At 69.9% G+C, this 57,671-nt stretch carries 48 protein-coding genes and 1 pseudogene (1 of these 49 running past the window's edge); 24 read left to right on the top strand and 25 right to left on the bottom strand.

Annotated elements, in window-relative coordinates; all coding sequences use genetic code 11:
• Nucleotides 1-267: 267 nt before the first annotated feature.
• Nucleotides 268-1,521 carry an HNH endonuclease signature motif containing protein gene (locus L324_RS00005; RefSeq protein WP_438938432.1) on the bottom strand — a complete coding sequence of 418 codons (1,254 nt, stop codon included), beginning with the start codon at nt 1,519-1,521 and terminating at the stop codon, nt 268-270.
• A 42-nt stretch (nt 1,522-1,563) separates the two neighbouring features.
• Nucleotides 1,564-2,646, bottom strand: coding sequence for an FAD-dependent oxidoreductase (locus L324_RS00010; protein WP_037303105.1), 1,083 nt, complete (start codon nt 2,644-2,646; stop codon nt 1,564-1,566).
• Between the two features lie 81 nt (nt 2,647-2,727).
• Here L324_RS00010 and L324_RS00015 point away from each other — a divergent pair, with 81 nt between their 5' ends.
• A complete protein-coding gene (locus L324_RS00015) occupies nt 2,728-3,291 on the top strand; it encodes a TetR/AcrR family transcriptional regulator (protein ID WP_037303106.1) in 564 nt (187 codons plus the stop codon).
• Here the strand turns inward: L324_RS00015 and L324_RS00020 are convergent.
• From L324_RS00020 to tdh, 4 genes are read right to left on the bottom strand one after another with little or no spacing between them, the layout of a single operon-like run.
• The gene (locus L324_RS00020; RefSeq protein ID WP_037303107.1) at nt 3,288-4,295 is read right to left on the bottom strand and encodes a TerC/Alx family metal homeostasis membrane protein; all 1,008 of its coding nucleotides are present in this window, start codon (nt 4,293-4,295) and stop codon (nt 3,288-3,290) included. The genes L324_RS00015 and L324_RS00020 overlap by 4 nt on opposite strands.
• A 39-nt stretch (nt 4,296-4,334) precedes the next feature.
• Entirely contained in the window at nt 4,335-5,249 is a 915-nt protein-coding gene (locus L324_RS00025) for a LysR family transcriptional regulator (protein ID WP_037303108.1), read from the bottom strand.
• Nucleotides 5,246-6,427: a glycine C-acetyltransferase gene (locus L324_RS00030; protein WP_037303109.1), complete on the bottom strand. Its 1,182-nt coding sequence runs from the start codon at nt 6,425-6,427 to the stop codon at nt 5,246-5,248. The genes L324_RS00025 and L324_RS00030 overlap by 4 nt, the downstream gene beginning before the upstream one ends.
• Nucleotides 6,427-7,458 (bottom strand): L-threonine 3-dehydrogenase, encoded by a 1,032-nt coding sequence (gene tdh, locus L324_RS00035; protein WP_037303110.1) that lies wholly within the window; start codon nt 7,456-7,458, stop codon nt 6,427-6,429. The genes L324_RS00030 and tdh overlap by 1 nt, the downstream gene beginning before the upstream one ends.
• A gap of 139 nt (nt 7,459-7,597) precedes the next feature.
• Here tdh and L324_RS00040 point away from each other — a divergent pair, with 139 nt between their 5' ends.
• Nucleotides 7,598-8,509 (top strand): CPBP family intramembrane glutamic endopeptidase, encoded by a 912-nt coding sequence (locus tag L324_RS00040; protein WP_037303111.1) that lies wholly within the window; start codon nt 7,598-7,600, stop codon nt 8,507-8,509.
• 45 nt (nt 8,510-8,554) lie between these two features.
• On the opposite strand, the gene L324_RS00045 is transcribed toward L324_RS00040, so the two are convergent.
• On the bottom strand, nt 8,555-9,604 hold the full coding sequence (locus tag L324_RS00045) for an NAD(P)-dependent alcohol dehydrogenase (RefSeq protein WP_037303112.1): 1,050 nt from the start codon (nt 9,602-9,604) through the stop codon (nt 8,555-8,557).
• 85 nt (nt 9,605-9,689) lie between these two features.
• Here L324_RS00045 and L324_RS00050 point away from each other — a divergent pair, with 85 nt between their 5' ends.
• Together L324_RS00050 and L324_RS00055 are read left to right on the top strand one after the other, a co-directional pair.
• Entirely contained in the window at nt 9,690-10,292 is a 603-nt protein-coding gene (locus L324_RS00050) for a TetR/AcrR family transcriptional regulator (protein ID WP_037303113.1), read from the top strand.
• Between the two features lie 88 nt (nt 10,293-10,380).
• On the top strand, nt 10,381-11,745 hold the full coding sequence (locus tag L324_RS00055) for an MFS transporter (protein WP_037303114.1): 1,365 nt from the start codon (nt 10,381-10,383) through the stop codon (nt 11,743-11,745).
• A 7-nt stretch (nt 11,746-11,752) separates the two neighbouring features.
• Here the strand turns inward: L324_RS00055 and L324_RS00060 are convergent, their stop codons facing one another.
• Both L324_RS00060 and L324_RS40770 read right to left on the bottom strand, forming a co-directional pair.
• Nucleotides 11,753-12,214, bottom strand: coding sequence for an ATP-binding protein (locus L324_RS00060; protein WP_037303115.1), 462 nt, complete (start codon nt 12,212-12,214; stop codon nt 11,753-11,755).
• 215 nt (nt 12,215-12,429) lie between these two features.
• Nucleotides 12,430-12,933: a hypothetical protein gene (locus tag L324_RS40770; RefSeq protein ID WP_051173528.1), complete on the bottom strand. Its 504-nt coding sequence runs from the start codon at nt 12,931-12,933 to the stop codon at nt 12,430-12,432.
• Between the two features lie 241 nt (nt 12,934-13,174).
• On the opposite strand from L324_RS40770, the gene L324_RS40775 reads away from it, so the two are divergent.
• A complete protein-coding gene (locus tag L324_RS40775; protein ID WP_051173529.1) occupies nt 13,175-13,915 on the top strand; it encodes a carbonic anhydrase family protein in 741 nt (246 codons plus the stop codon).
• A 105-nt stretch (nt 13,916-14,020) separates the two neighbouring features.
• Entirely contained in the window at nt 14,021-14,461 is a 441-nt protein-coding gene (locus tag L324_RS00075) for a hypothetical protein (protein WP_037303116.1), read from the top strand.
• Here L324_RS00075 and L324_RS00080 read toward each other — a convergent pair.
• From L324_RS00080 to L324_RS00095, 4 genes are all read right to left on the bottom strand, one after another.
• The gene (locus L324_RS00080; protein WP_235783365.1) at nt 14,433-17,333 is read right to left on the bottom strand and encodes an AfsR/SARP family transcriptional regulator; all 2,901 of its coding nucleotides are present in this window, start codon (nt 17,331-17,333) and stop codon (nt 14,433-14,435) included. The genes L324_RS00075 and L324_RS00080 overlap by 29 nt on opposite strands.
• Before the next feature lie 23 nt (nt 17,334-17,356).
• Nucleotides 17,357-18,019 (bottom strand): response regulator, encoded by a 663-nt coding sequence (locus L324_RS00085; protein ID WP_037303118.1) that lies wholly within the window; start codon nt 18,017-18,019, stop codon nt 17,357-17,359.
• Nucleotides 18,016-19,182 carry a sensor histidine kinase gene (locus tag L324_RS00090; RefSeq protein WP_037303119.1) on the bottom strand — a complete coding sequence of 389 codons (1,167 nt, stop codon included), beginning with the start codon at nt 19,180-19,182 and terminating at the stop codon, nt 18,016-18,018. The genes L324_RS00085 and L324_RS00090 overlap by 4 nt, the downstream gene beginning before the upstream one ends.
• Nucleotides 19,183-19,388: 206 nt before the next feature.
• Nucleotides 19,389-19,760 carry an MmcQ/YjbR family DNA-binding protein gene (locus L324_RS00095; protein ID WP_037303120.1) on the bottom strand — a complete coding sequence of 124 codons (372 nt, stop codon included), beginning with the start codon at nt 19,758-19,760 and terminating at the stop codon, nt 19,389-19,391.
• A 113-nt stretch (nt 19,761-19,873) separates the two neighbouring features.
• Between L324_RS00095 and L324_RS00100 the strand changes: the two genes are divergently transcribed.
• From L324_RS00100 to L324_RS00110, 3 genes are read left to right on the top strand one after another with little or no spacing between them, the layout of a single operon-like run.
• Nucleotides 19,874-21,118, top strand: a complete 1,245-nt coding sequence (locus L324_RS00100) for an SGNH/GDSL hydrolase family protein (protein WP_051173530.1) — start codon at nt 19,874-19,876, stop codon at nt 21,116-21,118.
• A 58-nt stretch (nt 21,119-21,176) separates the two neighbouring features.
• Nucleotides 21,177-22,562: an FAD-binding oxidoreductase gene (locus tag L324_RS00105; RefSeq protein WP_037303122.1), complete on the top strand. Its 1,386-nt coding sequence runs from the start codon at nt 21,177-21,179 to the stop codon at nt 22,560-22,562.
• 27 nt (nt 22,563-22,589) lie between these two features.
• A complete protein-coding gene (locus L324_RS00110) occupies nt 22,590-23,852 on the top strand; it encodes an SAM-dependent methyltransferase (RefSeq protein WP_037303124.1) in 1,263 nt (420 codons plus the stop codon).
• 58 nt (nt 23,853-23,910) lie between these two features.
• Here L324_RS00110 and L324_RS00115 read toward each other — a convergent pair whose 3' ends face one another.
• Nucleotides 23,911-25,521 carry a thiamine pyrophosphate-binding protein gene (locus L324_RS00115; protein WP_037303125.1) on the bottom strand — a complete coding sequence of 537 codons (1,611 nt, stop codon included), beginning with the start codon at nt 25,519-25,521 and terminating at the stop codon, nt 23,911-23,913.
• Nucleotides 25,518-26,294: a cyclase family protein gene (locus L324_RS00120; protein WP_037303126.1), complete on the bottom strand. Its 777-nt coding sequence runs from the start codon at nt 26,292-26,294 to the stop codon at nt 25,518-25,520. The genes L324_RS00115 and L324_RS00120 overlap by 4 nt, the downstream gene beginning before the upstream one ends.
• A 108-nt stretch (nt 26,295-26,402) precedes the next feature.
• On the opposite strand from L324_RS00120, the gene L324_RS00125 reads away from it, so the two are divergent.
• A complete protein-coding gene (locus L324_RS00125; RefSeq protein WP_037303127.1) occupies nt 26,403-26,882 on the top strand; it encodes a DinB family protein in 480 nt (159 codons plus the stop codon).
• 336 nt (nt 26,883-27,218) lie between these two features.
• On the opposite strand, the gene L324_RS00130 is transcribed toward L324_RS00125, so the two are convergent.
• Together L324_RS00130 and L324_RS42660 are read right to left on the bottom strand one after the other, a co-directional pair.
• Nucleotides 27,219-28,106, bottom strand: coding sequence for a sigma-70 family RNA polymerase sigma factor (locus L324_RS00130; RefSeq protein WP_037303128.1), 888 nt, complete (start codon nt 28,104-28,106; stop codon nt 27,219-27,221).
• A gap of 70 nt (nt 28,107-28,176) precedes the next feature.
• Entirely contained in the window at nt 28,177-29,088 is a 912-nt protein-coding gene (locus tag L324_RS42660) for a glycoside hydrolase family 16 protein (protein WP_037303129.1), read from the bottom strand.
• A 121-nt stretch (nt 29,089-29,209) separates the two neighbouring features.
• Between L324_RS42660 and L324_RS00140 the strand changes: the two genes are divergently transcribed.
• The 4 genes and pseudogenes from L324_RS00140 to L324_RS00150 all read left to right on the top strand — a co-directional run bounded on the left by L324_RS00140 (nt 29,210) and on the right by L324_RS00150 (nt 33,661).
• The gene (locus L324_RS00140) at nt 29,210-29,920 is read left to right on the top strand and encodes a GntR family transcriptional regulator (RefSeq protein WP_037303251.1); all 711 of its coding nucleotides are present in this window, start codon (nt 29,210-29,212) and stop codon (nt 29,918-29,920) included.
• Between the two features lie 52 nt (nt 29,921-29,972).
• A pseudogene (locus L324_RS44195) lies at nt 29,973-31,412 on the top strand (TM0106 family RecB-like putative nuclease); the annotation flags it as partial.
• A 762-nt stretch (nt 31,413-32,174) separates the two neighbouring features.
• The gene (locus tag L324_RS44200) at nt 32,175-33,368 is read left to right on the top strand and encodes a DEAD/DEAH box helicase (RefSeq protein ID WP_438938434.1); all 1,194 of its coding nucleotides are present in this window, start codon (nt 32,175-32,177) and stop codon (nt 33,366-33,368) included.
• Nucleotides 33,365-33,661, top strand: a complete 297-nt coding sequence (locus tag L324_RS00150) for a hypothetical protein (RefSeq protein ID WP_037303134.1) — start codon at nt 33,365-33,367, stop codon at nt 33,659-33,661. The genes L324_RS44200 and L324_RS00150 overlap by 4 nt, the downstream gene beginning before the upstream one ends.
• 71 nt (nt 33,662-33,732) lie before the next feature.
• Here L324_RS00150 and L324_RS00155 read toward each other — a convergent pair whose 3' ends face one another.
• Entirely contained in the window at nt 33,733-36,822 is a 3,090-nt protein-coding gene (locus L324_RS00155; RefSeq protein ID WP_037303135.1) for an ATP-binding protein, read from the bottom strand.
• A gap of 121 nt (nt 36,823-36,943) precedes the next feature.
• Between L324_RS00155 and L324_RS00160 the strand changes: the two genes are divergently transcribed.
• The 4 genes from L324_RS00160 (at nt 36,944) to L324_RS00175 (ending at nt 40,178) form a co-directional block, all read left to right on the top strand.
• Complete coding sequence (locus L324_RS00160) at nt 36,944-37,813, top strand: alpha/beta fold hydrolase (protein ID WP_037303136.1); 870 nt, start codon at nt 36,944-36,946, stop codon at nt 37,811-37,813.
• A 167-nt stretch (nt 37,814-37,980) separates the two neighbouring features.
• Nucleotides 37,981-38,478 (top strand): hypothetical protein, encoded by a 498-nt coding sequence (locus L324_RS00165; RefSeq protein WP_037303137.1) that lies wholly within the window; start codon nt 37,981-37,983, stop codon nt 38,476-38,478.
• A 144-nt stretch (nt 38,479-38,622) separates the two neighbouring features.
• Nucleotides 38,623-39,312, top strand: coding sequence for a sigma-70 family RNA polymerase sigma factor (locus L324_RS00170; protein WP_037303138.1), 690 nt, complete (start codon nt 38,623-38,625; stop codon nt 39,310-39,312).
• 95 nt (nt 39,313-39,407) lie between these two features.
• Nucleotides 39,408-40,178, top strand: coding sequence for an SH3 domain-containing protein (locus L324_RS00175; RefSeq protein ID WP_037303139.1), 771 nt, complete (start codon nt 39,408-39,410; stop codon nt 40,176-40,178).
• Here the strand turns inward: L324_RS00175 and L324_RS00180 are convergent.
• Entirely contained in the window at nt 40,168-40,689 is a 522-nt protein-coding gene (locus L324_RS00180; protein WP_037303141.1) for a hypothetical protein, read from the bottom strand. The two genes, L324_RS00175 and L324_RS00180, sit on opposite strands and share 11 nt — an antisense overlap.
• Before the next feature lie 37 nt (nt 40,690-40,726).
• On the opposite strand from L324_RS00180, the gene L324_RS00185 reads away from it, so the two are divergent.
• Complete coding sequence (locus L324_RS00185) at nt 40,727-41,164, top strand: MarR family winged helix-turn-helix transcriptional regulator (protein WP_037303142.1); 438 nt, start codon at nt 40,727-40,729, stop codon at nt 41,162-41,164.
• A 60-nt stretch (nt 41,165-41,224) separates the two neighbouring features.
• A complete protein-coding gene (locus L324_RS00190; protein ID WP_037303143.1) occupies nt 41,225-42,403 on the top strand; it encodes a PucR family transcriptional regulator in 1,179 nt (392 codons plus the stop codon).
• Here L324_RS00190 and L324_RS00195 read toward each other — a convergent pair.
• The gene (locus L324_RS00195; protein WP_037303144.1) at nt 42,400-42,780 is read right to left on the bottom strand and encodes a hypothetical protein; all 381 of its coding nucleotides are present in this window, start codon (nt 42,778-42,780) and stop codon (nt 42,400-42,402) included. The genes L324_RS00190 and L324_RS00195 overlap by 4 nt on opposite strands.
• Before the next feature lie 237 nt (nt 42,781-43,017).
• Between L324_RS00195 and pgfA the strand changes: the two genes are divergently transcribed.
• Nucleotides 43,018-44,052, top strand: coding sequence for a cell envelope lipid trafficking protein PgfA (pgfA, locus tag L324_RS00200; RefSeq protein ID WP_051173531.1), 1,035 nt, complete (start codon nt 43,018-43,020; stop codon nt 44,050-44,052).
• A 121-nt stretch (nt 44,053-44,173) separates the two neighbouring features.
• On the opposite strand, the gene L324_RS00205 is transcribed toward pgfA, so the two are convergent.
• Nucleotides 44,174-44,869: a class I SAM-dependent methyltransferase gene (locus tag L324_RS00205; RefSeq protein WP_037303146.1), complete on the bottom strand. Its 696-nt coding sequence runs from the start codon at nt 44,867-44,869 to the stop codon at nt 44,174-44,176.
• Nucleotides 44,870-45,032: 163 nt separating this feature from the next.
• Here L324_RS00205 and L324_RS00210 point away from each other — a divergent pair, with 163 nt between their 5' ends.
• Entirely contained in the window at nt 45,033-46,265 is a 1,233-nt protein-coding gene (locus L324_RS00210) for a glycosyltransferase family 4 protein (RefSeq protein WP_037303147.1), read from the top strand.
• Nucleotides 46,266-47,190: 925 nt separating this feature from the next.
• On the opposite strand, the gene L324_RS00220 is transcribed toward L324_RS00210, so the two are convergent.
• Both L324_RS00220 and L324_RS00225 read right to left on the bottom strand, forming a co-directional pair.
• Nucleotides 47,191-47,370 carry a DUF2613 family protein gene (locus L324_RS00220; RefSeq protein ID WP_037303149.1) on the bottom strand — a complete coding sequence of 60 codons (180 nt, stop codon included), beginning with the start codon at nt 47,368-47,370 and terminating at the stop codon, nt 47,191-47,193.
• A 3-nt stretch (nt 47,371-47,373) separates the two neighbouring features.
• Complete coding sequence (locus tag L324_RS00225) at nt 47,374-49,065, bottom strand: MmpA family trehalose lipid delivery protein (protein ID WP_037303150.1); 1,692 nt, start codon at nt 49,063-49,065, stop codon at nt 47,374-47,376.
• Between the two features lie 68 nt (nt 49,066-49,133).
• Here L324_RS00225 and L324_RS00230 point away from each other — a divergent pair, with 68 nt between their 5' ends.
• Complete coding sequence (locus L324_RS00230) at nt 49,134-50,339, top strand: lipopolysaccharide biosynthesis protein (RefSeq protein WP_037303151.1); 1,206 nt, start codon at nt 49,134-49,136, stop codon at nt 50,337-50,339.
• Between the two features lie 1,073 nt (nt 50,340-51,412).
• On the opposite strand, the gene L324_RS00235 is transcribed toward L324_RS00230, so the two are convergent.
• Nucleotides 51,413-55,354: an alpha-(1->3)-arabinofuranosyltransferase gene (locus L324_RS00235; RefSeq protein ID WP_037303152.1), complete on the bottom strand. Its 3,942-nt coding sequence runs from the start codon at nt 55,352-55,354 to the stop codon at nt 51,413-51,415.
• A 148-nt stretch (nt 55,355-55,502) separates the two neighbouring features.
• Between L324_RS00235 and L324_RS00240 the strand changes: the two genes are divergently transcribed.
• On the top strand, nt 55,503-56,153 hold the full coding sequence (locus L324_RS00240; protein WP_051173539.1) for a class I SAM-dependent methyltransferase: 651 nt from the start codon (nt 55,503-55,505) through the stop codon (nt 56,151-56,153).
• On the opposite strand, the gene L324_RS00245 is transcribed toward L324_RS00240, so the two are convergent.
• Nucleotides 56,147-57,671, bottom strand: partial view of a glycosyltransferase family protein gene (locus L324_RS00245; protein ID WP_081736148.1) — the 3' portion only. It continues 218 nt past the right edge of the window; 1,525 of the gene's 1,743 nt are visible here — the last part of the coding sequence; the start codon falls outside the window, past its right edge — the gene reads right to left on this strand; its stop codon occupies nt 56,147-56,149. The genes L324_RS00240 and L324_RS00245 overlap by 7 nt on opposite strands.

Here is a 57,671-nt window from a genome sequence, read left to right on the forward strand (position 1 = left end):
TTCGGCAACAGCCCAGAACCGAGACAACTCCCCCGACCAGCACAGCACCCGGCGAACCTGCCCACCCCACGCCATGCCCCAAGGAATCCATCCCCAGCAACAAATCGTCGCCAAATCCCGGCAATGACTCCGAACAACAGCAGCCCATCAACACGACACGCCTTCTGGGCAAGGCTCATGCAGCGGCGGCAACTCCCGTCCAGACACAGCAGCACCACCGGCAGACCTCCAACACCAACCACCCCGTCGCCAGATTCCGGCCACGCCTCAGAACGGCGGCGGTTCCTCCGCCGAGGACACCTCCGGACGCGGTTCGTGCAGCGGCGGCGGAGCGCTGTCGTAGCTCCGCCCGGTGGGCGTGGTGATGGTCAGGGTGCCATCACCGTCGAGCCGGTAGGTCCAGCCTGGCTCGTCCTTGAGCCGGTGGTCCCGGCGGCAGAGGTCGATCAGGTCGGCGGCGTCGGTGTGGCCGCCGAACTGCCACGGCACCGAATGGTCCAGGTCGCAGGCCTGAGCGGGACGGTGGCAGCCCGGTCTTCGGCACTCGCGGTCACGGACGCGGACGAACTCGCCGAGACCCGCCGTGGGCCGGTAGCGGTTCCGGCCCAGGTCCAGCACCTGCCCGGAGAGGGGGTCGGTGATGATCCGGCGCAGCACGGTATTCGGACCGGAGGCGATGTGACGGCCCAACTCCGCCGGGATGTGACCGTGCCCGGCCAGCTCCGCCGGATCGTCATTCAGGCCGAGATAGGTGGCCAGATCCATATAGAGGAACACCTCCGCCCGTTCACTCGTGCCGCCCTGCCCACCCAACAGGAGATCGAGCGCGACGTCGGCACGCAGCTGGTCCAGGGTGCGGGTCTCGCCGCCGGTCTTGAGTGCCCGTGCTTCGCGATCGATCCGGGTGTAGGCGGCGGCGACCTTCTCGACCGGGCCGTCCTCGACCTCGATCGAGGCCACCCCTGTCTCACCGTGCCGCAGACTCAGCCGGCGGCCCGCGCGATGATGCTCGGCACGCTTGGCCGCGCCCGCACGATCCACGGTCATCGCCGCATGCCCGGCCGCCTTCCGGATCTGCTCGGAGTTCTTGCGCGGCAAGCGGTCTTCCAGTAACGCGTCGGCGGCGCGGGCGTTTTCGTCGGAGAGCCACGCGGTCGCGGAGGCGACCTTCATCGCCCCGAAACCGCTCACCTGACCCTTGTCCATCAATCCCAATGTGCGCGGCAAGCGGGTCGTCAGCGCCTCCGCGGCGGCGACCATCGCGCCCGCGTGACTGTCCACAAAAGACAGTTCGAACGCGACTTCCTGGACGACGCCGCCCGCACCGTCGCGGTGACGGCTCAGCCGGGCCAGCGCGCGGAACCGGACCGCCTCCAAACGCGCGATCCCCTCCGACGCCGCCACCGCGACAGCGAGGGAATCCTTGTCATCCAACGAATACAGCGAATCGTTGATCTCCTCCAAAGTGCCAGGCTCGGTTATTTCCTTGAGTAGCGCCAAAGTGGCGTTGCGGGTGTCCACCCACAGAACGTACAACCAGCCACCGACAGTTTTGGGAAACCCTTATCCGACAAGGGAATCGTCGTGCGAATCGAGCAAGCCTTCGACACCGTTCTCCAATTGCCGCGCGAACTCCGCCGAACGGGGAAGCATGGTCCTCTCGTAAGCGGCGACGGCTTCACCGATCGTGGCGGACCCGGCCAGCGCGAGGGCCAGCTCGCAGGCGTCGAGCATGGCCAGGTTGACGCCGACACCGAGCGGCGGCATCAGGTGCGCGGCATCGCCGAGCAGGGTCACGCGCGGCGAATGCTCCCACGTATGCGGGACGGGCAACACGTACAACGGGCGATCGACGTACGGACCGTCGTTCTCGGTGATCATCCGGGTCATCCGCGGCGACCAGCCCGAGAACGCGTCGAGCAGCCGGGCGCGGATCGCCGGGGTGCCACTGGAGCCGACCCAGTCCACGGGCAGGCGCTGAACGATGTAGACCCGGATGTGATCGCCGCCGTTGCGCTGGGCGAACAGGCATCGGTCGCCGTCGGCCGCCATCGCGCCACCCTGGCCGACCAGGTCGGCCAGTTCGGGGTGCGCGTTCTCGACGTCGTCGAACCACGCCTCCAGGAAGGTGATCCCGGCGTACTCGGGCACGGCCGGCGACACCGCCGGGCGCACCCGTGACCACGCGCCGTCGGCGCCGATGACCAGATCCGTCTCGACGGTCGTTCCGTCCACGAACCGCAAGCGCCCGGACGGCTCGACCCGCTCCAGGGTCCGGCCCCACTCGACGGTGCCCGGTTCCAGCGAGTCGAGCAGCATTCCCCGCAGCAGGCCCCGGTCGATCTCCGGTTTGAAGAGCTCGCCTTCGGCCGGGACGTGGTGGACGAGCAGCCGTCCCGCCGGATCCAGCCGCCGCATCTCCTGCCCCTCGGGACGGGCGAGCGCGAAGAACTCGTCGAGCAGGCCCGCTTCGCGCAGGGCCAGCTGCCCGTCGTCCGCGTGCAGGTCGAGGCTGCCGCCCTGGTCGCGCGCCCGGGGATGCGGGTCGCGGTCGTATACGGTCACCGGGATGCCGTGCTTCTGAAGGATGCGAGCGCAGGTCAGGCCGCCGGGCCCCGCACCGATGATGCTGATTCTCGAAGTCATGACCCCAGAAAAGCAGAACGAGTTAAAAAGTGCAACGAGTCAACTTAGTGACCGCGACAACCGATACGGTAGAGTGCGCTCATGGAGACACCGGGACGGCGTGAACGCAAGAAGGCGGCCACCCGCCAGGCGCTGGCGGACGCCGCACTGAACCTGTTCCTGGAGCGGGGCTACGACCAGGTGAGCATCCGGGACATCGCCGAGGCCGCCGACGTGTCGACAACGACGCTGTTCAAGCACTTCTCCGGCAAGGAAGCGCTGGTCTTCGACGAGGCCCAAGACCGCGAAGCGGACCTGATCGCCGCTGTGCGGCAACGCCGGGACGGGCAAACCGTGGTCGAGGCCCTGCGCGAGTACGTGCTCGCCACCTGGCTCCCGATCACGGAACACCCCCAGTACCCCGAATTCACGGCACTGGTGAGCGGAACCCCCGCGCTCCAGGAGTACGGAGAACGCCTGTGGACCAGGCACGCCGCGGCCCTCAGCGCGGCCATCGCCGAGGACGCCGGGGTGGACGCCGACGACATCACCTGCCGCGCGCTCGCACGGTTCGTACTGGACATCCCGGCGCTCACCAGGGGCAGGCCGGATCCGCGCACGGACGTCGAGAAGATCTTCGACCTGCTCGAGGGGGGCTGGCGTTAGTCCTTTTCGGACTCCGACCGCGCGGGCGTGGCGCGCAGTGAGCCCGGATGCGCCTTGGCCGACGGGTCTTTGCGGGTCTTCAGCAGACTCGCGACCGTCACCACGATGAGAATGCCGATGATCACCGCGAGGCTGACCGGCGTCGAGATCTCGGGAACGCTCGAGTCGATGTCGACATGGGCCCAGTGCAGGATCAGCTTGACCCCGATGAACCCGAGGATCACCGCGAGCCCGGCCGACAGGTACACCAGGCGATCGAGCAGACCCTTCACGAGGAAGTACAGCGCGCGCAGGCCCAGCAGGGCGAAGGCGTTGGCGGCGAAGACCAGGTACGGCTCGTCGGTGACACCGAAGACGGCCGGGATCGAGTCCAGCGCGAACAGCAGGTCGATCCCGCCGATCGCGAGCAGCACCACCACCAGCGGCGTGCCCACCCGTTTCCCGTCGAGCCGGGTGATCAGCTTGCCGCCGTCGTATTCGGTGGACAGTGGCAGCAGGCGGCGCGCGGTCCGCACCACCACGTTGTTCTCGACGTCCGGATCCTCGTCACGATGCCGGAACAGCTGGATCCCGGTGTAGATCAGCAGCAGCCCGAACAACAGGAACATGAAGGAGAACAACGAAAGCAGTGTGGCGCCGAGCGCGATGAAGACCGCGCGCATGATCAGCGCGACGACGATGCCGAAGGTGAGCACCTTGTGCTGGTGTTCCTCGGGCACCGCGAAGGTGCTCATGATGATCACGAAGACGAAGAGATTGTCGACCGACAGGCTCTTCTCCACGATGTAGCCCGCGAAGTACTGCTGCCCGAAGTCGCCGCCGTGAGCCAGCGTCAGCCAGACGCCGAACGCCACCGCGACCAGGATGTAGCCGACCGACCAGGCCACCGCCTCGCCGAAGCCGACCTTGTGCGGCCGCACGGCCGCGAGGATGAGGTCGAGCGCCAGCAGCGCGAGCACCAGTCCGATCGTCAAGGTCCAGGTGAGGCCATCGATCTGGAGCATCCGCGCCCTGTCTTTCTTTCGGCGGCTAGTGCCCTGATCCTAAGGTCGACTCCCCCGGTCCGCATTCGCATGCCCCGGCGCCGCGTCCAGCAGCGCCGAGATCACGGTCTTGAGCAGCGGGTGGTCCGCGCTCCCCCGCCGGACAGCGGCGAACACGCGGCGCAGCGGCGGCTCACCGCACAACGGGACGGCGAGCGCCCCGGGCACGGCGGTGAAAGCGTTACGCGGCACCAAAGCCACCCCTTCGCCCGCGGCGACGAGAGTGGTGATCGCGTTGAAATCGTCCGAAACGTGCCGGATCTCCGGAGTCGCGCAGGCGATCATCAGCACGTCGCGACAGGGATTACCGGGTTTCGGGGCGATCCAGTCGTCGTCGGCGAGGTCGTCGATGTCCACTTCGGACGATCCGGCCAGCCGGTGTGCGGTGGGCAGCACGACGTCGAACGGCTCCACGTACAGCGGGAACCGGGTGAGCCTGCTTTCATCCGTCCGTGGCGAAAGCCGGTACTCCTCGGTGATCGCCAGATCGACCTCGCCGTCGAGCAGCAGCGGGATGCTCGCGTGCCCCTCGACGTCCTGCACCTGCATCGAGACCCCGGGCGAACCGGCGCGCAGCGCGGCGATCGCCGGCGCGACGACCATCGTGATCGCGGAGGCGAAACTCGCCAGCCGCACCAGGCCCTGTACCCCGGAGTCGAGCGCGGCCAGGGTGGCCCGCGCCCGTTCCAGTTCGGCGGCGACGGCGTTGGCGTGCACCACCATCAGTTCCCCGGCGGGGGTCAGCGAAACCCGCCTGCCCCACCGCCGCAACAGCTGCTGGCCGCACTCGGCTTCGAGGGCGGCCAGCTGCTGGGAGACCGCGGACGGCGTCAGGTGCAGCGCCTGGCCCGCCGCCGTCACGGTGCCGTGGTCGGCGAGGGCGCGCAGTACCCGCAGCCGTCGCGGATCGATCATTCGTCCATCATGGACCTTGCCGTCACGAACGCGTCGACCGCACGGTCGACGTCGTCGGTCGAATGCGCCGCCGACATCTGCGTCCGGATCCGGGCCTTGCCGTGCGGCACCACCGGGTACGAGAAACCGATCACGTAGATGCCCTGGTCGAGCAGCAGATCCGCCATCTTGCCGGCCTTCGCGGCGTCGCCGATCATCACCGGGATGATGGGGTGCTCACCGGGAAGCAGGTCGAAACCGGCTTCGGTCATCCGGCGCCGGAACAGTGCGGTGTTGGCACGCAGGCGGCTCAGCAGCTCGCTCGAGGAGTCCAGCAGTTCCAGCGTGGCGAGCGCGGCGGCGGTGATCGACGGCGCGAGCGAGTTCGAGAACAGGTACGGCCGGGAACGCTGCCGCAGCATCTCGACGATCTCCGCGCGACCCGAGGTGTAGCCGCCGCTCGCCCCGCCCAGCGCCTTGCCGAGGGTGCCGGTCACGACGTCGACCTTGTCCCGCACCCCGAACAACTCGGGCGTGCCGCGACCGGTCGGGCCGGTGAAGCCGACGGCGTGCGAGTCGTCCACCATCACCAGCGCGTCGTAACGTTCGGCCAGCGCGCAGATCTCGTCGAGCGGCGCGAGGTAGCCGTCCATCGAGAACACCCCGTCGGTGGCGATCATCCGGTAGCGCGCGCCGGACGCCTCCTTGAGCCGCTGCTCCAGGTCGGCGACGTCACGGTTGCGGTAGCGCATCCGCTTCGCCTTGCACAGCCGGACGCCGTCGATGATCGACGCGTGGTTCAGCTCGTCGGAGATGATGACGTCCTGGTCGGTCAGCAGCGTCTCGAACAGCCCGGCGTTGGCGTCGAAACAGGAGCTGTAGAGGATCGTGTCCTCGGTGCCGAGGAACTCCGACAGCTTCGCCTCGAGTTCCTTGTGCGGCTGCTGGGTCCCGCAGATGAACCGCACCGACGCCATGCCGAAGCCCCAGCGGTCCAGCGCTTCTTGCGCCGCTTTGATCAGCTTGGGGTGGTCGGCGAGGCCGAGGTAGTTGTTGGCGCAGAAGTTGAGGACATCGCCGTCGCCGACACGGACCGAAGCCCGTTGCGGCCCCTGGATCACCCGCTCGCCCTTGTACAGCCCGGCTTCCCGGATCTCGGCGAGTCCGGCCTTGAGGTCGTCGCGCATCGCGCCGTACATCAGTTCTCCGTCCAATCCAGAATGACCTTGCCGCAACGGCCTTCCCTGGCCGTCGCGAACGCCTTCTCGTGTTCGGTGTAGCCGAACCGGTGGGTGATCACCGGCGAGATGTCCAATCCGGCCTGCAGCAGCACCGACATCGAGTACCAGGTCTCGAACATTTCGCGGCCGTAGATCCCCTTGATCTGGATCATCTTCAGCACGACGGCGGCGATGTCCACCGAGACGTCGGAGGCGGGCAGGCCGAGCAGCGCGACGCGGCCGCCGTGCGACATGTTGGCGATCATGTCGCGCAGCGCCTCGGGCCGTCCGCTCATCTCCATGCCGACGTCGAAACCCTCGGCCATGCCGAGCCGTTCCTGCGCGTCGGCGATGGTCGCCGACGAGACGTCCAGCGCGAGGTCGACGCCGACCTTGCGGGCCAGTTCCAGGCGGTGCTCGCTGACGTCGGTGACGACGACGTTGCGCGCGCCGGCGTGGCGCGCGATCGCGGCGGCCATGATGCCGATCGGGCCGGCGCCGGTGACCAGCACGTCCTCGCCGATGACGGGGAAGGACAGCGCGGTGTGCACGGCGTTGCCCAGCGGGTCGAAGATCGCGGCGATGTCGAGGTCGACCTCGTTGCGGTGTACCCAGGCGTTCTGTTCGGGCAGCACGGCGTACTGCGCGAAGGCACCGTCGGTGTGCACGCCGAGCCCCTTGGTCCGGGCGCACAGGTGCCGCCGCCCGGCCTTGCAGTTGCGGCAGCTTCCGCAGACCAGATGCCCCTCGCCGCTGACCAGGTCACCCACCTTGACCGTCGTCACCGACCGGCCGATCTCGACCACCTCGCCGACGAACTCGTGCCCGATGACCAGCGGCGCGGCGATGGTGCGCGCCGCCCAGTCGTCCCACGAGTCGATGTGCAGATCGGTGCCGCAGATCCCGGCGCGCAGTACGCGGACGGCGACTTCCCCCGGGCCGACGGCGGGGTCCGGCACGTCGGTGAGTTCCAGCCCGGGTGCTCGGTCGGCTTTGACCAATGCCTTCATGGCGCGAAGTCTGACCTGTGCGTGCTGTGCGGTCCATCGCGAGTTTCTGAAATCCCTCGTTAGCGTGGCTTCACAAGGACCCCTTGGTCCTACGAAGTGATGACGCGGATACGCGCCCCCTTCGAAGATCCTTTTCCCCGTGACGGAAAAAACCCGCACCCGGCCGGGTGCCGACCGAAGGGTCCTCATCGGCGGGCTGGCGGTGTTCGTCGTCGCCCCCGCCCTGCTGCTGGCGACCGGACATGCCTCGGGCAAGCCGTCCGCGGACTCGGACACGGAACTTTCCCTGGTGGGCGCTTTCCTTCCCGCGCTGGCGGGGCTCCTGCTGATCCGCGTGATCCCGCTCCGCGTACCCGGAACGCTTCCCGAAGCGCCCGATCGGCGGGTACTGGGCAGACAGGCGGCCGCCTTGGCGCTCGTCGCTTTCCTGTGGCCTCTCGCGTTGTTCCTGGTGGCGGCCACGGGGCAGCAGGCGGCGGTCCGCGATGTCTGGGCGCTCGCCAAGCCGATCGTGTTCCTGGTCCTGCCGCTGATTCTCCTGCGCGCCCTGCGGCCCGCGGGCGGAGCCGATCCTTTCCGGCTGCGGCCGGGCTGGTGGCCACGGGAGACCTGGCGTTGGCTGGCACCGATTCCGGCGGTACTCGTGTTCGGCTGGCTGTACGTGCTGGGCCCGCTCGCCCCGCCGCTTCCCACCAGCGAGGACTATCCCGACCCGGTGTACCTCGCGGTGGGCGCGACGCTGACCTTCTTCACCGCGAACGTGCTCGAGGAGGTCTTCTTCCGCGGCATGCTGCAGACCCGGCTGGAGGCGCTTTTCGGCCGATGGCCCGGAATCCTGCTGGCGTCGCTGCTGTTCGCCTGGCTGCATCTGCCGACCCACGGCCAGGGTGCCTCACCCTGGGCCGGACTTCCACTGACCCTGGGCACGATCGTGGCCTTCCAAGGGTTCTTCGGCCTGTTCGCCGGCTACCTCTGGTCCCGCTACCGCAACCTGTGGGCACAGGTCGCCGCGCATACCGCGGTCAACACCCTGCCGCTGCTGCTGATGTGAAACGGCGGCCGGTCTCCCCAGGGAAGACCGGCCGCCGCAACGGGGTCACGCGCCGATGGTCGCCGTGTCGATGACGAACCGGTAGCGGACGTCGCTGTTCTCGACCCGCTCGTAGGCCACGTTCACCTGGTCGGCCGAGATCGTCTCGATCTCCGCGCCGATCCCGTGCTCGGCGCAGAAGTCGAGCATCTCCTGGGTCTCGGCGATACCGCCGATCATCGACCCGGCCAGCACCCTGTTCCCGCCGAGCAGCGAGAAAGCGTTGTAGGACAGCGGTTCGCCGGGCGCGCCGACGTTCACCATCGCGCCGCCGACCCGCAGCATGCCGAGGTAGGAGTCGACCGGCAAGGTCGCCGAAACGGTGTTGAGGATCAGGTCGAAGCGGCCACGCAGGGTCTGGAACGTCGACGGGTCACCGGTCGCGAAGTAGTCCTTCGCGCCCAGCTTGAGACCGTCTTCCTGCTTCTTCAGGCTCTGGCTGAGCACGGTGACCTCGGCGCCCATGGCGACCGCGATCTTGACCGCGAGGTGGCCGAGCCCGCCGAGGCCGACCACGGCGACCTTCTTGCCGGGACCGGCGCCCCACCGGTTCAGCGGGGAATAGGTGGTGATGCCCGCGCACAGCAGCGGCGCGGCGACGTCGAGGCCGATGCCCTCCGGGATCCGGCAGACGAACGCGTCCTTCACCACGACCTGGCGGCTGTAACCGCCGTAGGTGTTCTCGCCGTCGAAGCCGACGGCGTTGTAGGTCTGGACGTTGCCCTTGACGCAGAACTGCTCGGTACCCGCGACGCAGTACTCGCATTCACCACAGGAGTCGACCATGCAGCCGACCCCGACGCGGTCCCCGACCTGGTACTTCGTCACCGCGGACCCGACCGCGGCGACGACGCCGGCGATCTCGTGCCCCGGCACCATCGGGAAGATCGCGGTCCCCCAGTCCTCCTTGACCTGGTGGATGTCGCTGTGGCAGATACCCGCGTACGCGATGTCGATCAGCACGTCGTCCGGGCGCAGGTCGCGACGTTCGATCGTGGTCGGCGACAGCGGGGCGCCCGGGGACGGCGCGGCGATGGCGTGCGTGGTCGTGCTCATGAAACCCTCCGAGAAACAGTGAGACCATGTAAGAGGTCACTTACAACGACGTAAGAGGGCTCTTACATATTCCACGACCTGGGGTGTGATCCACGACATGGGCGGCAAGTACCACCACGGCGACCTCCGCGCGGAACTCGTGCGGGTCTCGCTCGACCTGATCGCCGAGCAGGGGCTCGCGGGCTTTTCGGTCGCCGAGGTCGCCCGCCGCGCGAAGGTGAGCCCGGGCGCGCCGTACCGGCACTTCGCGGACAAGGAAAGCCTGATGGCCGCCATCGCCGCCACGGTGGCCTGCCAGCTGGCCGACCGGGTGCACGACGCCATCGAGGCCGAATCCGATCCCGTCGCCGCGCTCGCCGCGGCCGCGGGCGCCTACACCGCGTACCTGATCGAGCGCCGCGCCGGGATGAACATCATCTACGCCGACGGCCTTCAAGGACCGGAGCACGCGGCCCTGCACGAGCAGACCCGCCGCCTGACCGACCAGTTCCTCATGCTCTGCCTCACCGTCACCGACCGGCCGCAGGACGGGCTCGAACTGATGGAGCAGCTGTTCACCCAGGCGCACGGGTACGGCACGTTCCACCTCGACGGCGTCTTCACGAAACAGGGCTATTCCACGGAAGTCGTCGTCCGGAAGTCGGTGGAGGCCGCCCGCGCCGCCATCCGGGGACGCACGAAAATGTGACGTGTTTCACGTCCATTTTGTCCGATTACCGAGGCCTCCCACGCCGACATGATGCAAGCGCAATCCACTCGACAGCGAGGAGAAGCGCGTGAGCATCGGGCAAGACGTCGGATCATGGCGGGAACTGAAGCACCATATGAGCACCGCGGTGGTCTTGGCGGGTGGCGTGCTCATCGGCGCGATCACCATCTACGTGGCGGCGAGCCTGCTGCCGACAGCGGTCCAGGAGATCGGCGGGCGGCCGTTGTACGCCTGGACCATGACGGCGTTCCTGATCTCCCAGGTCGTCGCGACGATGCTCGTCGGCCGCTCCCTTTCGCGGTACGGGGGTGCGGGCTCCTACTTGATCGGCTTCGGCGTCTTCGCCGTGGGCTCGGTGCTGTGTGCTGTCAGCCCTTCGATGCCGATACTCCTGCTGGGCCGCGGCGTACAGGGGTTCGGCGCCGGGCTGCTGACAGGACTGGGTTTCGCCCTGATCCATTCGGCGTTGCCGAGGCGGCTTTGGAGCCGTGGCAGTGCGTTGATCTCCGCCATGTTCGGCGTCGGCAACTTCGCGGGCCCGGCGCTCGGCGGGTTCTCGGCACAGTTCGGATCGTGGCGGATGGCTTTCGCGGTACTGGCCGGAGCGGCGGTCGTACTCGCGGTCTTCGTGCGGCGTGCGCTGTCTCGCGGTGAGCGCACGGCTCAGGGTGCGCCGGTTCCGGTCGCGTCACTGGCCTTGGTCGTCGCGGCGGCCGGCGCGGTGGGGGTGGCCGGGATTCTCACCAACGGGGTCGCGATGGCGGCCCTTCTCGCACTGGGTCTCGCACTCGTGGCCGCGTTCCTGGTGGCGGAGAACCGGGGCACGTCGAGTGTGCTGCCCCGATCGGTGTACCGGGCCGGTTCCAAGCTGCGCTGGATCTACCTGAGCATCATGGTCCTGGCGTCGGGCGTCGCCGTGGAGACCTTCCTGCCGCTGTTCGGCCAGCAGCTGGGCGGACTCCCGCCTGCGGCGGCCGGCTTCTTCGCCGCCGCGCTTTCCTTGGGCTGGTCGGCGAGTCAGCTCGTCAGCGCGTCGGCCCACCGGGCGACTACGGTCCGGCGGCTCCTGCTCGCCGGACCGGCCTGCCTGGCCGCCGCCTTCGCGCTCTTGGGTCTGATGCAGACCGGGCAGCCGCCCCTGCCCCTCGTCCTCGCGTGGTTGCCGGTGCTCTTGGTCGGCGGCTCGGGCATCGGCATCGCGATGCCGCATCTGTCCGTGGCGGCGATGACCTCCGCTCCGGACGACGAGGCCGGGAAGGCCGCCGGTGCGATCGCCACGGTGCTGACGATGTCGACGGCGTTCGGCGCGACGATCGCCGGACTCCTGGTCAACCTCGGCGGACCGTCGGTGGTCACGTCGGCGCGCCTGCTGCTGTTCGGTTTCGCCGCGATCTCCGCGGCGGGCCTGTACACCGCGCGCCGCACCGGCTGAATCGTGGTCAGCTCCGGGAGTTCTTCCCGCGCACGCGTGGAAGCGCTTCCGGACAGCCGCCGTCGCAGCGGATATGCGCCCAGACGAGCTTCCCGCCGCGCACCGACTCACGCCGTACGCCCCATTGGACCGCCACGCCGTCGACCACGAGCAGACCGCGTCCGCGCGGATCCTCGAACTGCGAGGGGCGCGCCCGAGGCTGTTCGACGCTGACATCCGCGACCTCGATGCGGATCGCGCACGGCGACACGCCGCGCCACAGCTGGATGTGGCGCGCGCCACCCCCGTGCACATAGGCGTTGGCGAGAAGTTCCGTGGCCGCGAGCAGAACGTCGTCGAGGTGGCCTTCACCGAGGTCGGGAAGGCATCTGACCACCCAGGCACGCATGTCCGGCAACGCCCGCGGCGTCGTGGCCCGCAGATCCAGCACCCAGGTTCCCGGAACCGGATGCTCCGCGATGCTGATCATGGAGACACCCTTCCCGTCGCACGGCCTCTTTGCTGAAGTCGCACGATCGAGTTACCCAGAACTCCCGGTGATCAACCGGCGGCCGCCGTGGCGGACATGACAGCAGGTCAGCGGGCCGCGATACCCGCCGGCACTCGCGCAGGCCACCTTCACCGCTCGTGAGTGGTAATGACGGTTCTAACCGTCATTACCACTCACGAGCCCACCGGCCCCGTTCAGCAACCGGGCGGGAGCCAGCCGGGCGTGGTCACGACCTGTTCGGGAGTCACGGTCATCTGCGAGGTCTTGGGGCCGTGGCCGAAGCCGACGAGGCCGCCCGCGCAGACGGGCACCGCCCCTGGTCCGTCCTGAGTCGCGGATTCCCGCCAGGCGACGGGATCCACGCCGGTCCGCCACACCTTCCAGAACGGCGCGCCGTCCCGATGGCCGGCACAGGCGTCACCGGCCGGCAGGCCTTCGACCCGGCAGACGTAGCGGGAATCCCCGTATGGTCCCGTTCCGCTCCCGAAGTACACGTCCAGCCCGGAGCGCTCGAGTGCTGTCCGCGCGTCGCCGGGTGCGCCGGACACACAGCGCACGAGAACCTCGGACCGGCCCACTCCCTGAAGATCGACGGCGACCGTGACCCCTTCCGGCCCTTCACAGGCGCCGGTTCGCGAGACGGGGTCCACGGCGGGAAAGAGCGCCACCAGACTGACGAGGACAGACAAGATCACCACGGCCGGATACTACGGGTGTCGCCCCGGATGCGCACCGTAAGCCTTTCGCGGAAACACGGCACGAATCACACTCCGTTTCGTACGGAACGAGGGAAATGTGCCGGAAATTGCCCTGCTCAGGGGACTTGCGCGTTTCCCGGCAGAGGCAAAAGATGTGTTCTTCTCGCGCCGCACCCCCATTGGGTGAGGCCGACTTGTCCGGATGATCACAGTTCATCCGGGTCCTTGAAAGGTTCAGAGCGTGACGCGCAGTCGCCTTGCCGCATTCGTCGTTCCCCTTACCCTCGCCGGTTTCCTGCTCACAGCGGGCGGCACCACCGCCCAGTCGCGGCAGCCGTCGCAGAGCCCGGTCGACATCTCCCCCGGCGCGATCCGGTTCGATCCCACTCTGCCGAGGCTGGAGGTCTCCTACGGCCATTCCGATCTGGATCTCGAATACATCCGGAAGGACACGGCGGACTCCAACGGGTGCGGTACGAGAAATCACGAAGAAACCGAAGAGGCCGTAGTACGGCCCGGCACCGGGCACGTCACGCTCGCCGGGGTCCGCTACGAACTCGAACAGTTCCATTTCCACACCCCGTCCGAACACCGCTTCGCCGGCCGTGCCGATCCGCTGGAAATGCATTTCGTGCACCGCAGCGCCGCCGGGAAACTGCTGGTGATCGGCGTGCCCCTGCGCGCGGGCGCCGCGTCGCCGGTGGATCGTGTCCTGGCGGAGCTCGCGCCGGAATGCGGCGGGACGGTGGCGCTGGCGGACTTCGACCTGAACACGCTCCTGCCCCGCGACCGCGGCACGCTCCGGTACAACGGCTCGCTGACCACGGCCCCGTTCACCGAAGGCGTGCAATGGTTCCTGATGGCCGAACGGACCGTGTCCCCGGCGACGATCGCGCGGTTCCAGGGCCTGTTCGGTGACGGCAACGCCCGCTCGCCCCAGCCGCTGAACGGACGGCGTATCACCGCGGTGCCGCAGATCTGACAGAACCGTAGGAGCGCCGGCGTTTCATCGGGATTTCATGGCTCCGCTCTACGGTTCCGGGCACGGATCCGCACCGGCGGACCGGAGGTCCACGAGGAGACGTGCATGAGCCCGGCGAGCCGGACCCCTTACACCATGGTGCTGCCCCGGGACGACCGGCCGAGTCCCGGGGAACGGGAGGGGGTCATCGGACCGGGCTGGAGCTGGGCGGCGTTCTTCACCCCGTGGGCCGCCGGCCGCCCGTCGCCTAGGTACCGGTGGACGCTGTTCGAGACCGCCGCCCATGCCGTCGACGACCTTCGTCGCTGTCTCGACGACGGCGTCGTCAGCAGGCGCGGCGCCCTGTGCTCGTCCGTCCTCCGGAAACGCGGGGCACCGCGGGAACTGGTGCTGTGCGACGGCGCGGACCTGGCCTGCGTCGTCCACGAAGTCCGCTCCGGGGTACATGTGACCGACGCCGGTGACGCCTCCTTCGCGCGCTGGCGGAAGGACATGGAGGGACACCGCTTCACGATCGTCAACGCAGGTGCGCCGACCGTCTGGTGAGGTCCAGGCCTTCCAGCGCGAGGGCGCGCTGGAGGGAATCGCCGTCGGGTCCGAGGGAGGTGAGCACCCATTCGAAATGCTCCCTGGCCGCGACCGGGTCGCCCGCGGCGAGATGGGTGCGGCCGAGCCGGTTGCGGATCTCGGACTCCATCCCGACGACGGTCTCCTCGGTGACCGCGGTCAGCGCCCGCCGCTGGAGTTCGAACGCCTCATCGAGGTTCCCGAGTTCCAGCTCCGCCGCGCCCAGCCGGGCCAGACCGGAGGCGATGAGCAGTCCGTCGGTCGTCTCCTCCGCGATCTGGACGGAACGCCGGAGATCCAGCGCGGCCTCCGCGAACTTGCCGAGTTCGAGGCGGACGGTGCCGCTGTGGCACAGCACCCGCGCCAGCATCCCCGGACTGCCGATCTCCTCGCTCAGCTCGCGGGCCCGGCCCAGGTGGACCAGCGCTTCTTCGTGCTCTCCCCGCAGGTAGGCGAGAAACCCGAGCGCGGACAGCGCCCGTTCGGCGAGCCAGCCGTCCCCGACCTCGTCGGCCATGGTCATCACCTCCCGCATCCCGGAGAGCGCGAGGTCGTGCCGCCCGGCGATCAGGTCCACCATGGTGAGCCCGCCCAGCGCCCGTGCTTCGGCCCCGCGGTCGCCGGAGTCCCGGCCCGCCCGCAGCGCGTCGTCGAACCAGGCGCGAGCCCGCTCCAGCTGGCCCTGCATGCCGTAGGCGTAGCCGAGACAGAACCGCAGTGACGAGACCAGTCGCCCGTCTTCGGCCTGTTCGGCCAAGGGCAGCGCGATCTGCAGCGCGGTCCGGGATTCGTGGTACCGCTGCTGACGCGCGAGGTAGTCGACCAGCCCTTCGGCGATCGAGCACGCCAGGCCCTCCAGCCCGGCCTCCGCCGCTTGGGTGACCACTTCGGGCAGGTCGCCGACGGCGTCCAGCCAGGCGGAAGCGTCACGCTGCCCGGTGAACGGTCCGCCCGATTCCACCGGGAACCGCGCGACCCCCCATTCACTCGCCCGGCGAGCGGCGCCGAGGTACAGGCCGTAGACCCGCTTCCGCGCGGCATCGACGACGTCGCCGGGCAGGCCGTCGGCGAGGCGCCGGGCGTAGACGGCCACCAGATCGTGCAGCCGGTAACGGCCACTGGCCGGTTCCTGCACGAGACTCGCGTCGACAAGGCTTTCCAGATGACGCTCGGCCTCGGCGGCCGAACAGTCCAGCAGGGCGGCCACCGAAAGCCGGTCGAACTCGGGCGTCGGCGACAGGCCGATCGCGCTGAACGCCCGCTGCTCGGCGGGCCGCAGCTGCTCGTAGGAAAGGCGCAGCGCGACCTCGACACTGCGGTCCTCGGCGGTCAGCTCGCCGAGCCTCCGCTCGTCGTCCGACATCCGGTCCACCAGATCCTTGAACGTCCACATCGGACGGTTCTGCAGCCGGGCACCCGCGATCCGCAGCGCGAGCGGCAGCCGCCCGCACAGCCCGGCGAGCGCGCGCACGGCGAACCGTTCGCCCTCCGCCCTCGGGGTCCCCACGATCCTGCCCAGCAGCCGTTCCGCGGCGTCGAGTCCCAGCGCGCCAAGGGAGATCCGGCGGTCGGCGTCCAAACCGGACAGTCGCCGTCTGCTCGTCACCAGCACGCGGCTGCCCGGCCCGCCGGGGAGCAGGGGCCGCACCTGCCCGGCGGACTCGGCGTTGTCGAGTACCAGCAGCAACCGCAACTGCGCGGTCGCCGCCCGCCACGAGGCGGCCAGCTCGTCGAGATCGTCCGGCATGGCGCCGTCCTCGACGCCGACCGCGCGCAACAGCCGCCGCAGGGCGCGTTCCGGCGTCACCGGCTCCCGGCCTTCGGTGTAGCCGTGCAGGTCCACGAACAGCGCACCGTCCGGATAGGACTCGCGCAGCCGGTGCGCCGCGCATACCGCGAGCGTGGTCTTGCCCGCGCCGGGGACACCGTCGACGGCGTCGACCGAGACCGTCCCCGGATCGCCTTCCCCGACGAGCAGCGCGAGTTCCCGGTCCCGTCCGACGAGTTCGCCGTTGGCGGCGGGGAGTTCGTTGCGGATCCGGCGCGGCGTCTCCCGGCGCGGGGCGACGCCGAGCAGCGTTTCGTCGCCGCGCAGCACCGCTTCCTGCACCTTCCGCAGTTCCTCGCCCGGTTCGACGCCGAGCTGGTCGATCAGCCTGTCCCGGACGTCGGTGAACACCTCCAGCGCCTCCGCCTGACGCCCGCCGCCATAGAGGGCGCGCATCAGCAGCGCGGCCAGTGGCTCGCTCGGCGGGTCGGCGGACACGAGCGCCGACAGCTCACCGATCACCTCGTCGAACCGGCCGAGTTTCAGCTGTACGCCCAGTTTCCGGCGCAGTAGCAGGAGTTTGCGCTCCTCCAGACGCCGCCGCTCGCCCTGCACGAACGCGCCGGGCAGCCCCGTCAACGGCTCGCCGTGGAACAGCCGGAGCGCGTCGGCGAAGGCGTCCACCGCGGCGATGAGGTCGCCCGCCTCCTCGGCGGCGGCCGCGACGACGGCGATCTCCTCCAGCCGCACGACGTCCAGCCACACCCCGCCGCCGGCGAACCGGTAGCCACCGCGGTCGGACACGATCACCGAATCCCGCGGCCGCTGCCCGGAGGTGTCCAGGCACTGCCGCAGCCGCCGGACGTACACCGACAGCACGTTCGACTCCGGTGGCCGTTCCCAGAGCCCGTCGGTGAGTTCGTAATGGCTGACGGTCACATCCGGGCGCAGCAGCAGCGCGGCCAGCACGGCCTGCTGCCGGAGCGGGCCGAGATCCAGCCTCGTCTCCCCCTGCCAGGCCCGCAACGGGCCGAGCACCTCGAAGCGGAGCCGCGAATCCGCGGTCACCCCGTCCCCCTTCATGATCCCCCCTTCGTTTCCCATGGCTAGCCCGGTACCACGATCCCGTGATCGAACGCGTAGACGATCGCCGCCGCCCGGTCGCGCAACTGGAGCTTCGTGAAGATCCGGCCGATGTGGCTTTTCACGGTCACCTCCGAAATCACCAGCGCCGCGGCGATCTCCGCGTTGGTCAGCCCCCGGCCGATGGCCCGGAGCACGTCTTGTTCCCTCGGTGTCAGCAGTTCGGGCGAGAGCCCGCCGCTGCCGCTCCCGGCGGCCTGCCGGTAGGCCGCGAGCACGCGGCCGGTGACCCCGGGGTCGAGCCAGGCGTCGCCCGCGGCGACCGCGCGCACGGCGCGGATCAGGTCTTCGGCCGGGGAATCCTTCAGGACGTAGCCCGCGGCGCCCGCCCGCAGCGCGTCGGCCAGCAGGCTGTCGTCGTCGAAGGTGGTCAGCGCGAGCACCGGCGCGCATCCGCCGGACCGCCGCAGCCGCCTGGTCGCCTCCACCCCGCCGATGTTCTTCATCCGCAGGTCCATCACGATGACGTCGACCTCGTGCGCGGCCAGCGCGGCGGGCACTTCGGAGCCGTCGCCGCATTCCCCCGCGATGACGAACCCGTCGCGACGCCGCAGGATGCGCCGCAGCCCGGACCGGACCAGCTCCTGGTCGTCGACCAGCAGCACCTGGATCTCGGCGGCGGTCACGACTTGGCCCCCGGCACGGTGACCTGGACGATCCACTGCCTGCCGCTGGGCCCCGCGCTGAGGTCGGCGCCGAGCTGGGCCGCGCGGACGGCCATCCCCGCCAGCCCCGAGCCGTCCTCGGAGGTACGCCGGACGGTCGCGGGCAGGGGGTTGCTGACGGTGAGCCGCACTTCCGACCGGCCGGCGGTCAGCCGGACCTCCGCCGTGGCCCCGGGGGCGTGCTTGACGACGTTGACCAATGATTCCTGCACGATCCGGTAGAGACCCAATCCTTCCGAGGCGCCTACCCGATCGAGGTCGCCTTCCTGTGTATAGCGCACCGCCAGCCCGGCGGCCCTGGTGCGTTCCACCAGCGTCGCGATGTCCTCCACCCCCGGTAGCGGGGAGCTGCCCGACGGTGTGTCGGCGAGCAGGCCGACCGTGCGGCGGATGTCGGCCATCGCGGCGCGGCCCACCTGCTCGGCTTCGGTCAGCGCTTCGATCGCCTCGTCGACGTCGCGATCCTGCTGCAGCGCGCGCCGCGCCCCGGTCAGGTGCAGCAGCGTGATGCTGAGCGAATGCCCGACGACGTCGTGCACCTCCCGCGCGATCCGCTGCCGCTCGGCGAGCAAGGCCTTGTCGCGGGAGACGTCGCGTGCGCCGCGTTCGGCGTCCAGCGCCCGGGTGTACCAGCGGACCACGAGCCCACCGCAGAGGCCGAGCAGGACCGCGACCATGTACACGGGCCCGCCGACCAGCCCTCCCCAGATCCCCGCCACGACCAGGACCAGCTCACCCGTGCCGGTCACGAGGGCGATCCCCAGCGGCGTCCGCAGGATGCTGCCCGCCTCGGTGGCCGCCATCAGCAGCAGCAACGGCGCGAAGTCCGGGAGCACCGGCTCGATGAGCAGGACCGCGGCCGCGACGATCAGCGCGGCCATCCGCACCCACGGCACGACCCAGTCGGTGGTGGCCCAGATCAGCGGCCTGGCGATCACGACCAGCCCGGCCAGTGCCACCGGGGTCGGCGGCAACAAGGCGTCTCGCTGGACCAGGGCGACCACCGCGAACACCGCGCTCACCAGGGTGGAGCTCACCGGCACCCACCAGGGCAGGGTCAGTCCGGCACGGGCGAGGCTCACCTGCACCCGTGCCCGCAACCGGTCCCGCAAGATCTCCAGCACCGCCTCAGCCTAGGAAGTGGCGGGAGGCGCGTCATCGTGCGGCGGTCGGCACCCGTCTCCGCCCACGGTAGGAGGCCGCGCGAGCACGGGCCGATGAAATCCGGATGAAACGCGGGCTGGTCACTCTGGCTGGGGCGCTTTTGGCTGGGGCGCTTTTGGCTCGGTCACTCTGGCTCGGTCACTCTGGCTGGGCCACGCTGGCTCGGTCACTCTTGGCTCAGCGCGACCCACTTCAGCTTCTCCTGTTCCCGCTTCGGCAGACCCGCGACGACGAGGTCGTAGGAGTCCTCGATCATTTCGCGGACGAAGTCGTCGGTCAGCGAACCGTCCAGCTCGACGGTGTTCCAGTGCCGCTTGTTCAGGTGGTAGCCGGGGATGATCGCCGGATGCTCGGCGCGGAGCCGGACGGCCAGGTCGGGCTCGCATTTGAGGCTGATCCGCAGCGGTTCCGCGTTGAGCCGGCTGAGCGCGAACACCTTGCCCGCGACCTTGAACACGCTGGTGTCCTCCCCGAACGGGAACTCTTCCCGAGCGCCGGGGAGGGCGAGGCAGAGCTTCGCGAGAGCGGCAGGCTTCATGGCGTTCAGGCTAACCGCCCCCACCGACAGAAACCTGTCCCGCGCCGCGCATTGACCGGCGGTCGGTGATTCACCGACGATGGGCGAAGCCGACTGGGTGGAGGCGTGACGACATGCGACCGAACCGCGTCTTTCGAAGCGAACATTCAGGGAAGCGCTTACTGGTGGCGGCGATCCTGCTGCTGGGCGTCGTACCGGGAGCAGCCGCGGCGGCTCCGGCGGGCCAGGTGGAGAGCGCGGCCACGAGCGGATGGGTGGGCACCTGGGCGGCGTCGCCCGCGGCCGGGGTGGCCGGGACCGACAACGGCTACCCGAACTTCTCGATCCGCAACATCGTCCACACCAGCGCGGGCGGGCACGAGGTCCGCGTGCGGTTGTCCAACGCGTTCGGCCGGGCGCCGGTGGTGTTCGGCCGGGTGACCGTCGCGGTCGCCGCGGGCCCGGACACCCCGCAGGCCCTCCCCGGCACGATGCGCACGCTGACCTTCGGCGGCGACGGCGAGGTCACCGTGCCGCCGGGAGCAGACATCGTCAGCGACGGCGCGGCGCTGAACGTGCCGAGGGACGGCGATCTCCTGGTGACCACGTACACGCCGACGCCGTCCGGCCCGGTCACCTACCACCCGCTGGCCACGCAGAACTCGTACTTCACCCGCGACGGCGACAAGGCCGCCGACGAATCGGCGGCGGCGTTCCCGGAACGGACCGCGGTCTGGCATTACGTATCCGGAGTGGACGTCCGGGGCCCCGGCCTGCGGGGCAGCGTCGTGGCGATCGGCGATTCGATCACCGACGGGGCGAACTCGACCTGGGGCGCGAATCTGCGCTGGCCCGACCAGCTCGCCGACAGGATCAGCGCGCGCATGGGTGTGCTCAACGCCGGGATCAGCGGGAACCGGCTGCTGCTCGACGGTGGTAACTACGGCGTCAACGCGCTCGCCCGGCTCGACCGGGACGTGCTGAGCCAGTCCGGCGCGCGGACGGCGATCGTGTTCGAAGGCATCAACGACATCCAGCAGACGCCGCATCAGGCCGATCCGGCCAAGATCATCTCGGCGCTGAAGCAGATCGCCACCCGGGCCCACGACCGCGGCCTGCGGGTGCTCGGCGCGACGATCACGCCGTGGAAGGGCTGGCGTTCGTACACCCCGGAACTCGAGGAGACCCGGCAGGCGGTCAACCGGTTCGTCCGGACCAGCAGGCTGTTCGACGGGTTCGTCGATTTCGACGCGGTGATCCGCGATCCCGCCGATCCGCAGCGCATGAAGCCCGAGTACGACTCCGGTGATCACCTCCACCCCGGTGACAAGGGATTCACGGCCATGGCGGACGCCGTCCCCCTGTCCCGGCTGAGGTAGAGATTGAGGGCTGCGCGAGGCGGTTCCGTCGGGCACGATGAGCTGATGGCGATCAAAGATGGCTAGCGGCGACGGCGGACCCCGAGCGACGGCCCGGCTGGTCCGGTTCGCCGAACACGAGGCACGCGCGGACGCGCTCCGGGCCCAACTGGCCGGCCTCCACGGGACGATCCGGCTGGCGAAGCGGACGTCGAACCTGTTCCGGGCACGGGCGGCGACCAGCACACCGGGGCTGGACGTCTCGGGGTTCACCCACGTCCTCGACGTCGATCCGCTGGCCCGTACCGCCGACGTCGAGGGCATGGTCACCTACGAGCAGCTGGTGGACGCGACCCTGCCGCACGGGCTGATGCCGCTGGTCGTCCCGCAGCTCAAGACGATCACGCTCGGCGGCGCGGTCACCGGTCTCGGCATCGAGTCGTCGTCGTTCCGCAACGGTCTCGTGCACGAATCGGTGCTGGAGATGGAATTGCTCACCGGCGACGGCCGGATCGTCGTCGCGCGGGCGGACAACGAGCACAGCGACCTGTTCCACGGCTTCCCGAACTCGTACGGGACGCTCGGGTACGCGCTGCGGCTGAAGATCGAACTGGAGCCGGTCAAACCGTACGTGCGGCTCGACCACGTCCGGTACGACGACACCGAGGAGTACTTCGCGGCGCTCGGCGAGGCCTGCCGCACCGGAGCGGCCGACTTCGTGGACGGGACGGTCTTCGGGCCGGGCGAGCAGTACCTGACACTGGGCACGTTCACCACCTCCGCTCCCGCGACCAGCGACTACACCTGGCTCGACATCTACTACAAGTCGATCCGCGAACGGGAGACCGACCATCTGAGCGTGCGGGATTACCTGTGGCGCTGGGACACGGACTGGTTCTGGTGCTCACGGGCGTTCGGCGTGCAGCACCGGCTCCCCCGGCTGCTGCTGGGCAGGCGGCTGCTGCGGTCGTCGGTCTACTGGAAGGCGGTGGCGCTCGACCGCCGGTTCGGGATCGCCGCGAAGATCCTCAAGCTGCGCGGTCTCCCGCCGGAGGAGACCATCGTCCAGGACATCGAGGTGCCGCTGTCGCGGGCCGCGGAGTTCCTGGACTTCTTCCGCCGCGAGATCCCGATCAGCCCGGTGTGGATCTGCCCGCTGAAGCAGCGGCCGGGCGGCGTGAACTCCCCACTGTACGAATTGGACCCCGAGACGCTGTACGTCAACTTCGGGTTCTGGTCCGCGGTCCCGCTGGACCCCGGCGAGGAGCCCGATACGCACAATCGGCTGATCGAGGCCGAAGTCACCCGGCTCGGCGGGCGGAAGTCGCTGTACTCCGACAGTTTCTATACCGAAGACGAGTTCTGGCGGCTGTACAACGGCGACGCCTACCGGAAACTGAAAACGGCCTACGACCCGGACGGCCGCCTGCTCGACCTGTACGCGAAATGCGTGCGGCGGCGGTGACCCGGAACGGGAAGAAGAGAGACGAACATGGCTGAGACGACGACCGTCGGGAAGATCTTCGAGCGGTTGCTCGGCCCGAGCACCGAAGTGTCCATCACCGCCTACGACGGCAGCACGAGCGGCCCGGCCGACGCGCCGGTGTCGATCCAGGTGCGGTCGCCCCTGGCGTTGACGTATCTGATGTCGTCGCCGGGAGACCTCGGTCTCGCGCGCGCCTACGTGGCCGGCGCACTGGATGTGGACGGTGACCTCTACACGGCGCTGCGCGCGCTCGTGGCGCAGGTCGACCAGCTCAGCACCGCGGACCGGTTGTGGCTGCTGCGCGAACTCGGCCCCAGGCACCTGCGCCGGGTCGCCCCGCCCGCCGAAGAGCTGCCGAGCCGCGCCAAGCGCGTCTTCGACGGGCTGCGGCATTCCAAGGCACGGGACAGCAACGCGATCTCGAACCACTACGACGTCTCGAACCGGTTCTACGAACTGGTTCTCGGCCCGTCGATGGCCTACACCTGCGCCGCGTATCCGTCCGCCGACGCCTCGCTGGAAGAGGCGCAGGCGCACAAATTCGACCTGGTGTGCCGGAAACTCGACCTCAAACCGGGGATGCGGTTGCTGGACGTCGGCTGCGGCTGGGGCGGGATGGTCGAGCACGCTGTCGAGCATTACGGCGTCGAGGCGCTGGGCGTCACCCTTTCCCGCGAACAGGCGCAGTGGGCACAGAAGGACATCGTGACCAAGGGACTCGCGGACCGGGCCGAGGTCCGGCACCTCGACTACCGCGACGTCACCGAAACGGGTTTCGACGCGGTGTCGTCGATCGGGCTCACCGAGCATATCGGCGCGCGGAACCTGCCGTCGTACTTCCGTTTCCTCGCCGGGAAACTGAAGCCCCGCGGCCGGCTGCTGAACCACTGCATCACCAACCCGGACACCACCGTCCCGCACCGCTCGCGCGGCTTCATCGACCGGTACGTCTTCCCCGACGGCGAACTGGAGTCCGTCGGGGAGATCGCCACGGCGATGCACGACAGCGGGCTGGAGGTGCGGCACTCGGAGAACCTCCGCGAGCACTACGCCACCACCCTCGGCGCCTGGTGCGCCAACCTCGACGAGAACTGGGACGCGGCCGTCGCCGAAGCTGGCGCCGGCCGGAGCCGGGTCTGGGCGCTGTACATGGCCGCGTGCCGCCTCGCCTTCGAGCGGCGGGAGATCGAACTGCACCAGGTACTCGGGGTGAAGGTCGGCCCGGACGGCGACTCGGGCATGCCGCTGCGGCCGGATTGGGGCGTCTAGGCGCAGGGGCCCTCGTGAGTGGTAATGGCGGTTAGAACCGTCATTACCACTCACGAGGCTAGTGGCGGAAGGCTTCGGCGAGCCACCACGAGCCGCCGTCGTCGGCGATCTTGGCGTCGATGACGAGCGGCGCTGCCCGCGGGCCGCCGAGCCAGTCCGTGACGGCGGAGAGGTCCTCGGCCGACCGCACGGTGACGCCGCCGCAGCCGAAGCCCCGGCCGATCGCCGCGATGTCGGTGTCGGGGAACCGGACGGTGGTCATGTCCGCGTCGCCGAAATGGTGGATCTCGGCGCCGTAGGCCGCGTCGTTGTAGACGATGACCAAGAGCGGGATCCGCAGCCGGACAGCGGTTTCCAGTTCGGAAAGGGACATATGGAACCCGCCGTCGCCGACGGCGAGCACCGGTAGCCTGTCCGGCCTGGCCACGGCCGTGCCGATCGCCGTCCCCAGGCCGAGACCGACACACTGGAAAGCCTGGGTGAAGCAAAAGCCGTTCTCGTCGGGAACGGACAGGTACGCGCTCGGGTAGCCCATGAAGTTGCCGGAATCGACCGAGACCACGCGTTCGGCGGGCAGGATCTCGTCGAGACGGCGGCTGAGCGTGCGCGGGTCGATCCGGCCGTCGCCGGATAGGTCGTTATACGGGACGTCGTTCCATCTCGTGCTCGCCGGTGCTTCGCGGCTCATGCGGTGGCCACGCCTGCGCAGTTCGGCGTGGACGTCTTCGGCGGTGCTGGTGACGTCGCCGACGACGCCGAGGTCGATCAGGCGGTGCGCGCCCAGCGCGGACTGCTCCACGTCGACCTGGACCAGCCGGGCGTCCGGGCCGAGGAGCCTGCCGTGCCGGGTGGTCCACATGTTCAGGGCGCAGCCCCAGCCGATCACGAGGTCGGCGGCTCCGATGAGGTCGGCCGCCGCCGGGGACGAAAAGCCGCCCGAGATCCCGATCGAGCGGGGATCACCGTGGAAGAGGCCGTGTGCCACCGCCGAAGTCGCCAGCAGCGCACCGGAGGTCTCCGCGAGTTCCCGCAGCGGCGCGGCACTCGCCCGGGCGCCCCGGCCGGCGACGAACACCGGCCGCCGTGCCCCGGCGAGGAGGTCGGCGAGTTTCGCGACCGCCCCGGCGGTGGGCCGGATCCGTGCGGGGCCGGGGATTTCCGGCACCGAGACCGCTTCCGGCGCCTCCTGGGCCTGGACGTCGAGCGGGAGGTTGAGCAGGACGGTCCGGCGTTGCTGCAGGGCCGTGCGGAAGGCGCGGACGGTGTCGGCGACCGCGGTGGGCCCGCTGTGGACGCGTTCCGGGACGGCGCCGACCGCCGCGCCGAGCGCGTCCTGGTCGATCCGGAAGTTCGACAGGACCGCCGACGCCGCGGTGTCACCGGTCAGCACGATCATCGGTGTCCGGCTCTTGGCGGCCTCGGTGATCCCGGTGATGGCGTTGGTCAGCCCACCGCCCTGGTGGAGACTCAGCACCGACACGCGGCCGCTCATCCGCGCGTACGCGTCGGCCATGCTCGCCGCGCCGCCCTCGTGACGAGCGGCGACGAACCGCACCCCGCCCGCCCGCAGACCGTTGGTGGCCTCGAAGTTGCCGCTGCCCACGACCCCGAACGCCGCTCCCACCCCGAGTTCCGCGAGGGTGCGGCCGACCAGCTCCGCGGTCTTCATGCCCGCTCCACCAGCGCGTAGACGCGGGCCGGGCTGCCGGAGCCGCCGACGATCGGGAGCGGGCTGACGATCAACAGGAATCCGGTGGGCGGCAGGCTCGCCAGGTTCCGCAACTGGGTCAGGCCGTGCTTTCCCGCGCCCAGAAGGAGTTCGTGGCAGGGGAAGGCCGGTTCGAGGGCCGGCGCCTGTCCCGCGTCCGTGCCGACGGTCTCCACACCGAAACCGGTGATCGGCGCCTCGTCGGCGAGCCAGCGGGCACATTCCGCCGAGACGCCCGGGGAATGCGGGCCGTTCTCGTCGTTGTTGAGGAAGGCCTCCTGGTCGTGCGAACGGGCGTCCCAGCCCGTGCGATAGAGCAGCCAGCCGCCGTCGGGAAGCGGCCCGTGCTCGCGCTCCCACTCACGGATGTCGTCGACGGACAGCAGGTGATCCGGGTCTTCGGCCGCGCGAGCCGAGGCGTCGAGCACCACGGCCGGGGCGACCAGCGTGCGCAGCGGCACCTGGGAGACGTCGTGGCCGTCCTTTCCCGAGACCCAGTGCACGGGGACGTCGAGATGGGTGCCGGTGTGCTCGCCGGTGTGGATGTTGTTCCAGTACCAGCGCGGTCCGCGTTCGTCGTACCGGCTGATCTCCTCCAGGCCGAACGGGATCGTGTTCGCGAACGGCTCCGGCAACTGGAGGATCGGCGTGTTCTCGCTCAACGGCGCGGTGAGGTCGACGACCTCGATCGTGCCCGTGGTGATCGCGGCGTTCAGCTGGGCCAACAACGACATGCGTGCCTCCCGGGAGTGACTGCGGCGTCAGCGATCACCTTAGGCGGGTACTGGTTGACTTGGCCCGGATCGGACGGTCACGAGACCGCGGGAAGACGGGAGACTTCGATGGGTTCGTTCGATGTGCCGCTGGAAGACGAACGCACACAACTCGACGCCTTCATCGAGGAACATCGCGACGCCATCGAAAAAACCCTCGACGGTCTCACTGAGGAACAGGCCCGCCGCCGTCTCGTCCCGTCGGCGACCACGTTGCTCGGGCTGCTCAAGCACGTCACGTGGATGCAGCGGGTGTGGTTCGAGGAGTGCGTCGGCGGCACGCCCCGGCAGGACCTCGGCCTGGCGGCGAATCCGGACGAATCCTTCCGGCTCACCGACGGCGACACCATCGCCTCGATCACCGCGGCGCACCGGGAAGCCCGCGCCACGGCCAGGACCGTGGTCGCGGACCTGCCGCTGGACACCGTCGCGACCGGCCACCGGACCGGACCGCGCACGCTCCGGTGGGTGTACCTGCAGGTCCTGCGGGAGCTGACGCAGCATTGCGGGCACGCGGACATCCTGCGCGAACAGATCCTCGCCGGGTGAGTCGGTTGCTTGGGTCGTGAGTGGTAATGACGGTTCTAACCGTCATTACCACTCACGAGGGGGCGTGGAGGGCGGCCGTCATGTACTTGGCAAGGTGTGAAGGCCGAGTCTCCTCGGCTGAGCCGAGGGAAGGGGACCTTCACACGCCACCGTTGCGACTTCTGGTGCTGGCGGGCCGCATGTGCCGACCGTCGAGTCCATGAAGGACTCCTTCACTACTTTCAGAGTCAGGGTCCCGGCAAAGCGGCTGAGCTGAGGTGGTCGTGAGTGGTAAGTGTCGTTCTAACGACACTTACCACTCACGACCGCCTCACCCCCACAGCAAGGAAGAGGCCTTCACGGACGGAGGCTGGAGTCCACCATCACCAAGTCGAGGTCCCGCAGGCGTTCCCGGTCCGCGATGACGTCGATCTCGGTGATCTTCCCGTCCGCGAAGGCGAACGCGAGCACCACCGACGGCCGTCCTTCGTCGGCCATCACGAGACCGACGCCGCCGTTCACCAGCGCGAGCTGCGTGACCGCCGCCCGCACCGAAGCGGCCGCCGCACCACGCGCCACCACACTGGAACCCCGCAGGAAGATCGGCGCGCGCGAGGGGCCCGCCGCCTTGTCGGCGCGCAGGACGACGTCGGGGTGCAGCAGTTCGAGGAGCGCTTCGAAGTCTCCGCCGCGGGCCGCGGCCAGGTAGGCGTCGACGACTCGGCGGCGGCGCGCGAGGTCCGGTTCCGCGGCGGTGGAGCGGCCCTGTACGCGGCGCCGGGCGCGGCTCGCGAGCTGCCTGGCGGCGGCCGGGGTGCGGTCGATCAGCGGGGCGATCTCGTCGAACGGCACGGCGAACATGTCGTGCAGGACGAACGCGAGCCGTTCGGCGGGCGCCAGCGTTTCCAGGACCACCAGCATCGCCAGGCCGACGGAGTCGGCGAGCACCGCATCGGCGGCGGGATCCACCGAGGAGTCGGCGGGCTCGGAGAAGGCGTCGTCGAGCGGGTCTTCCCGCCGGTGGTCGCGCGAGCGCAGCACGTTCAGGCACACCCGCGCCACCACCGTGGTCAGCCAGCCGCCGAGGTTCTCGATCTCTGCGGCGTCGGTCCGGTTGAGCCGCAGCCACGTGTCCTGGACGGCGTCTTCCGCCTCACTGGCCGAACCCAGCATCCGGTACGCCACCGCCCGCAGCCTCGTCCGGTGCTCTTCGAACCGTTCCGTCAGCCGATCCCGCTCGTCCACCGCACTCCTCGCTCCCGCAGAACCCCGGTCACATCTAACGACCCGTGGGAGACGACGGATGTGACCGGGGTCAGCAACCTCCCGTGCCGTCGGTGAACCGCACGCCCGAAGCCCGGTACGACGCGGCCCGCTCGGCGGCCACCTGAGGCGACAAGACTTCGTTCTTCGCGAAGTAGACCCAGTCCACCTGCTCCAGGTAGGTGCTCGTGCCACCGGCGTGCTGTGTGAGGTCGATGAACCACTGGTTGAAGTTCAGGGACATGTCCTGCCTCGGATACACGTCGAACGGGCCGCCGCGGTCGTGGTCGGCCACCAGCGCGCCGTCGATGTAGTACCGCACATGGCCGTCGGACACGGTCGCGGCTACGGAGTGCCAGCCGTCGATGCTGCGGCGCTGACTGTCGCTCTTGTTCTCGGCGTACCAGGGGTCGGGTGTGTAGGTGTGCCAGCTGGTCTGGAAGTTGACCGGTCCCGCCTCGCCCCATCCGCCGTTCGGCAGGTACTCCGAGAAGTCCAGTTCGCTGTAGATCGGGTCGTTGTCGTAGCGGAGCGGGCTGATCGTGAAGAACGTCTGGTTGATCCGGTCACCGTCGGGGCCGGACGACGGCGCGTCGGAAAACCGGATCCGCGCCGCGTAGGTCCCCTCGAAGAACCGCCTGCCGGGCTGCGTGATCTCGGTCTGCGTTGTCCCCGCGGTCGTCCCGTCGGTGACGGAAGCCAGCTGCAGCACCTTGTCCCCGTCGGACGTCGGGAAGGTGATGCCTTCCGGCGCCCATCGCGCTCCGGCGACGCCGGGCCCGCCGCCACTGGAGCGCACCTGCCAGCCGTGCTGCGCGAGCAGGCCGTCGGTGTGCGAGGCGTAGTGGAAGTCGTCGAACAGCGCACCGCAGGCGGCCGCCCCGCTCGCGGTGCCCGGTGCCAGGCCGAGCGCGGCGACCGACAGGGTGGTGACGGCCAAGGTGATGAGACGGGACCTTCGCATCGCTGTCTCCTTTACCACTGGTCAGTTTTTACCAAGGTCGCCGCCGAAAGTGGTAAAGTCAATAGGTCTAGACAAGTTGTCCACCAGCCAATTTTCGGCGACCACTGGCTAAGCTGTGGTCATGCGGCGGACAGAGGTCAAGGAACGGCTGCGCAAGCTCATCGAGCGACGCCAGCCGGGCGAGGTCCTGCCTTCGGAGCGGGCGTTGAGCATGGAGATCGGTGTCTCGCGCCCCACCCTGCGCGCGGCGATCGACGAACTCGCGCGGGACGGGCTGCTCGTCCGCGAACACGGCCGGGGCACGTTCACCGCGCCGCGCAAGATCTCCCAGGACCTCCTACCCGCCACTGGCGGCGACCAGTTCGCCCCGCCCGCCGAGGGCGAGTGGACCAGCCGGGTGGTCGACTTCGCCACCACGCCGGCGGGGGCCCGGCTCGGCAAACGGCTGGAGGTCTCCCCCGGCCGCCCGCTGGTGGCCGTCACCCGCGTCCGCGTCGTCGACGAGGCGCCGATGGCGATCGAGCGCATCCTGGTCCCCCGGGATCTGGTGCCGGACATCACGCGCGCCGACTTCGAGTCCGGCTCGTTCTACGAACTGCTCCGCACGCGCTACGAGGTCGTCCCCGCGACAGCCGTGCAGATCACCGAACCCACCGTCACCGACGCCGACGAATCCGGCCTGCTCGGCGTCCCGCAGCACTCCCCGGCGCTGCTGTTCGAGCGCACCACCCGCGACGCGGGCGGCCGCGTGATCGAGTACACCCGCTCGATCTACCGGGGCGACCGCTACCGGATCACCTCACACCTGAAGTTCGACCACACCTCCGGCTGACTCCGGCGCGCCGGGGCCGCCCGGGCGGGAGTCCATGTCAGACTCCCGGGCGATGTACACCCCGTCCGATCTCGCCGACCTGCTCGAATGCGAGCACCGCAGCGTCCTCAAGCAGGCACTGGCCGCCGGTCTCCCGGGGGCGCCACGGCCGGGCTCCGGGCCGGATCAGCTGGCGGTCACGCACGGACGCGCGCACGAGGCCGCGACGCTGGACAAGCTGCGCGGCGAGCGCAGCGTCGTCGTCGAGATCGACGAACGCGACCCGGTCGTCGCCGCGAAGGCCACCGAGGAGGCGTTGCGGGCCGGCGCGCCGGTGATCTACCAGGCGGTCTTCCACGACGGCGAGTTCTCCGGCCGGGCCGACTTCCTGATGCGGGACGACGAAGGCCGCTACGAGGTATACGACACGAAGCTGGCGAGGCACGCGAAGCCCGCGGCCGTGGTCCAGCTGACCGCGTACGCCGACGCGCTGCGCCGGGCGGGCTGGCCCACCGGTCCGCGAATGCACCTGCTGCTCGGCGACCACAGCACCCGCTCGTTCCGCGTCGACGACTTCCTGCCGCTGGTGGACCGGCTCCGCGCCCGGCTGCGGAACCGGCCGCCCACCCTGCCGGTCCCGCTGTGGGCCGACGAACGGCCGGCCTGCGGCGGCTGTTCCTACGCCGCGCACTGCGCGAGCGCCCGTGAGGCAGACCGCGATCTCTCGCTGGTGGCGGGCATGCGCGGCGACCAGCGGCGCAAACTCGTCGCCGCCGGCCTCGGCACCATCGACGCGCTCGCGAACGCCGCGCCGGAAGACCGGCCGCGCGACATCTCGGCGACGTCGTTCACCACCCTGCGCGCCCAGGCCGCGATCCAGGTCCGCCAGGACGCCACCGGCGAGATCGCCTACGAGATCATCGATCCGGACGCGCTGGCGGAACTGCCGCCGCCCGCGCCCGGCGACGTCTTCTTCGACATGGAGGGCGATCCCTACGCCCTGGCGGGTGAAGGGCTCGAATACCTCTTCGGCGCGGTGACCGCCGAAGTCGGCACGACGTTCACGCCGTTCTGGGCGCACAACCGGGCACAGGAGAAGCGGGCCTTCGAGGAGTTCGTCGACTTCGCCACCGAAAGGCTCTCCGAGCATCCCGGTTCGCACGTCTACCACTACGCCCCGTACGAGGTCACCGCGATCAAACGGCTCGCCGCCGTGCACGGGACCCGCGAGGACGCCGTCGACCACCTGCTGCGCAGCGGCGGACTCGTCGACCTGTATGCCGTGGTACGCAAGGCACTTCGGGTCTCACAGCGGTCGTACTCGATCAAGTACCTCGAACCGCTCTACATGCCCGAAGCCCGCGACGGCGACGTGAAGACGGCGGTTTCGAGCATCGAGGCCTACGAGGAATACCTGACGCTCACCGCCTCCGGCGAGACCGAGCACGCGGATGAGGTACTGCGCGGTATCAGCGACTACAACGAATACGACTGCGTCTCCACACTGCGGCTGTTCGAATTCCTGCACAAGATCCGTGCCGAGGCCGGGATCGCGCTCGCCGAGCCACCTGAAGAGTCCGATGTGGACGCTCTGCTCCGCGAGACCGAAGCGGACGTCGCGGCGCAGAAACGCGCGGAACGCGCCGCGCAACTGGCCGCGCTGGTTGATCCGCTGCTGGACGGGCTCCCCGACGATCCGGCCGAGTTCACCGGCGAGGACCGGGCTCGCGCGCTGCTGGCGGCCTCCGTCGGCTACCACCGCCGCGAGACGAATCCGGCGTGGTGGGAGTACTTCCGCCAGCTGGCCGCCCCGCTCGGCGATCTGGAGACCGACAACTCGTGCACCGTCCCGGTGGCCATGGAGGCCGGGGAATGGGTGCCGCCCTCGGGCCGGGTCCGCAAGGCGAAGCGCTCGCTGATGCTCCGGTGCGACCCGGACCGGCCACATCCCTTCGCCCCCGGCGACGACGTCCGGCTGCGGTACGGGGCCGCCGCGAGGGACGCCAAGGTCGTCTCCGCCACCGCCGTCGAACTGACCCTCGAAGAGAGCTGCGCGCCTGACGAGACCACCGCCGACCGACCGGTCGCGGTGCTGCCGGGGAGCCCGGTGCGGCCGTCACCCAAGGACGACGCGGTCGCGGACCTGGCCCGGCTCGTCGTCGACGCGCTGCCGACGCTGCCCGCGCATCCCGGCGTCGACCTGCTCCGGCGCACCACGCCGCGGTTGCGCGACGACCGGACCCTGCCCGAGCCCGGGACGGATCTGGTGAGCACGGTGATCGAGGCCGTCGAGGCGCTCGACGGCTCGACGCTCGCCGTCCAGGGCCCGCCGGGCGCGGGCAAGACGTACCTGGCAGGCAGGCTGATCGCGAAGCTGGTGCGGGCGGGCAAGACGATCGCCGTCACCTCGACCAGCCACAAGGCCGTGGAGAACGTACTGTCCGCCGCGCTGAAGAACGCGCCGGACCTGCCGTGCGCCAAACGCGCCAAGCGGACCCCGGATCCGGCCGCGCCGTGGGAGCAGCCGAAGACCAATCCCGCGCTGGTGAAATGGCGTGAGGAGCACGACACCGGCCACCTGGTCGGCGGGACCGCGTGGACGTTCGCGAACGCCGCCATCCGCGAAGAGCCGTTCGACCTGCTGATCATCGACGAGGCAGGCCAGTTCGCCCTCGCCGACGCGCTCGCGGTGTCGATGTGCGCCAAGAACCTCCTGCTGCTGGGCGATCCGCAGCAGCTGCCGCAGGTCGTGCAGGGCACGCATCCCGCGGGCGCCGAGGCCTCCGCGCTCGGGCATCTGATCGGCGAGGCCGACATCATCCCGGCCGAACTCGGCTACTTCCTCGACGAGACCCGCCGGATGCATCCGGCCGTCTGCGCGCCGGTCTCGCGGCTGTCCTACGCGGGCCGCCTGCACTCGCATCCTTCGGCGGCCGAGCGGGCGATCGACGGCGTCGAGGCGGGCCTGTACCTCGCCGAGGTCGACCACCACGGCAACACGACGCGTTCGGTCGAGGAGGCCGAGGCGGTCACCGCCATCGTCGCCGACCTCCACGGCCGGGCCTGGACCGACCACGGCGAACCGCGGCCGCTCGGCGCCGAGGACATCCTGGTCGTGGCGCCGTACAACCTGCAGGCCCGCGTCGTGGCCCGTGCCCTCGACCAGGCCGGGTATCCCGGCGTTCGGGTGGGCACCGTCGACCGGTTCCAGGGGCAGGAGGCACCGGTGGTGATCACCACCATGACCTCGTCGTCGGCGGTCGATCTGCCGCGTGGCCTGGATTTCCTGCTTTCGCGCAACCGGCTCAACGTGGCGCTCTCGCGGGCGCAGGCGCTCGCCATCGTGGTCTGTTCCCCGCGGCTGGTCGAGGCCGACATCCGCACGGTCGACCAGATGCGGCTGGTTTCGGGCATGCTCGGGTTGATGACCGAAGCCGTGCCTTGGCACGCAGGACGGAGTGGACGATGACCGAGAACAGCCCGGACAAGACGCCGGAGATCCTCGACGCCGAGATCGTCGAAGAGGCTCCGACGGCGCCGGTCGAGGTCCCGGAGCCGGACTACAGCGAGGGCGGCGTGCCCTCGTTCGACCACGTGCGGGACCGGATCGAGCAGCGGTACACGACCTCGCTGGGCTCGACCGAACTCGCCGGTCTCGGCGGCAAGGAGGACGTCGCCTCCCTGGACAAGAAGATCGCCGACCGCGACAAGGCCGCCAAGGACAAGCTGGCCGAGATCCGCCGGGCGATGCGGGAGAAGTGAGGGCCAAGTCGTGAGTGGTAATGAGGGTTCTAACCCTCATTACCACTCACGACTCTCTCGCGCCTTACCTCTCAAGGTAAATCCCAGTGCGGTGCACCGGCTTTCACCGCGATGGCCCGTGCACGCCGGTAATGCCCGGCGGCCGCGTCGGCGTGGCCGAGGGCGGTGGCGAGGTCACCGAGATACCGCGCGACCGGCCGGAGGGTGAGCATTCCGCTTCCCGCCCCGGCGATCTCGCCCTCGGCGGGCATGAGTTCGGCGTACAGCCGCTCCATCGCCGCCCGGTCGCCGTGTTCGATCGCGACGATGGCGTGCAGGCAGGTGCGGGCCTCGTACAGCAGATCGCGGGGCGAGTCCGGGATGGGAAGCACCGGACGGCACCAGCTTTCGTAGGCGCCGTAGCTCTTCACGTCCGTTTCGCGCGGCAAGCCGCGCTGGAGCCGGTCGCAGTGCAGGGCGAGGGCGAGGATCCCGTTGTCCACTCCGGACATCGACGTTCCGGCGAGTCCGGCCGCGGCGGCACGGTAGGCGGCTTCCCCGCCGGGTCCGGTCATCGCGGTCCGCATCGCGCGATACCACCGGGTGAAGACGCCGACGAGCGGAACGCCGTACCGCTCCCCGAGTTCGTCCGCCGACGCGACATGCCGGTCCGCCGCCGCGAACTCCGCGAGCGCGCTGTTCGCCTGCATGAGCACGAGGTGTCCGAGCACCTCGAAGGTCACCAGCCGGTGCCGCGTGGCCAGGTCGAGGAGTTCCCCGCCGATCTCGGCCCGCCTCGGCGCGAGCCCCGCCCGGTCGAAGGAGTGCAGGAACCGGGCGTTGAGCGCGAACGCCAGCAGCGCCGGATCTCCGAGCCGTCGCGCGAGCGCCTCGGCCTCCTCGGCCGCCTCACGAGCCCGGTGCCCGCCCGCGTTCCGCAGTTCGACGGCGAGCGTCGCCAGCAGACGGCACCGCTCGGCCTCCCGTCCGGCGGGCAAGGCGGCGAGCGTCCGTTCGACGGCGGCCGCGAGGCGGGAAGCCAGCTCCGGGTCGTCGCTTTCGGTCCAGATCGCGGGAACGTCGAAGGCGCCGATCACCCGCGCGGTCAGCAGCGGATCGTTCAGCTTTTCCGCCAGTTCCAGCGCTTCGGCGCGATACCGCCGTGCCCGGCCGAGGTCACCGGACACGGCCGACGCCCGCGCGTTGCCCATGATCAGTTCGAGCCGCTTCTCCGTGCCGGAGGCGCCGGACCGGTCGTACGCGGCGAGCGCGACGTCCCAGAGTCTCGCTGCTTCTGTTGGGGCGAAACGGCTTTCCGCCCGTTCGGCGGCAATGCGCGCGTAGCGTGCCGCGCGGTCGGCGAACTCCCCGGACAGCACGAAATGGTGCGCCAGGGCATCGACGTCGTCCGGGTGAAGGTTTTCCAGCGCTACGGCGACCTCACCGTGCTCGCGGGCGCGCCTCGAACGGGAAAGGTCGTGGTAGAGGGTGTCCCGCACGAGAGCGTGCGCGAACCGGAACCGGCGCGGCGCCGTCTCGGTCAGGAATCCGTGCCGGGCCGCGGTTTCGATCGCGTCGAGCGCGGTTTCCCCCACCAGGGCTTCGAGCAGGTCCAGCTCGACGTCCGTCCCGATCACCGCGGCCCGGAACAGCACGCTCCGGACGGTGTCCGGCAGCGCCCGCGTCCGATGCCGGACGACGTCGCGTACTCCCGGCGGGACGGCGTCCAGGGCGGCCGGTCCTTCGGCTGCCAGCAAACGAGCGAGTTCGCGGACGAAGAAGGCATTCCCGGCGGTACGCCGGTGGAGCACCGCGGCGGTCTCCGGGTCCACGTCCTGCCCGGTCGTGACGCGGACCAGGGCGGCGACCTCGGCCTCGGGCAGTCCTCCGAGGTAGATCCGCGCCGGCTCGTGGCGGGCGGCCCGGCCGAGGAACTCCGTCAGCCTCGCGGACGGGTCGGTGCCGCGGTAGGTGGCGACGATCAGAACCGGCTCGGTGAGCACCGCGGTCAGCAACGCCAGCGTTTCCTCACCCGCCCAGTGCAGGTCTTCGAGCACCAGCAGCAGCGGTGCGGCACCGGCCAGGTAGGACGCGACCGCGCGATGCCATCGCCAGCGCGCGGCCAGCGGATCTTCGGTCACCGGCCCGGCCTCCGGCGCCACGCCGTATCCGGCGTCGGCGAGCGTGGCCAGGATCCGGGTCCAGGCGTAGGCGGGCGGCGCGCCCTCGTCGTCGGGGTCGCTCCCCCAGGCCGTGGTCCACCCGCGCGCGGCGAGACGGGCGGAGAACGCCTCGGCGAGCGCGGTCTTCCCCACCCCGGCGTCGCCGGAGACGAGCACCAGCCGCGACCGTGCCGCCGCTTCTTCGAGCCCGGCCAGTTCCGCGTCGCGCCCGATCAGCGGCCGCTCGGGGATTTCGGGCACGGACGGCTGGAGCCGCGGTGCCTGCGCCAGGATGTCGGCCTCCAGTTCGCGCAGGCCCTCGCCCGGATCGATGCCCAGTTCGTCGGCGAGCAGTTCGCGCGCGGTGCGCAGGACGGCGAGCGCGTCACCTTGCCGTCCGGAACGATAGAGCGCCAGCGCCAGCAGCCGTGACCCGTTCTCCCGCAACGGATGTTCGCGCACCCGTGATTCCAGCTCCGGGATCACCTCGGCCGCCCGGCCAAGGGCGAGCAGCGCTTCGGCGCGCAGTTCCCTTGCCAGCAGCCGGAGTTCGGTCAGGCGGGAGACCTCGCCACGCGCCCAGCCCTCTTCGGCGAACTCGGCGTACGCGGGCCCGCGCCACAACGCGAGCGCACCGTCCACTCGCGACAGTGCGTCGCCGGGGCGCCGGGTGCCGAGCAGTTCGCGGGCCTCGGTGACGGCGGCCTCGAAGTCCCAGGCGTCGACGGAGTCCGCCCGCAGGGCATAACCGCGGGCGACCGTGACGAGCAGCCGCGCGGGTTCGCGAGGCGCGCGGTCCGGCTCCAGCGCACGGCGCAGCGCGCCGACGAAGGTCTGGACGGCCCCGACAGCGCCCTCGGGCGGACGCTCCCACAGGTCGTCGACCAGGCGTTCCACCGGTACGACCCGGCCGCGTGCGATCAGCAGCCTGGCCAGCACCGCCCGGTGCCGCGGCCCTTTGAGCGCGGCCTCGCCGCGCTCGTCCCCGGCCACGAGCGGACCGAGCACCCCGAACCGCATCACCACCTCCTGATCTCACTGACGGTGATCATCGTGCCCCGGCCGCTCGGTCGGCGCTGACCGGGTGCTGATTCGGGCCGGGGACGCTGGCGATCACCCAGCAACGACCAGAAAGGCGATCATGCGCATCACCGGATTCGACTACCAGCGGGTGCCCGTCGCGGACGGCGTGGCCCTCAACGTCGCCGTCGCCGGGACCGGCAGCCCCGTCGTGCTGCTCCACGGTTTCCCCGAGACCCATCTCATGTGGCGGCACGTCGCGGCGGATCTGGCGGCGGACCACACCGTTCTCTGCCCTGACCTGCGAGGATACGGCGAGAGCGACAAACCGGCCGACACCGGCGAGACCTACTCGAAGCGCACGATGGCGGCCGACGTCGTCGCCGTCGCGCAGGCTTTCGGCCATGACCGGTTCGCCCTCGCCGGGCACGACCGGGGCGCGCTCGTGGCCCTGCGGGCGGGACTCGACCACGCGGAGAAGGTGAGCCACCTCGCGATCCTCGACGTCCTGCCGACGCTCGACATGTGGGACGTGCTGCACGGCACCAGCGCCGCCGTCGGCTTCCACCTCTACCTGATGGCGCAGCCGCCCGGCCTGCCGGAACAGCTGATCGGCGCCGCGCCCGACGCGTTCTTCGGGCACTTCCTCGACGCGTGGACTCGGCGCGGCGACGCGATCCCCGCCGACGTCCGGGCCGCCTACCTGGAGGCCTCGCGGAACGCGGTGACCTCGATCGTCGCCGACTACCGCGCGTCGGCGGGCATCGACGTCGAACACGACACGGCCGACCGGGAGGCGGGCAACCGGCTCGCCATGCCGCTCACCGTTCTCCAGCAGGATTGGGGTGCCGCCCTCGGCTACGACGCCGTCGCGCTCTGGCGGGCGTGGGCCGAGGATCTGGACCACCGGACGGTCACCTCGGGCCACTTCATGGCCGAGGAATCGCCGTCGGAGGTGGTGAAGGCGCTGCGAGAGCTGTTGGCTCGCTAGACCTTCTCGCACGCCGTCCCGGCCGGGACGGCGTGCGAAACACCTCCATCGGGCTGGGCCGAACGGCATAACCCGTACCGCCACCCGCCCCAATCCGACAGGCTTTCATGTTTAACCCCTCGCCTGCGGGGTATCGGTTCTGCGCACGACCGACGAGGGGCCCCGACATGACACCCAGTCCCAGACGCGCGCACACCGTCGCCCGCGATCTTCTTTCACTCACCAGATCGGGCGAGGCCGACCGCCTCGCCACCGCACTGGTGTCCATCGCCTCATCCACCCGCAAAGGACCGGCGCTCGGCGAAGTCGTCGGGCGGCTGGTCGACACCTTCTCCTTGGCCGCCAAGGACCGCCGCCGTTCGCTGCGGATCCGTGAACCGTTCACCCTGCGCCTGCGCGATCCGGCGGGGATGACCGTCCGGCCCGACAAACTCGATCCGGGGGTGGCGGCGATCGTCCGCGCCATCGCCGCCAGTGTCCGCGACGACCGGGACACCTGCGCCGACCAGATCGGCGCTGCCTGCGAGAACGCCGACCTCGACCAGCGGATCCGGGTGCTCGCGCATTGCCTTGTCTGGACGTCGGATCTGCTCAGCACCGACACCACCGCCTATCCGCCGGTCCTGTCCTGCCTCAAGGGGTCGCAGCCCCATCGTCCACAGTAGACATTGCGCGGTTCGGATGACTTCGCGGCCGACGGGTGGACATCCCTTGCGCGGCACGGCAGGGTGGACAACCGCGCACGAAGTCCCAGCCCCCGATGACGGGCGCGTTTTCCCGGCCACTTCCCCTGGACCTGGAGCGCAGACTTGGACGAGGTAGCGCCATCGACGGTACCCGCGGACTCCCGTGCCGCCGCGACGGCCGGACGGTTGCCCAACCCGGACAGCAGGCTGGTCCGCGCCGCCGTCGCGGGTGATCCCGACGCGGTCCGGGAACTGGCCGCTTTCCTTTCCCCGCACGTGTTCCGTTACTGCGCCGGCAGGCTCGGGACCACCGGATCGGGTGCTTGCGACGCCCAGGACTGCGCGCAGGAGGTGCTGCAGGCGGTCCTGATCGCGCTGCCCCGCTACCGGTACCGCCCGGACCGGTTCCTCGCGTTCGTCTTCGGGATCGCCGGGCACAAGGTGGCCGACCTCTACCGGCGCCGTTCCCGCGAACCGGTCGCCTCGGTCCCGGAGATCGGTGACGGCATGGCCCGATGGGCCCGGCGCGACCCCGACGAGATCGAACGGCTGGAGCACCGCATGCAGGCCGGGGTCCTGCTGGCCAGGCTGCCGATGCCGCACCGGCAGGTGCTCGCCCTCCGGTTCGTGTTCGGCCTTTCGGCCGAGGAGACGGCCGAACGGCTCGGCCTGCCGAGCGCGGGCGCGGTCCGCACGGCCCAGTTCCGGGCGCTCGCCCGGCTGCGTGTCCTGCTCACCGAGCGGAATGCCCGTTACGCGGCCGATGTCCCGAACCTCGAACCGGCCGCCGCACCGGAACTCGTCCCGGTATAGAACCGTCCACTTCGGACCTTCGAACACTTGTACGTCGCTTGTACGAGCGTCCTTCATCCTGTCCGCACATCTGGGGTAACCACTGGAGGACAGAGATGAAGATCCGATCGAGGATCGCCAGGGGCGCCATGGCCACGTTCGCGCTGGCCGGGGCGATCATGCTCGGCGGCGCGGGCGAGGCGCTGGCGGCGACGGGCACGGTGAACACCGACTCCGGGGTGGCGGTGACCGTCCGGTCGAGCCCGAGCACCGGCGCGAGTTCGGTCGGCACGGTCGCGAGCGGCACCGCCGTCACGATCGACTGCCAGACGAACGGTTCGACGGTGACCGGGAAGTACGGCACCACCGACATCTGGGACTACGTGCCGTCCAAGGGCGGCTACATCAGCGACGCCTACGTCTACACCGGCTCGGACGGCCGGGTCGCCCCGGACTGCGCCGGCACCACCCTCTCCTGCTCCACCGCCGGCACCGGCAACCCGAGGACCTGCGCCGAAGCCGTCGCGTGGGCGAAGGCGCACGTGCACACCAACAACGATCCCGACTACTACCGCTGGTGCGACCGGATCAACTCGTGGGCCTACGGCTGGTCCGCGAGCGGTTCGGAGACGGCCTACGTCCACTGGACCCAGCTCCCGGGTTCGTACAAGCACCCGGGTGACACCCAGGTCCCCGCGGGCGGGCTCGCCTTCTTCAGCAACGGCGGCACCGGGCACACGATGATCTCCATCGGTGGCGGCAAGTTCCTGTCGAACGACATCCACGGCCCCGGCAGCTTCACCGAGACCACGATCTCGGAGATCAAGACCGCGTGGAACTACACCTATCTCGGCTGGTCGCAGCCGTGGTTCAAGATCAACCACTGATCGCACGGGTGGCCTCGAAACGCTGCCGGACGAAGGGGTCCCCGTCCGGCAGCGTTTCTTCCGCCCGCCAGGCGAAACTCTGGGCGGTCAGCTCCGAAAAGATCCACCGGCGCCGGACGCCGTCGGTGTCGGCCTCGATCTCGAAGCCGTCCTCGGTCGGCTTCCCGACGAACGGGATCACCCAGCCGTTGCCCGGCCCGAGCCAGGTCGACCGGAACGCGTCGATCTTCTCGTCGTAGAAGCGCAGGCTCATCCCCCATTCGCCGTCGGCCCCACCGACCCGGCTCGCCCGCGCCGGGCTGATCCACACGTCGGTCACCGCGCGGCCGTCCAGCGCCCAGCCGAAATGCCATTCCCCGTCGACGGTCCGGACGCTCCCGTCCTCGCCGTGGTTGTGCACCACGAGGTCCCAGCTGCCGATCAGCGGCGCGAACACGCCGAGCCGCGCGGCGAGTTCGGGGCGCGGCTCGGCCGCGGTGAAGAGGGTGGCGATCCGTTCGGTGACGTCCATGCGGCCAGGATGACTATTTGACAGTATGCTGTCAACTATGACTGATCTCGTGCGCGACTACCGGCTGCTGATCGCCGACGTCTACGAACTGGCGGGACTGAGCCGCCGGATCAGCGAGCGGGAAGCCGCCGGACAGGGCACGACGGTGGCCCGCTGGCACGTGCTGAGCGCGGTGTCGGACGAACCCCTCGCCGTCCCCGCCATCGCCCGCCGCCTCGGCCAGGTCCGCCAGGCCGTCCAGCGCGTCGTGGACGACCTCACCGAAGCGGGCCAGTTGCGGGCGGAGCCCAATCCCGCGCATCGCCGCTCACTCCTGTACGCCCTCACCCCCGAGGGCGCGCGGCTGCTGGAACGGCTGTGGGACGCGAGCGAATCGCCCCGGCTCGGGATGCTCGATGACAGCGGTGTCAGCGCCGCGGACCTGCGGCAAGCCCGCGACACGCTGCGCCGATTGACAACCGCGCTCAGCACCTGAAACCGCCCTTTCGTCGCATCGTGATAAAAAGTGGCCGCGCGAGCGGGTTAGAGTTGACGGATGAGCACTGAGGCTCCCGCTACTCCCGCACCCCGGGAGCAGCGCGAGCTCATGCAGGCGATGCTCACCCGGCTGCCCGAGTTCAGCGACCGCCTCGCCCGGCTGCTCAGCGACGAGGACGAGTTCTACCACCAGGTGGACACCACCGCGCCGGACGAACTGCGCAAGGTCTGCCGGGCGAATCTCGAACGGGCGCTGACCGCCCTCGTCGAGGGCCGGGGACTTCCGCTCGACGCGGCCCGCAAGACCGGACTGGCGCAGGCCCGGCAGGGCATCCCGCTGCCGTCCGTGCTCCGCGCGTTCCGGATCGGCGGGATCTTCGTCTACGAACGCCTGCTGGAACTGGCGGGCCCCGGGTTCATCAACCCCGCGCGCACGGTGGAGATCAATTCCAACGTGTGGAAGACCATCGATCTCTACTCCGACGCGCTGACCACCGCGTACAGCGAGGTCGCCGCCGAACTCTCGCACGAAGAACTCGCCCTGCTCGACGGCCTGCTGCAAGGCCGGTTCGCCACCCAGGCGGAACTGGAGAACGCGGCCAGGGAACTCGATCTCCCGGCGGCGGGCACCTTCGTCGCCGTCGTGACCGAAGCCGTCGAACAGAAGGAGCGGCCCGGTGTCGAGGCACTGTTGCGGGCACGGCGCTGGAAGTCGGTCTGGCGGCCGGGTGCCGAGACCGGGCTGGTCGTGATCGACCGGGTCGAAGACGTCCGGCGGCTGCGCGACGTACTGGGCACCCTGCCGCTCGCGGTGGGGATGAGCAGGCCGTTCAACGGATTCCTGGAGGCCCCGGACGCGGTCCACCGGGCCCGGATCGCCCGCCGGTCACTGGTGGCGGGCGCCGCCGGCGTGGCCGTCTTCGGCGACTCCCCCGTCACGACGCTGGTCGCGAGCGCGCCGGCGATGTCGCGGGACGTCGTCCGCTCCGTGCTCACCGGGATCCTGGTGCTGCCCAAGGCCGAACGGGATGTCCTGCTCGACACGCTGATCGCGTGGTTCGCCGGGCACGGCTCGGCGAAGGAGGCCGCGGACCGGCTGATCGTCCACCCGAACACGGTCCGGTACCGGCTGCGCCGGGTACAGGAACTCACCAGGCGCGATCTGTCCGACCCGGTCGACGTCGGCGAACTCTACGTCGCGCTCGAAGCGGTCCGGCTCGCCGACGACGCGGGTTAGGACCTTTCCGGCGCCATGTCGGCGTCGATGATCCTCGCGAGGTCGAGCAACGTGTGCCCGAGACCGGGCCGCGCGGTGAGCCGCACGGCGAGTGTGCGGCCGCGAGTGGTGGTGGCGACCGGCAAGGTCACCTCGGGGTTGGCGGATCTTGTCCACTGTGGACGACGTCCCGCCGCGGACAGGACGATGTCCGGATGCGGGGACCGCCGTCCGGGACGCCATCGTGATCTCCTGGCGTCGAGGTCGCGGATCACGTTGCCGTGCAACGAAAGCAGCGCGGCGACATCCGCGACCGCGTCGCGGAGTTCGAGGTCGGTGATGGAGTCCGAGTACGCACCGATGTCCAGGGCGCGGGGTTCGATCGGGTCCTGCGGCACAGAATTCCTTTCCACCCGGCGGAAGTCGTCCGATGGTGGTCCCGCTCCCGTTGTTCCCGGGAACAAACATGTTTGGCTGCCTGCGCCGAATGGCGGCGCGCGTACCGCCTTCCGGTCGCACGGCGTACCTATGACCGTCGGTCACACCTTTGACGCTGACCGGCCCGCACGCCAGTATCTGGCGACTGATTACCGATGGGTAATGTGGATGTTCCCGTGGTTCCACCAGGAGGACCGTTGCGACGAGCGTTGAGCCTGATCTTCTTGGCCTTAGGGGTGTTCGCCGTCGCCGGCGCGGTGTCGCTGCCGACCTACGTGAAACCCGAACTCGCCAAAGTGCCACTGAACCAGGACTCGACGTCGATCCTCGAAGGCACCGCGTCCAAGGTGCTCGCGGTGAAGACCGTGGACGGCAAGACGGTCACGGAGATCCGCGACAACGCGAAACTGAAGGCCACCGCCCACGTGGTGGCGAATTTCGCGCCGCCGGAAATGCGGGAGGGCACGGACGTCGCCGTCTGGCTGCTGGCCGTCTCGGTCGTCGACACCCGTGACGACACCGTGGTCAACGCGAGCAAACGCCAGGTCTGCTTCGACCGCCGCACCGCGGAGGGCTACGTGCCGCCGGGCGGTGACCAGGAGGCGAAGTGCTCGCCGACCAGCAGCTTCGTCACGAAACTCAAGGACAAGCCCGAAAAAGAGAACCAGAAGCCCGAGGAGATCCAGGACTACAAGCCGCAGCCCGGACTGAACTTCAAGTTCCCCTTCGGCACCGAACAGAAGGACTACCAGGTCTACGACGACAACACCGGCCGCGCGGTCCAAGCCCGGTTCAAGGGGGTCGAGGAGATCAAGGGCGTCGAGGTCTACAAGTTCGTCCAGGAGATCCCCGACACGAAGGTCTCGATGAAGAAGGTGCCGGGCTCGCTCATCGGCGCCACCGGGAACTCCGTCGAAGCAGGCCAGTTCTACCGGGGCACCATCACCAGCTGGATCGAGCCGGTGACCGGGATCCAGGTCAAACAGGAACAGCAGTCGCACCAGGAACTGCGATCCGCCGCGAATCCCACGCCCACGGTGGTCTTCGACGGCACGCTGACCTTCACCGACGCGACCGTCGACAAGATGGTCCAGCAGGTCGACGAGAACAAGGGCAAGCTCGACTTCATCTCCAGCACCGGGCCGGTCGTGCTCGGGATCCTCGGCGCGGTCTTCCTCGCGCTCGGGGTGTTCCTGCTGGTGAAGCGGCGCCGCGCACCTTCCCGGCACTGAACCTTTTCCATCCCGGGGTGGCTGAAGGGCCCTTTCCCCTCATCTCACGCGGCGAAGGGCGCTTTCCCCGCATGCGATGCGGGGAAAGCGCCCTTCAGCCCTCACCGAACCCCGCAGGGACCTAGCGTTTCCGGAGCACCATCACCAGGTTCCACGACGCGACCTCGCGGACGCCCGGAACCCGCACGATCCACTGGGCCCAGGAGGGGTGGTATCGCGGATAGAACTCCTTGAGATCGGCGAGCGGCGTGGCCTTCCCCCACCGGATGGCCGCGCCGACCGAAAAGGCGAACAGGCTCTCACCGAATTTGTTCTTCGGCTCCTTCCCCGTCTTTTCGCGATAACGCCGTCGGGCATACTCTCCACCGAGGAAATGCCATGGCGCGGTCTCGTGACCGCCCCACGGGGAATACCACGGTGTGAACGAGGCGAAAATCGTGCCGCCGGGTTTGGTCACCCGGCACATCTCGGCCAGCATGGCCTCGGGTTCGGAAACATGCTCGAGGACGTTCGACGAATAGCAGACGTCCACGGATCCGGAGCGCACCGGCAGCTCCGTCCCGCTGCCGCGGACCATGTTCTCGCCTGCCTCGCCTCGTGCCGTCAGCTCGCCGACATCGGGATCTATCCCGAGATAGGTGGCACCCGCGGCCCGGAAAGCATCAGAGAAATAGCCGGGTCCGCCGCCGACGTCGACGATGGTTCGGCCGTTCAACGGAGTGTGCTGAGCCACTTGCCGGACCGAGTCCTCGGCGAGCACCGAGTAGAAGCCGTCCGGATCGGTCTGCTCGGTGAGAAAGGTCCGGAACAACAGCACCGATCGGCGCAAGGTGGCGCGATGCGGCATCGTTGAAAGAGTCACCGACCGATTACCGACCATCGGACCATCGCTTTCCGAGAATGATTCATCTACCGTGTACGCACCGGTAACCTAGCATTGTCGCTAACAGGTTGGGAGAACCACGATGGAAAGGCCACGTGTGCTGCTCGTCAACTGGCGCGACACCGGGCATCCGGAAGGCGGCGGCTCCGAGCGGTACGTCGAGCGGATGGCCGAGGGGCTCGCCAAAGCCGGGTACCGGGTCGAAATCCAGTGCGCCGCCTATCCGGGCGCGAACGCCGGGGAATGGCGCGACGGTGTGCGCTACCGCCGTCGTGGCAACAAGTTCGGCGTCTACCTCCACGCGCTGCGGGCGATCCGCAAGGCGCATGCCGACCTCGTCGTCGACGTGCAGAACGGGATGCCCTTCTTCGCCAGACTGGTCGCGGGCTGCCCGGTTCTCGTGCTGGTGCACCACGTTCACCGCGAACAGTGGATCAGCGCGCTCGGCGAGACACTGGGCCGGATCGGCTGGTGGATCGAGTCCAGGCTGGCGCCGTGGCTGTTCCGGCACTGCCGCTATGTCACGGTTTCCGAGATCACCAAGGGCGAACTCACCGGCCTCGGCATCGAAGGATCACGGATCACCGTGGTACCCAACGGCCTGGACACACCGCCGCGCGTCAAGGCCGTCCGGGAGACCGAGCCGACACTGGTCGCGGTCAGCAGGCTGGTGCCGCACAAACGGATCGAGCACGCGATCGATGTCGTCGCGGAACTGGCGCCACGCTGGCCGACATTGCGCCTCGAAGTGGTCGGTCAGGGGCCGTGGGAGGAGGTCCTGCGCAACCACGCCCGTGACCGCGGCGTCGAGGACCGGGTGCGGCTGCACGGCTGGCTGGACGAGAACGAGAAACACGAGATCCTGGCCCGGTCCTGGCTGCACCTGTGCCCGTCGGTCAAGGAGGGCTGGGGCATCGTCATCATGGAGGCGGCCGCGCACGGCGTGCCGTCGATCGCCTACCGGGCGGCGGGCGGGGTGGCCGAGTCCATTGTGGAGGGAAAAACCGGTCTGCTGGCCGAGGACTTCCAAGATTTCACCGCGCGGGTGGACGACCTGCTCGCGGACCGGGAACGCCGGATCGACATGGGCCGGGCAGGTGTCACGTGGGCCGGCCTGTTCGACTGGGAGCACAGCGTGAACCGGTTCGCGTCACTGGTGCGCGACGTGGCCGGAGTGGCCATCCCCCATCCCAGGGTCATGACGCCGCAAGGCTTCCACGAGTCCGTCTGCGAGCCCGGCCGTCGCGGTGTCGTCGAAGTCCTTGCGGCGTGCGCGCACGGTGACGGTGCTCGTGTCCCCGACGGTCGCCGCGCCGAACGCCACCCCTGAGCGGCCGCTGGCGGCGGGATAGAACGCGATCGAGGTGACCGCGTCCGCCGCCGAAACGACGCCGAGGTTGGAAACGAGGTAGGTCGAGCCGAGCCTGCTCGCCAGCAGCCGCGTGCCCAGCCGGGCGATCCTGCTGCTGCGGGCGGGGAAATCGGGTTCCGGCGGCCGCGCGGCGAGCAGCGCCCCCACTTCGGCCGCACTGGGGTTCCGGCCGAGCCGCAGGCGGAAGAACGCGCTGTCGTGCTCGGGTTCCGGCGCGGCACCGCCTCGCCAGGAGGCGCCGACCGCGGCCACCACTCGCGTGCTCTTCCCGCCGCGCCGGGCGTTCCACGTCTCCGTCAGGTTGGCGGCCGCCGCCGCGAAGACCGAGGACCCGAGCCGCAGACGAGGGAGATTCCTGGCGCTGAACACGTCTCCAGCGCCACTTTCGACGCGCTCCGGGGTGATCCTCGCCGGAGGCGCGAAAAGCGCTTCAGCGAGCCTGCGGACGGCCGAGCCGAGAAACGACCGATCCGCCGTACGCGCGCCGATTCCCTTGGCGGCGGAGGAGATCGGGACGTCGAGGACGAGGCCGAGGACGGCGAGCAGGCCGAGCCCGTCGAGCGCGCCGTGATGGGCGGCGATCAGCACGACGGGTTCGTCGGTACCGGCCGCGACACGGATTAGCGGCGCACCGCGTTCGTACGGCGCCTCGGCGAAGCGATCACGGGTGGCCGGAAGTTCTTTCCCCGGAACGGCTTCGACGTCGGGAGCGGCTCCGAGCCAGAGCCGCTCCTCGACCGCGGCGGCCAGCCGCGCCCGCGCTTTTTCGAGTGTCAGAACCGAAGACAGCTTCGCTTCCAGGAGGATACTCCAGGAAACGGTGGGGTCGCCGTAGAGCCCGACGACGCGATGCGCGTGGTCGGAGGCGAGCTGGGACACCGGCTCAGCGTTTGCCGTAGATGACGTTCTCGGGAGCCGAGAGCGGGTTGTACTGCTCCTTGATCTTCGCCTGCACCTGGGGTGCGGCGTCGGGATCGGCGGAGTTCGTCAGCGCGTAACTCCCGCCCGCGGCCGTTGCGAGCCCGATGATGACGGCGGCGGCCGCGCCGATGAGGGTGCCCAAGACCTACTCCTTCCGCGACAGGAAATTCCTGCGTCGGCTCAATGTACGCACCGGTAACTTGAGGCACAACAGGGCGACGGCGATCGACAGCAGCGCTACTCCGTTTGCCAGCAGCACCGGGATCGGGGATGCCGTCTCGGTCACGGCGGGTGCACCGGGAGTGCGGTAAAGCGTGAGCCAGTCACCGGACCACACCGGTTCCGCGCCGGTCAGCAACCGCGGGTCGACCCGCCCCGGCGTCCCGTGTTCGACCAGGATCCAGCCGATTCCGGCCGCCGACAGGTCTTCGGGCGACTTCGCGGCGCGGACACGGTCCATTCTGGAATCCTCGCCGGAGATCTCCTCGCCGCCGACCCGCAGCGTGTCGTCGGCGAGGACGGTCTCCGGCAGCGCCCTCGGCGCCGGGTCCAGCTGGGTGCGGTGGTCGTTCCAGGCGAAACTCCTGAAGGCGGACAACGGCAGCGCGACGACGTCGCCGGGCCGGTGGTCTTCGGCGAGCACCCGGTGGACGGCGTTCCAGTCCTCCGGATAACGCACCGCCTCGATCCGCCCCCAGCCACCCCAGGCGAGATCGGGCATGGTGAGCAAGGGAAAGAGCGCGGCGGCCACGACGAGCGCCACGCGCGCCGCCCCGGTCCGCAGCCGCGCGGCGGCGGCCTCGATCGCGAGCGCGAAGCCGAGCGCGACGGGGAGCGCCCACCACGCGACCCATTTCTGCGCGTCCCGCAGCAGCCCCGCGCCGGGGACGTGCCCCATCGCCCAGGACAGGACGGGTTCGCCGAACGGCAACGTCGCCAGCGCGGCGAGGACGACACCGAGAACTCCCAGCACCAGCAACGCTCTCGCCGGCGGTGTCCCCCACCTTCGCGCCAGGGGACGGAATCCGGCCACCGCCACGACGACCGTGACGAGGATCAGCAGAGGCGCCATCGGCGCGCCGCGGCTGCCGGGGACGACGTCCCCGTTCCAGATGCCGCCGAGTCCCAGCACACTCAGGATCGCCGGGCCCCAGCTTTCCGCGCGGGCGCTGAACGCGGCCACCCCGGCGGGATCGGACAGCGTGCCGCCGTCGTGCAGGAGCGTCGGGACGAGCCACGACAGGTTGAGCACGACGGCGAGACCGACGGTGTGACCGAGTTTCCGGGGTCCGGCCAGCGCGATCGCGGTGAGCGCGGCCAGCATCCCGCCGGGCGGGGTGAGCACGGCCGGGGCGCACGCGAGCACCAGCCGCGCGAGGGCACTCGGCTCGTTCGCGCGCAGGGAAAGCGCGGCGCGCGCGATCCACGGAAGGCAGGCGTAGGTGAGCAGGAGCGGCCAGTGTCCGATGAACAACCGCTCCGCGAAATAGGCCGTCCACGCGTAACCGGTGGCGGCGACGATCCGCGTACCGAGTTGCTCCGTCGGCACCAGCCGCGCTGCGCCGTATGCCGCGAGGAAAAGCGAAAGCAGGAGAACGGTTTTCTGGACGATGTCGCCGGGAACGACCGCCGTCGCGAGGGCGATCACGGCATCGGCGGGGACCGAGCGCGGCAGGGCGGACCCGAGGCCGAGCGCGTCCGGCACGAGGGACTGACGCTGGGCGAACACCATGTCGTAACTCAGGACGAAACCGCGTCCGAGCACCGGCAGGAACACCAGCAGCGCCAGCCCGGCCGACACCGCGGCCAAGGCCAGACGTTCGCGCCGTACTTCCAAGTGCCCTTCCCTTTCCGCCTCGATCGCGGTTATGGTCGCTCGATTACTCGCCGGTAATAGGAGCGCCTTTGAGCGTAGACGTCGAGGCCGACCGGGCCAGAACCGACAAGCGCGTGGCGGCGATCCTCGTCTCGCTCGCGCTGGCGGGCAACAACGCCGGTGCCTACGCGCTGAGCATCATCGCCGCCCGGCTGCTCGCGCCGGGAGCGTTCGGTGAGCTGAGTTCGCTGCTGGCGGTGCTGGTGATCGGCGTCGTGCCCGCGATGGGCCTGCAGACCGTCGTCGCGCTGCGGGTCGCTCGCAAGCCGCAGGACAGCGGGACACTCCTGGCACTCGGCCTCACGACGAGCGCCGTCGTCGCGACCATCGGCCTCATCCTGGCGCCTGTCCTGGTCTTCGTCCTGCATCTGGACTCCGTGGTCCCCGCGCTGCTGCTCGCCGTCACGCTCGGCCCGCTGACCCTGCTCGGCCTCTTCCACGGCCTCCTGCAGGGCAGCGGCCGGTTCTCGCGGCTGGCCGGGCTCGTGTCGCTCGAAGGCGCGGGCAAGGTCGGCGGTTCGCTGCTCGGGCTCCTGATCGGCGGCGACGCCACCGGCGCGCTGGCCGGGACCGCGATCGGTTCGTACACGGTGATCATCTGCGGCTGGCTCCTCTGTGGACGGCCGCGACCGCGCAAGGCGGGACGGCAGGCGGGCGAGGTGCTGCACGCCGCGCAGGCGATGTTGGCGCTGGTCCTGCTGGTGAACCTCGACCTGGTCCTGGCCCGCCACACCCTCCCCGCGACCGAGGCGGGCGAATACGCCCTCGGCGCGATCGTCACGAAGATCGCCTACTGGCTCCCCCAAGCCGTCGGCGTCCTGGTGCTCCCCCGGTTCGCCAACGGTGACGACCGGCGCCGCATCCTGCCCGCCGCCCTGGCCGTCTGCGCCGCCCTCGACTCCCTCGTCCTCCTCGTCTCGCTGGTCTTCGGCCCTCGTCTGCTGTCGTTCATCGGCGGCTCCGGCTACGCCGCCAGCACCATGCCGGTCTGGCCGTTCGCCCTCGCCGGCTCGATGCTCGCGCTGGTGCAGATCCTGCTGTTCTCCCGCCTCGCCGCGGGCGACCGGCGGGTGACCGTGCTGATGTGGGCGACCGTGGTGGCGGAGACGGTGCTGGTGACGTCCTGGCTGCACTCGTCGGCCGTCCAGGTGGTGACCGTCGCCGCTTGCTGTGCCGGTGCTTTGGCTCTCTCGGGCGCTTTGCTGGAGGTCCGCTCGCGGTCTCGGCGGAGTTGAGCGGGCCTGTGTGGAGGCTCATCGGAGGCGCACATCGGGCCGTGGACGCCGCTGGGCACTGCGAAACGCCGCCCTGAGCTCGTCCAGGACCACGTCGGGTTCGGTCCGGAGACGGGAGGCAATGTCTGGAGAACGACGACCCCGGCCGCCGCGTAACGCGCGTTCCGCGCGAGGGTCGCACGGAAGTGGTCGCCCTTGGAGTGATAGCCGCGGGAATCGATTTCCCAGGCGAACCCGACGTCGTCGCACCAACCGTCCGGCTTCGCGATGAACCGGCCCGCGGCGTCGAAGACCTTCACATTCCACTGGAACTCCGGCAATCCCGACCGCTTCCACAAATTCCAAGCGTCGGCCTCGGCGACCGAATGCGCGCCGCCCATGATCGGCGCCAGTGCTCGTAGCAGTCTTCCGTCGAATCGAGACCGCTCGTCGATTTCGACCGCGAGTGTCCCCGGCAGGCAATGACGCTCTTGCACCGCTTCGGCCATCATCGCCACTATCGAGTCGGAATCGGATGTTCGGCGTGCCGCATCGATCACCGCTCGTGGCACGGGAGCGGTGGGAACACCGGCTCTGATCAGTGGCTTGGGCAGGCGTCGCGTCCGTTCGATGTGGACGAACCCGGTACTGGCGATCGCACGTTCGGCGGGGACGAGGACATGCACGTCCTCGAAAGCCGGAAGCTTCCGCAGCCCGTAACGCCTGAGGGCGGACACTCCGCTGAGCACCGCGCCCTCACGCGCGAGGAGCAGGCTCGCCTCGATCCGCTGTTCCTCGGTCGGCTCGCCGTTTCCGAGCAGCACGACTCCGGGCAGCAACAGCCGCCAGACACCGCCGGGTTCGCACCGGCGCCAGATCGTTCTTCTGGGCACACCGAGTTCTTCGAGCCGCTTGACCGCGGCCACGGCCGGGCCGTTCGTCATCAGTGGGTGCTGTGCCCACTCCCCTCTTCGCACCCGGTCAGCTTGAGCCCGGCCACCGACAGAAAATCGGTGCTGGCGGTCGTGACCGGTCCGCTGAAGCGGGGGTGTGTGGAAATAGGGACATTCAACGTCCCTATTTCCACACACCCCTCACGTTCCGTCACCCTCGGCCTCACGCCCCGCGAACCAAGGCACGCACATCGCCACCATCGCCGCCGCGGCCAGCAGGAGCGAAGCCTGGGTCACCGGCCCGTAAGCCCACTCCTGGCCGTGTCCCAGCAGCCGCCCCACCACCGCGACGATCGTCCCCACGGCCATCCCGCCGAAAGCGAGATACCGCGGCGCGCGTTCGCTGAACTGGCGGGCCAGCAGGACGGCGATCAGCAGCACGATCGGCAGCATTCCGCCCAGTACGGCGAGCAGGCCGATGAGCACCACCGGGACGGCGATCCCGGAGGCATCCTCGACGGAGACACGGCGCCGCCGGATCGGCCACAGGACACCGGTCAACACCGCCACGATCGCGATCGCGCCGATCAGCAGGCCGGAACGGTACTTCCAGTCCGGGGTGAACTCGAGCTGGACGACGCCGCCCGAACCGGCGGGCAGGATCCACGCCTGCTGCCAGCCGTCGACGCGCGTCTTCACCAGCGGAGTCCCGTTCAGGGACGCTGTCCAGCCCGCGTTGGCGTTCTCCGGGACGGCCAGCACGGACTCGTCCCCGCCCGCCACGGTGACCGATCGGGACGTCGCGTCCCACGAGTCCACCGTGACGGCGCGGTGTCCGATCGACCCGGCCGTCTTCCCCGCCGGTTTGAGCCAGAGGTCTTGGACCACGAAGGACTCCGACCGGTCGGTGCGCAGTTCGTGCCCGCCCGCCGCCAGGTCGACGCCGCCCTGGGAATCGGGGCAGGCCGAGAGCGTCAGTGGCCGGTGCGCGACGAAATCGGCGAGCGTGCCGCGGACGGAGGTGTCGTAGGCGAAGCCGTCCAGGTGGACGTTCGGCCCGGATCCGCACGGTAGCGCGAACTCCGTGGGGACGGCGGGAAGTTCGGCACCGGTCAGGGAAAGGGTCCCGATCCCCAGCGAGTTCCGGGTCCGCTGGTCGTCGTCGAGGCCGGCGAACGCGATTTTCAGCTGCGAAGTGTCCAAAGGCGGGAAGGTCGCGGAGCCGGAAGCGTCGAGTTCGACGGAACGGCTGTCCGTCGGCGTCCGCAGCTCCAGCCGTGCGGGCGTCTTGGCCGTTCCGCCCGGATCGGTGGCGACGCGGAGTCCGGAGATCGTCCGCGGTTCCGCCCAGTCCAGGGTCAGCGCCGGCCGCAGGTCGGTGACGTCGGGCAGCCACGCGGTCGCGGGATCGCCGTCCACCGCGGCGAGCGCTCCCGCCGACGGATCCCCGCCCAGTTGCGAGGTCCCGGTCACCCGCACGCCCGGCGGCGCCACCGGCATCCGGCCGCCGCCGGCGGGCAGGACGGTGCCGCCGAACTCGTACGCGCTCTGCGACGTCGTCGAGAACAGCCGCCGGATCCCGTCCGGTTCTTCGCCGTCACGGGCCGCGGAAGCGTCACAGCGGACGTGGCCGTTGTCGGGAACGCAGGCATAGCGCGGTTGCGCGCCCCGGGTGAACGCGAACCCCGGCGCCGCACCGGGCGGCAGGTCGGCGGGGACTTCGAGCGCGCGTTGCGGTTCGGCGCCGGGGATCTTCAGCTCCGAGATGCCGACGTTGCCGTCCTGCCTGCCGACGACGAGCGACAGCAACGTGATCCGCACCTTGCGCGTCACCCCGGGCGGCGCCGGGTAGGGGTGCGCCCCCTCGCCCCGGACGACCTGGTGATCGACGGAACCGTTGTCCGTGGTGATCCGGATCCGGGTCGGTGGCCAGCCGACGCGGATGTCGTCGACCATCGCGAGATCGACACTGTTCACCAGCCTCGGCGTATCCAGTTCGACTTCGAGCCATTCCCCGATCGGGCCGGTGAACGACGAGGAATGCCACGCCGTCCGCGGATCCCCGTCCAGCGCGGCGAACGGCTGGTGACTCGGATCCGAACCGCCGAACGCGTCGGCGAACGACGCCGCCGTCGACGCGTTCACCGCACGGATACCCCGGTACGCGGCCACCGTCTGGTGCTGTTCCCCCGGAAACGGCAGGACGTCCAGCGCGGCCCGTTGCTGTCGCGGCGATTCCCCGGCCGTCAGCGTCTGGCTCAGGTTGTCCCGCACTCCGCCGACGTTGCGTTCGGCGCGGCGCAGCCCGTCGGTGACCAGCCGCGGTCCGGCAGGCGAACCGCCGTCCCCGGTCAGCACGGCCGGCGTTCCGGGATCGAGCTGCCCGGAGTTCATCAACGGCACCAGGTTCTCCGGGCCACCACTCACCGTCGGAACGTCCTTTGTGGACGTCGCGCTGACGAGCGGCACCGGCCGCTTCACCTCGTAGATCTCCAGCGGCCCGAATCCGGCCGCCTTGCCGATCCCCGGCGACCCCGCCAGTCCGGCGCGCAAGGTCGTGAAATCGGGGGCGCCGACCTTGGCGCGGTCGATGTCCCCGCGCAGCACCAGGAACCGGTAACCCGACCGCGCCAGCAGGTCGGCGAGCCCGGGATCCCCTCTGCCGTCGGCCAAGGCCGCGTCGACCGAATCCATCAGGCGGGTGTTGCCTTCCGACCCCAGCGGGACCTGGTTCCGCACGGCCCACGGGCTGTCCGCGATGGCCTGCGCGGGCTCGTCCACGGTGCGGCCCCAGTCGTACTCGCCGAATCCCGTCGCGGGCAGCAGCAGGGTGCGCGCCCGCGCGTCGGTCTTGGCGACCCAGCCCATCGCGTCGTACCAGTACCCCGGCACCTCGTCCCAGCCCGGCCCCGGCCGCAAGGTCAGCAGCCACACCGGCGCGGCCATCACCACGACCAGCAGGGCGCCCAGCGCGGGCCGCAGATTCCGCCGCAGCGTGGGCGCGGCACTCGTGATGCCGTGGACGAACGCCAGCATCAACGGCAGCCGCAGCACCGGTTCGAACTTGTGCACGTTGCGCAACGGCGCGAGAGGGCCGTCGAGCAGATGCCGCACGGGTTCCGCGAGCGGACTGTCGAGGGTCCCGACGTAACCGACGGTCAGCAGCGTCAGCCCGGTCAGGACGCCGAGCATCAGGAAACGCCGTTCGGGCAGGCCCCGCCGCGCGAGGCCGAACAGCCCGACGGCGGCCACGAGCCCGGTGGCGGTCATGAGGACGGGGTTGTCGATCAGCGCCCAGCCCGACGGCCACCACGGCGTGCCCTGCACGACGTAGGCGACCCACTGGTTCGTGCCGCGCAGCACCTCGAACAACGACATCGGCGCCGTGGTGTTCGTCGCGGATTCGATGTAGTCCAGGAACGGCAGGCTGTACTGGCCGAGCAGGACCAGCGGCAGGATCCACCACAGCATCACGCCGACGACGAAGACGAACCACCAGATGACGAGTGCGACGTGCGTACTCCGCCATTTCCGGGTCAGCAGCCACAGTCCGGGCAGGACGAGCGCCATCACGACCATCGCGCCGTTGACCCCGCCCATGCACAGCACGGCGAGCGCGGACAGGCCCGCGGCGCGGCGGGGTGAACCGATCCGGTCGGCGAGGATCAGCGGCAGCAGCACCCACGGCAGAAGGACGGCGGGCAGCATCTCCGAGGACAGCGACCCGATTTCGGTGACCATCCGCGGCGCCAAGGCGTAACCGACTGCTCCGATCAGCCGAGTCCGTTCGTTCCCCATTTTGAGCGCCCGGGCCACCAGGAGCGCACCCGCGAACGCGACGGACAACAGGATCGCGCACCACAGCCGCTGCGCGATCCACACCGGTAGCCCGACGGCCTGGCACAGCGCGAAGAACGGCCCCATCGGGAACAGGTAGCCGTAGGCCTGGTTCTGCAGTTCCCCCGCCGTCGCCTGGGGATTCCACAGGTGCAGCGCCCGGCCGAGGAAGGCCAGCGGATCCACGGCGAGGTCGAGTTTGGTGTCGAACGTCGTCCTACCGGGACGCTGCAGAAAGGACAGCGCGGTCAGCGCCAGCACGATCCACGTACTCGGCCTTTTGAGCAGCGCGCCGGGGGTTACCATCCGGTAGATACTAGGCGGAAACGTGGCTACTATGCGCCTACCCATTCGCCCCGCGGCTTAGGCAGGTGCTTCCATTACTCAGAAGCAGACACCGCTGACAGACGGTTTCGAAGAGGCGTGGTCGCTCGCCGAGCCGGTCAAAGGCTGGATGACCCGGGAGCAGGGCCTGGCCCTGTGGACCGCGGCATGCCGTCTGGACAAGGGCGATCTGATCGTCGAAATCGGCAGCCACCAGGGCCGTTCGACGATCGTCCTCGCCGCCGCGGCCCGGACCGTCGGCGCCACCGTGGTCGCGGTCGATCCGTTCGTCGACGGACGGCTGTTCGGCGGATCGCCGACACGCCAACGGTTCGAGGCGAACCTCAAGGCCGCGGGCGTCGACGACGTCGTGGAACTCGTGGCGGAGTACAGCACGAAACTCCGGCCGCGCTGGACCCGGCCGATCCAGCTGCTCTACATCGACGGCAAACACGACTACTGGACCTACACCGACGACCTGCGCTGGTCGGAGCACCTGACCGGCGGCGGGGAGATCCTGGTCCACGACTGCTTTTCCTCGATCGGCGTCACCCTGGGCACCATCGCGAAAGTCCTCTTCGGACGGCGGTACACCTACCTCGACCGTGCGACGTCCATGGCCAGATTCCGGCTCACCCCGCCCTCGGCGAAGGACAGACTGCGCGTGATCGCCCAGTTGCCGTGGTTCCTGCGCAACGTCGGGATCAAGATCCTGCTGCGGCTGCGCCTGGCACCCGTGGCGAGGATCTTCGGCCACGACAGCCCGTACGACCCTTACTGAGTGAGCGGCTTGCCGACCTCCACCTTCGCGAGACAAACAGGAGAGCCTTTGGCGGACAACTGGAAACCGACCTTGTCGAAGAGCCCTTCGATCGGCAGGTACATCGTGTGCAGGCCGGGTTGGAACCACACCGGCACGCGCACCCCATCACGGTCCACCACGCCTTCGCCACCGTCCGCGGTGAAGTAGTCGATCCGCAGCAGGTACCGGCCGAGTACGGGAGTGTCCAAGGGAACGCGGACCAGTTGCTCGGCGACCGGATGACCGCAGCCCGCCACCGGCCCCGGCACCCCACGGGAAACGGGGTCCACACCGGTGATCGGCCGGGCGGTGCCCGTAGTGTCCAAAAGGGACATCCGGCTCGTCGGCTGATCGAACAGGACACCCGGGATCAGCCCCACGACCCGCGAGGTACGGGCGTTCACCCCGAACCAGCCGTGCAGGATGTCGTTCGGCACCGTGGTGTCGTACAGGACGAGGTCGGGATCCCGTTCCACCGAAGCGCGTGCGTTGGCGAGGAACTCACGGGAGTGGTCGAACCGCAGCCCGGGCGCCAGCCGTGAGAAACCCACCGCGGAACTCGCGATCAAGGCAAGGCACAACAGCAGGGCGAGCGGCCGTTTCGCCGGAGACGGCAGAGGATCCGAGGGCCGGTCGAGCGGTTTGGGCTCCAGGAAGGCGAAAGCGACGCACAGCGCGACGACGAGCGCCAGATCGGCGACATAGCGGGGATCGCTGCCCAGTTCCGGGCCGACCTCGGTGAGCCGGGTCGCCGCGGAGAGCCCGACGTCGGCGGCGAAAACGACGCCGAGCAGCAGCCACGCCTTGCGCGCCCGGACTCCGCCGGTGCGCACCCCTGCGACCAGGACCACGACGGCCGCGAGAAGGAGCAGGATCCTGACCACCACACCGGAAGCGGCGAAGGTCGCGCCCGGACCGGGGCCTGACCATGGCCCGCCGACCATCCCGGGCACCAGGGTGTCGCCGAGCATCCGGCCTGCCATATCCGCGACGGTGCCCACGGTGACCGGGCCGGCGCCCTGCCCGACCTGGCTGCTGGTCAGCGCGAGGAAAAGGGCGGCGTACCCGGCGAGCACGGCGATGAGCACACCCCAGAGCACGACATGCCGTCGCAGCGAGACGCCGAGCAGCACGGTGACCCCGGCGAGAAGTACCGGGATGAACACGGCCTTTTCGTAGAAGGCCAGCCCGAAAACGGTCCACGCCACGGTGGCGATCGCCCAGCGCCCGCCGTCGGCCAGGTACCGCACGTGCGCGTGCAGGGCGGCGGTGGTGGCCAGCAGCACGGGCGCGAACTGCAGGGCGTAGGCCCACCACAACGTCGGGACGAGCAGCAACGTCGACGTCGTGAACATCGTGAACGGGACGAGAATCCCCCACCTGCGCCCGAAACAGCGCACCAGCACCGTCCACAGGAGAACCGAGGCCGCAGCCTGCATCAGCAGGAGCGGCGCCATCAGCACGGCGAAGTCCAGTGGCTGCCACGCGGTCAGCAGG

The organism is Amycolatopsis orientalis DSM 40040 = KCTC 9412 (genome assembly GCF_000478275.1).
Lineage (GTDB): Bacteria > Actinomycetota > Actinomycetes > Mycobacteriales > Pseudonocardiaceae > Amycolatopsis > Amycolatopsis orientalis.

Coding starts and splice junctions, on each gene's coding strand:
- L324_RS00010 (WP_037303105.1), bottom strand. CDS start 2,646: ATGACTTCGAGAATCAGCATCATCGGTGCGGGGCCCGGCGGCCTGACC.
- L324_RS00015 (WP_037303106.1), top strand. CDS start 2,728: ATGGAGACACCGGGACGGCGTGAACGCAAGAAGGCGGCCACCCGCCAG.
- L324_RS00020 (WP_037303107.1), bottom strand. CDS start 4,295: ATGCTCCAGATCGATGGCCTCACCTGGACCTTGACGATCGGACTGGTG.
- L324_RS00025 (WP_037303108.1), bottom strand. CDS start 5,249: ATGATCGATCCGCGACGGCTGCGGGTACTGCGCGCCCTCGCCGACCAC.
- L324_RS00030 (WP_037303109.1), bottom strand. CDS start 6,427: ATGTACGGCGCGATGCGCGACGACCTCAAGGCCGGACTCGCCGAGATC.
- tdh (WP_037303110.1), bottom strand. CDS start 7,458: ATGAAGGCATTGGTCAAAGCCGACCGAGCACCCGGGCTGGAACTCACC.
- L324_RS00045 (WP_037303112.1), bottom strand. CDS start 9,604: ATGAGCACGACCACGCACGCCATCGCCGCGCCGTCCCCGGGCGCCCCG.
- L324_RS00060 (WP_037303115.1), bottom strand. CDS start 12,214: ATGATCAGCATCGCGGAGCATCCGGTTCCGGGAACCTGGGTGCTGGAT.
- L324_RS00075 (WP_037303116.1), top strand. CDS start 14,021: ATGAGCCCGGCGAGCCGGACCCCTTACACCATGGTGCTGCCCCGGGAC.
- L324_RS00080 (WP_235783365.1), bottom strand. CDS start 17,333: ATGAAGGGGGACGGGGTGACCGCGGATTCGCGGCTCCGCTTCGAGGTG.
- L324_RS00095 (WP_037303120.1), bottom strand. CDS start 19,760: ATGAAGCCTGCCGCTCTCGCGAAGCTCTGCCTCGCCCTCCCCGGCGCT.
- L324_RS00100 (WP_051173530.1), top strand. CDS start 19,874: ATGCGACCGAACCGCGTCTTTCGAAGCGAACATTCAGGGAAGCGCTTA.
- L324_RS00105 (WP_037303122.1), top strand. CDS start 21,177: ATGGCTAGCGGCGACGGCGGACCCCGAGCGACGGCCCGGCTGGTCCGG.
- L324_RS00110 (WP_037303124.1), top strand. CDS start 22,590: ATGGCTGAGACGACGACCGTCGGGAAGATCTTCGAGCGGTTGCTCGGC.
- L324_RS00115 (WP_037303125.1), bottom strand. CDS start 25,521: ATGAAGACCGCGGAGCTGGTCGGCCGCACCCTCGCGGAACTCGGGGTG.
- L324_RS00120 (WP_037303126.1), bottom strand. CDS start 26,294: ATGTCGTTGTTGGCCCAGCTGAACGCCGCGATCACCACGGGCACGATC.
- L324_RS00125 (WP_037303127.1), top strand. CDS start 26,403: ATGGGTTCGTTCGATGTGCCGCTGGAAGACGAACGCACACAACTCGAC.
- L324_RS42660 (WP_037303129.1), bottom strand. CDS start 29,088: ATGCGAAGGTCCCGTCTCATCACCTTGGCCGTCACCACCCTGTCGGTC.
- L324_RS00140 (WP_037303251.1), top strand. CDS start 29,210: ATGCGGCGGACAGAGGTCAAGGAACGGCTGCGCAAGCTCATCGAGCGA.
- L324_RS00150 (WP_037303134.1), top strand. CDS start 33,365: ATGACCGAGAACAGCCCGGACAAGACGCCGGAGATCCTCGACGCCGAG.
- L324_RS00155 (WP_037303135.1), bottom strand. CDS start 36,822: ATGCGGTTCGGGGTGCTCGGTCCGCTCGTGGCCGGGGACGAGCGCGGC.
- L324_RS00160 (WP_037303136.1), top strand. CDS start 36,944: ATGCGCATCACCGGATTCGACTACCAGCGGGTGCCCGTCGCGGACGGC.
- L324_RS00165 (WP_037303137.1), top strand. CDS start 37,981: ATGACACCCAGTCCCAGACGCGCGCACACCGTCGCCCGCGATCTTCTT.
- L324_RS00175 (WP_037303139.1), top strand. CDS start 39,408: ATGAAGATCCGATCGAGGATCGCCAGGGGCGCCATGGCCACGTTCGCG.
- L324_RS00180 (WP_037303141.1), bottom strand. CDS start 40,689: ATGGACGTCACCGAACGGATCGCCACCCTCTTCACCGCGGCCGAGCCG.
- L324_RS00185 (WP_037303142.1), top strand. CDS start 40,727: ATGACTGATCTCGTGCGCGACTACCGGCTGCTGATCGCCGACGTCTAC.
- L324_RS00190 (WP_037303143.1), top strand. CDS start 41,225: ATGAGCACTGAGGCTCCCGCTACTCCCGCACCCCGGGAGCAGCGCGAG.
- L324_RS00235 (WP_037303152.1), bottom strand. CDS start 55,354: ATGGTAACCCCCGGCGCGCTGCTCAAAAGGCCGAGTACGTGGATCGTG.
- L324_RS00240 (WP_051173539.1), top strand. CDS start 55,503: ATGACCCGGGAGCAGGGCCTGGCCCTGTGGACCGCGGCATGCCGTCTG.